The sequence below is a fragment of the Flavobacterium soyae genome (assembly GCF_021245985.1).
GTDB lineage: Bacteria > Bacteroidota > Bacteroidia > Flavobacteriales > Flavobacteriaceae > Flavobacterium > Flavobacterium soyae.
Genome location: NZ_JAJQXA010000004.1, coordinates 288,357 through 339,629, shown reverse-complemented (window position 1 = coordinate 339,629; position 51,273 = coordinate 288,357). Strand labels below are relative to the sequence as shown.

Sequence of the window (51,273 nt, the reverse complement as noted above, 5' to 3'; positions counted from 1 at the left end):
TTACCTAAAATCAGCAAGAAATAAAAAATTATCTTGAAAGTGGAATCCGAAAAACCTGAATTAATGTTTTTAGTGGACAATCTTGTTTTTACCAAAAAAAAGAAGCTGTCCTTTTGAGACAGCCTCTATATCTATTTTAAACTTTTTAAAGGATTTTGAAATGTATTAAAAATTCTAACAATCGAAATAGAACTTCCTCCAATTTGATATAAAACCTTATAATTTCCAACAACAATTCTTCGACAATCGAGTCTATATTCATCCAATTGAAATTGCTTAGGAAAAACAATTGCATCTGTACAATCGTATAGTTCTTTTCTAATATTTAAGGCGGTTTCTTTAGAATATCGCTCTTTTAAATACAAATAAATATCTTTTAAATCCAGTTTAGCACTCTCACTCCAAAAAACTTCTAATTTACTCATTATCCCAATCTTCCATTTCTTTACGTAAATCTTCTTTTGAAGTTATTCGGTTGTATTTTATATCATCTAATCCTTCTTCTACTTTATTGTGATATTCTATTAACGTCAATGGATTTCCTTTCGCATCATACGAAACTACTTCATTCAAATAATTATCAAAAACCGACGACACAATTCGTAACACTCTCTCATCTGCCAAATCAAGCTGATTCCTTATTTTATCTTTTAATTCCGGAAGTCCCATAATTCTAATTTTAGATATTCAAAGTTACAAAAATAATAAGATAGAAGTTTCAAATTAAAAATCCCAATTTAGAAATTCCAAATTCCAAAAACTGCAGCTTCAACGTTCCTACAAGGTTTTGAAAACCTTGTAGGAACAAAAAAAGGTTCAAAGTAAAACTTTGAACCCTTTTAAAAATCTTAGCAGCTTAGTCCCTCAGAACCTTAGCAGCTTAATTAATACTATTAAGCATTTCAGCGATTTCATCTAATCTTGGTGTTAAGATGATTTCTATTCTACGGTTTTTAGCTTTTCCTTCTGGAGTGGCATTACTTGCCAAAGGAGAAAATTCGCTTCTTCCCGCTGCTGTAAGTTTTTGTTTGTTGATTTTATTGTTTTCGCTCAAAATAGCTACAATTGCAGTTGCTCTTTTAGTCGATAAATCCCAGTTGTTTGCAATTGGTCCAGAACCAGCGTATGGATCATCATCTGTATGTCCTTCAATAAGAACAGAAAGATCTGGATTATCACCCAAAACTTTTCCAAGTTCTACAACCGCTCTTCTACCTTCTGTTCCAACAGCCCAGCTTCCTGAATTGAAAAGTAATTTGTTTTCCATAGAAACATATACTTTTCCGTTTTTCTGTTCTACTGTTAAACCTTTACCTTCAAAACCGGTTAGCGCTTTTGATAAAGTTTCTTTCAGCTTGCGCATTGCTTCTTCTTTTGCAGCTATCATAGCTTCAAGCTCTTTTAAACGATTTGCTGTTTTATCCAAACTTGCTTGTTCATCAGCCAGTTTTTTGGATTTTGCCTCTAATTGTGCAAGCAAATCACGGTTTTTAGCCATATTGCTTTCTAATGCATCGTTGCTGTTTTTCTCTAACGCATTATAAGAATCCTGCAATACTTTGTATTTCTTTTGCTCTGCAGCTAAATCAGCTTTTTGTTTTGCAAGTTCATCTTTTGTTGCCGATAAATCTTTTGTTAGTTTATCGCGGTCTAATTCTAACTCATTTTTTGATTTTTTCAAATCAGCATTTTCATCAGCAATAGAACGGTTTTCTTTTTTCAGATCTGAATATTTTGTTTCAAGATCATTGTAAATCTTTTTGGATACACAAGAAGTTGCAGACAATGCTAAAACTACTAATCCGATGGAAGCTTTTTTAATCATTTTACTTTTGGTTTTTATTTGGGGCTATTAATTATTCTAATATCTATTTTAAAATTTCAAAGTTTAAATTCCAATAATGCCTCATTTGTATTTAAATCTTTGAACCGCAGTTCTTCCCAACAAGAACAATACCAAACTTTATTCAATTTCAACTAAAACCGGACAATGATCTGAGTGAACAGCATCTGGAAGAATCACAGCACGTTTTAAACGATGTCCAATCACTTCGCTCACTAAATTATAATCGATACGCCAGCCTTTGTTATTTCCTCTGGCTCCCGCACGGTAACTCCACCACGAATAATGATGCGGATCTTTATTAAAATGACGGAAACTATCTATAAAACCAGACTTCATGAAACTATCCAGCCACGCGCGCTCTGCTGGTAAAAATCCCGACACTGTTTTGTTACGAACCGGATCATGGATATCAATTGCTTCGTGGCAAATATTGTAATCGCCGCAAATAATAAGGTTTGGAAGGGTTAATTTCAATTCGTTAATATAGGTTTGAAAATCATCCATAAACATAAATTTATGATCTAATCTTTCGATGTTGGTTCCAGATGGAAGATATAAACTCATTACCGAAACATCGTCAAAATCAGCACGTAAGTTTCTACCTTCAAAATCCATATGATGAATTCCGGTTCCGTAAACTACTTTTTTAGGTTCTATTTTAGATAATATTGCAACACCGCTATATCCTTTTTTTGTTGCCGGATAGTAATATTGATACGGATAGCCGGCAGCCGTTATTGCCTCAACAGGAATCTGATCCTGAGTAGCTTTTATCTCCTGAAGGCAGATAACATCTGGGCTTGCTGCTTGAAGCCATTCAATAAAACCTTTAGTAATTGCAGCACGGATTCCGTTTACATTATAAGAAATAATTTTCATCTGGATATTTTTTTAAGGATTCCAAATGTAATAAAAAAGCGTAAAGTTTGTAATTGAATAAAGGAAAAGTAGAGTTTTTTGTTATCTTTGTTCGCTGCTCTAATAAATTAAAAATAGTACATGGGTTTAGTTACCGCGAAAGAAGTTGCAAAGGCAATAAATGTTGAGAAGTACGGAGTTCTTGGTACTTTTTCAGGCTGGATTCTTATGAAGGTTCTTAAGATCTCTACCCTTAATAAAATTTACGACCATAATAAGCATTTAGAGGATGTTGCTTTTTTAAACGGAATTTTGGACGAGATGGAAATCAAATTTGAAATCCCTGAAGAAGATTTAAAACGTTTACCTAAAGATGGTGCTTATATAACCATTTCAAATCATCCGCTTGGAGGAATTGATGGCATTTTGCTTTTGAAATTAATGCTTGAAAGAGAACCAAATTTCAAGATTATCGCTAATTTCTTGTTACATCGAATTGTTCCGTTAAAGAAATACATCATGCCGGTTAATCCTTTTGAGAATCATAAGGATGCCAAATCAAGCGTTGTTGGAATTAAAGAAACTTTACGTCATTTAAGCGACGGAAAACCTTTAGGAATTTTCCCTGCCGGGGAAGTTTCGACTTATAAAGACGGAAAATTAGTTGTAGATAAACCTTGGGAAGAAGGCGCTCTAAAATTAATTAGAAAAGCCAAAGTTCCGGTTGTACCGATATACTTTCATGCTAAAAACAGTAAATTATTCTATTGGCTTTCTAAAATAGATGATACGCTGCGTACAGCAAAACTTCCGTCAGAACTGCTTACACAAAAAGATCGTGTTATTAAAGTTCGTATTGGAAAACCAATTTCTGTAAGCGAACAAAACGAAATAGAGTCTTTTGAAGAATATTCAGAGTTTTTAAGAAAGAAAACCTATATGCTTGCCAATCCTTTTGAAAAAGACACCAAACTGATTGATACTGCAAGTTTAAAAATTTCGAAAGCTCCTAAAAAAATTGTTACGCCGGCGAATGAATCAAAAATGATTGATGAAGTTCAGGCGTTAAGAAACAGTGACTGCAGGTTATTACAGAGTAAAAATTACGAAGTGTTTTTTGCACGTGCAAAATCAATTCCGAATATTTTACATGAAATTGGACGTCTTCGTGAAATTACTTTTAGAGAAGTTGGTGAAGGGACAAACGAATCTATTGACATTGACGAATACGATCAATATTATCACCATATGTTTTTATGGGATGATGAAACTAAAAAAATCGCAGGGGCTTACCGAATGGGATTAGGAGCTGAGATTTATCCAAAATACGGTATTGAAGGTTTCTATCTAACTGACTTATTTAGATTTGAGCCAGAATTGCACGATATGATGCATAAATCGATCGAAATGGGACGTGCTTTTATTATTCGTGAATATCAGCAAAAACCAATGCCTTTATTCTTGTTATGGAAAGGAATTATCCACACCACATTGCGTTATCCTGAACATAAATATTTATTAGGCGGGGTGAGTATTAGTAATCAATTTTCAGATTTCTCTAAATCATTAATGATTGAGTTTATGAAGTCGAATTATTATGATCCGTATATAGCACAATACATTCACCCGAAAAAAGCATACAAAGTAAAACTGAAAGATGCTGATAAAGACTTTATTTTTGACGAAGCTGAATCTGACTTAAATAAATTCGACAAAATTATAGACGAATTAGAACCAGGGAATTTACGTTTGCCAGTTTTAATTAAAAAGTACATCAAGCAAAATGCACGTGTAGTTGCTTTTAACGTCGATCCTTTGTTTAATAATGCTGTCGATGGTTTAATGTACATTAGAATCGCAGATATTCCAGAAAGCACCATGAAACCCGTTATTGAAGAGTTTCAAATAGAATTAGAACGTAAACTATCTGAAAAAGAAGATTAATCAGATTTACTCCAAATAGAAAAATCCCATTTGTATAAACAGATGGGATTTTTTATTTACAATTTTTATTTAAAAACTAGTTCATTTTACTTTCCAGGATTAGAACCAGCCTTTTCTGCCCACCTGATAGGTTTGATAAAAATCTTCGTCTGATTTTGTAAGGTAAATAATCCCTTCAATTAAGCCAATTAAACCTCCTATTCCGCATAAAAGACCTAAAATAAGCTGAATAATTCCTTCTTTACTGTATCCTAAATAGAATTTATGAATTCCTAGTGTCCCTAATAAAATGGCTAGAATTCCGGCAGCAATTTTTTTATTTTCTGATTGTGTATTTTCCATAGTTTTATTCTTAAAATTAGTATTTAAATTAAAAACATATAAAGGTAATCGGGCAAAAAAAATCCCATTCGTTAACACAAATGGGATTAAATATTTTTTTAGAACCAGCCTTTCTTACCTACCTGGTAAGTTTGGTAAAATTCTTCATCTGATTTTGTCAGGTAAATAATTCCTTCAACGAAACCAATTATGCTTCCAATTCCGCAAGTAACAAGAGTAATTACTAACTGAATGATGCCTTCTTGTGTATATCCTAAGATGAATTTGTGAATTCCAAATCCTCCTAGTAAAATACCAAGAATTCCGGCAACAACTTTTTTATTTTCCGGTTTTGGTTCTGATGGTGTATTCCAAGATTCTGGTTTTGTAGTCTCCATTTTTATATATTTAGTTAATTAATTATTGCAATTCAACTTTACCAATTTCATTGATTTCTTCGATCTCATTTTTAGGATCTGATCCGTATTGATTTGGTCCGTAGTCTCCATCTGTACATAATAAGATCAATAACCAAATACCTCCAGCGAACGGAATAAGAGCAACAAAATAAAACCAGCCGCTTTTTCCTATATCATGCAGCCTTCTAACTATTACTCCTAATCCTGGAAGAAGTGTTGCAAATGAATAAAGTATAAAAAGAACATATCCAATAATTCCCCCTGTAACAGCGTCACCAAATATTGCCCCAGCTATTACTCCAATAATTATTAATGAAAACGAAATTATAGCATTTGCAAGTGCAAAATACCAATACTCACTTCTTCTGGCGCGTCCTTTAAAGTTTGCATAGTTTTCAAAAACTACTTTTTTGTACCATTCAATCATAATTAATTAGTTAGTTTATCCCTACTCTTTTTAGGATTTTCAGTTTCTCCTTTTTTTAAAATTTTGTTAAAAACAGAAAACAATATTAATTAAAAATAAATAAAAAAACTAATTCTGTGTATTACTTTTACAGAAATAACTTGTTATTAAAACCTCAAAGAGATTTATTAAATTTTAAAGCTTATAAATTTTGATTTTTAAATAATTATTTTGAATAAACCGCTTTAATTTTATCAACTATTACCTGTGCTAATCGCTCATGGCTTTCAAAAGTCCAGCCGGCAATGTGAGGCGTTAAGATTACCTTTCGTCCATCTAATAGATACTGAAAAGCTTCTGGAGTATTTTTATCCTGAAAAAGTGTTTCAAAAGACAGTTTTTCATATTCTAAAACATCCAAACCAGCACCAAGCACTTTCCCTAATTTCATTGTCTTGACCAAATCTGCCGTAACAATGTTTTTCCCTCTGGAAGTATTAATTATCCATATTGGTTTTTTGAATTCGTTAATAAATGCCGCATCAACCATTTTATCGGTTTCAGGAGTCCACGGGATATGCAGACTCAGCACATCTGTCTTTTCATGAAGTTCTTTTAATGAAACTTGTCTGGCATTTTCATCTCCCACATTATCCTGAATATCATAACATAAAACTTCAACATCAAAACCTCTAAGTTTTTTTGCAAATGCTTTACCCATATTTCCGTAACCAATAATTCCTACCGTTTTTCCATCAAGTTCATGACCGCGGTTACTCTCTCTGTTCCATTGTCCGGAACGAATCTCATAATCGGCAATATTCAATTTATTAAAAAGAGAAAGGATCATTCCTAAAGTGTGTTCTGCAACTGCGTTACAATTTCCTTCGGGAGCAGCAATTAATTCAATATCCTTAGATAAAGCGTAGTCACAATCAATACTTTCTAAACCTGCTCCAACTCGTGCAATAAACTGCAGATTGGTCGCTTTGTCTAAAAATGTTTTGTCGATTTTAAATCGGCTTCGAATTACGATTCCGTTATAATCCTGAATTTTAGCTTCAATTTCTTCTTTAGAAGATGTAAAATCGGCGTGATTTTCAAAACCAGCTTCTTCCAGTTGTTTCCAAAGAATAGGATGATTGCTGTCGATATGAAGAATTTTTATGCTCATTATTTATTATGTTTTATTAAAACAAAAATACGGTTAATTCTCAATTCTTCCATTTTTAAAATCCCAAGTGGAAAATTTTAAACGAAAAATTGAAAACACATTTTCTTTGACTTAATCAACATCCAGATAAGGATCAAGAACTTCGGCCAATTTGTTCAGCCAATAAAAATTATCATCGATATTGGGTAATTCAGATTCAAGTGTTTCGCATCCGCGCATCGAACATAACGAAAGAGCATGATTTACTTGCCGAATACTTTTTGCTAAATCTTTTGGATCAATAGTATTAATCAAAAAATCTTTTAATCTGGTTTCAATTTCTTTTGAAAAGTTTTCTGCGGCCATTATTTTATTTTTTTTTATAAATGAATTGCTTCCAGTTTTAACTGGAGGTTTTTTTTATGTTAAAAGGGAAAGGCTTTAGCCGAATTTCTATTTAAAAGTAAAATCTATTAATTTTTTAAATTCAACATTTAAAGAATTTGAGATTTTTACAAGAGTTCTAGCCGTGGTATTTACTTCAGTTCTTTTATTCTGCCTATTTGAGATTTAGGAATGTCACTATCACAAAAGTCGTAATAATTTTCTTTAAATAAGACTCATAAATGTGTCCAAAATATTAAAAGTTTTATTATTTTTTAACTGAAGTTATTCATTTCGTTTTGTCATTTCGAGGAACGAGGAATCGCACTAGAAACTCGACATAGATTAGTGATGCTCTTTGTAGATTTACGAGTGCGATTTCTCGTTCCTCGAAATGACATAAAAATAAGGATAAGTTTTTTTTCTCACATTCGATTAGGCACACTGCTGTGCGTCTCTACGATTAAACTAAATGAAACCTTTGTCACTCTGCTCCTCTGCTCCTTTGTCCCTTTGCTCCTAAACTTTTTTATTGGTCATATTTTTTTTAACTTTGAAAACAAGCCTCAAAAAAATCTCTTTTTTCTAAATCACACAATCTTTCTAAAATGAAATTGACCAAGACTTTTAAAGCCTTTTTTGAAAACGAAAAATCAGGAGGATTGCTTCTATTGTTTGTTACGATTATTTCCTTGTATGCTGCAAATTCGTCTCACGCTGCAGAATATATTGCTTTTTGGGAAAAAGATCTGGGCGGACATTCGATCACACATTGGATCAACGACGGATTGATGACGATTTTCTTTTTATTAATTGGTTTAGAATTAGAACGCGAAATTTATCATGGCGAATTATCCAACATAAAAAATGCTTCACTGCCTATTATGGCTGCTTTTGGCGGAATGCTGGTTCCTGCTGCCATATTTCTTGCTTTAAATTTTAAAACGGCAACACAAAACGGAGCCGGAATTCCGATGGCGACAGATATTGCTTTTGCAATTGGTATTTTATCTCTTTTAGGCAACAAAGTTCCTGCATCTTTAAAAGTCTTTTTAACGGCACTTGCTGTTATAGACGATTTGGGCGCCATAATTGTCATCGCTGTTTTTTATACAAAATCAATTGCATTTTTAAATTTAGGCATTGCTTTAGGAATCTGGGTTTTATTATTCGCTTTAAACCGAATGAAAGTTTACAACCTGATTCCGTATTTAATTGGAGGCGTCATAATGTGGTATTTTATGCTTAATTCTGGTGTTCATGCCACAATTACTGGTGTTATTTTAGCTTTTGTGATTCCGTTTGGTGATGGCAGCGAAAAATCGTCTTCTCATAAACTACAGCATTTTTTACATAAACCTGCAGCATTTATTATTCTGCCTTTGTTTGCAATTGCAAACACGTGCATTGCAATAGAATCTGGCTGGTACGAAGGACTAAATCATCCAAACTCATTCGGGATCATTTTAGGATTGGTAATAGGAAAGCCTCTGGGAATTTTACTTTTTTCTTCTATTGGAGTAAGTGCCGGTTTATGTGCTTTGCCAAAAAACTTAAAATGGGCGCATATTTTAGGTGCCGGAATGCTGGGCGGAATTGGCTTTACAATGTCTATTTTTATTACACTTCTGGCTTTTAAAGATCCCGAAACAATTCTTTATTCTAAAATATCAATTATTATAGCTTCTGTACTTTCTGGTGTTCTGGGATTTACTTATTTAAAGTTTGTTCTCTCAAAAGATAGAAACGGTTAATTTTTTAGCACACAGATTTAGCAGATATAAACAGATTTAATTTTTAAAAATAATCTCAATTCGAAAAATGGAAAAGCCTTTTTATTTGTTTTTAACTCTTATTTTATTATTGTCATGCAGCGATAAAAAGCCTGCTGCTGCTCCCGAAGCAAACACTTCTAAAGACACAATTGTGCTTCAAGTGAGCAATAATAAAGACCAAATCGAAGGAACTTATGAAACTCAGCGCGAAGGAAATGATCCTGATGATTGTAAAATTTCATTAGAAATAAACAAAACAAAAGAGGGCTATTCTTATTTCTTAAAAACAAAAACACGACAACTAAAGGGTATTGCAAATTTCACCACAGAAGAATCTGGTGAAAAATATTTGGTTTTGGAAAGCATAAAGTGGGATGAATATAACGGTGATATAAGTCATGAAGATGAAGAAAATGATTCTATCGCAAATGCCGAAAAACCTGAACTCGAAATCCCTGTTGGAATTAGTGCGAGCTATGTTAAAGACACGCTGACTATTCAAAATTATGGCAACTCCATGAATTCCTATACAAAGCTTTCAGAATGTGGGAGGAAATATATTCAATTGATTAAATCCCAAAAGTAAAAATTCCAAATTCCAATTTTCTCCACAATATTATCATTCCGAGGAACTTAAAAACTTATCACTATGATAGCAAGAATATGGCACGGAAAAACAAAAGTTGAAGATTATGAAGCTTATACCGAATTCATTAATAAAACGGCAATTCCTGATTACTCAAAAACAGCTGGTTTTGTAAAATTGTCTTTTTTAAGAAATATTAAAAACAACGAAGCTCATTTTACGTTAATTACGTATTGGGAAAACCTCGAAGTAATTAAAAATTTTGCGGGAGACGATTTCGAAAAAGCAAAATATTATCCTAAAGATGATGATTTTTTATTAGAGTTTGAAGAAAAAGTCGAGCATTTTGAGGTTTTTGCGTGATTCACTATTATCACAGCTGTCATCCTGAGCGAAGTAGAAGGACTTTCATCGTACATAAGGTCTTCGACTTCGTTCAGACTGACAATTCGGTAAACCTTGAAATCTCAAAAACAAAAAAATCCCAAACCCCAACAAAATTGGAATTTGGAATTTTAAAATATTGGAATATATTATTTATCCCTTAATTTGTTTCAAAGAAGTCTTAATTCCTTTTATTAAAGATGAACTGAAACCATTATGTTCCATTTCATTTAAACCAACGATTGTGCAGCCTTGTGGCGTTGTTACACGGTCAATTAACTGTTCTGGGTGTACTTTCTCTTCTAAAAGCATTTTTGCTGCTCCTTTTACAGTTTGTGCGGCAATTGCCAGAGCAGTGTTTGAATCGAATCCAATTTCGATTCCTGCCTGCATAGAAGCACGAATATATCTTAAAGCATATGCCGTTCCGCATGCGCCTAAAACTGTCGCTGCATCCATTAATTTTTCGTCGATTACAGGAGCTGTTCCTAAATCCTGAAATAAGTCAACAATTGGCAATGCTTTTTCTCTGTCTTTTTCAGGAAAAGAAATACAAGTTGCCGATTCTCCAAACTGCGCTGCAATATTTGGCATAATGCGCACAACCGGATATTCGTTTTTTGTTTTTGTTTGAAGAGTGTCCAGAGACAATCCGCTTACGGCAGAAGCGATTGTTTTATTTTGAATTACCGGCAGAATTTCGGCCAAAACAATATCTACCTGATATGGTTTTATGGTTAAAATTATAACATCGGCTTCCTGAATATTATGTTTATTATCGTTAGAAACCGTAATTCCGTATTCGGCTAAATATTGAATACTGGCAGTGTTTCTTCTTGTTACGGTAACTTGATTGTTTTTAGAAAATTTTGCAATTCCCAAGGCAATAGAAACTCCAAGGTTTCCTCCTCCTATAATGTGTACTTTCATCCTGCTTGGTTTTAATTTATTTTGGACTGGTTAACAGCATATTTTTCGGCTGTAAATTACGCAGATTTTAAGGATTTTAAATCACTGCAATCTATTAATTTGTGGCAAAAATTTAAAACCCCAGAATCAATTTGGCTACTCCAAAATAGAGCATAATTCCAAAAACATCATTTGTTGTAGTAATAAATGGACCGGTTGCAATTGCGGGGTCAATTTTATTTTTATGAAGGAAAAGCGGCACCAAAGTTCCTAAAATTGCAGCAAACATAATAACCACTATCATAGAAATCGAGATAGCTATTCCCACTAAATATTGTCCGTACATAAGAGAATGATATCCAAGCAGAAGCAGGGAAATTATACTTCCGGAAATCATCGAAACGGTAACCTCTTTGCTAAAATAACTTTTGCTGAATTCTTTCAAGGTTCCGTTTGCTAAACCCTGCACAACGATTGCCGATGCCTGAACTCCAATATTTCCGGCTGTAGCCGAAAGCAGAGGCACAAAAATAATTAAGGTTGAATATTTTTGAAAAGCGGTTTCATTATCTTTCAAAACAAAAGAGGCCACAATCTCAATTACCATCCCAATTAAAAGCCAAGGTAAACGTGCTTTTGTTAACTCAAGAACACTGTCGTTTGTTTCAATATCCTGCGTAATACCCGCAGCTAACTGGTAATCTTTATCGGCTTCTTCTTTGATTACGTCTACGATATCATCAATTGTAATTCTTCCAACCAAACGTCCCAGTTCGTCAACTACCGGAATTGCCTCTAAATCGTACTTTTGCATGATACGTGCTACCTCAACATCTTCGGTATCAACATTTACAAAATTCAATTTTCGAATATAAACCTCTCCAATCTGAGTTTTAGTAGAAGAAGTCAATAAATCTTTAAGAGACAGTCTTCCTTTTAAGCGGTTTTCATCGTCAACAACGTAAATAGAATGTACTCTCGAAACATTTTCTGCCTGAATTCGCATTTCTTTTACACAAGTCAAAACGTTCCAGTTTTCATTAACTTTTACAAGCTCTTTACCCATCAAACCACCCGCCGTGTTTTCGTCATAGCGTAATAATTCGACAATATCTTTTGCGTGTTCTACGTCAAGTAACTCTGAGATAACTTCTGCTTTAATTTCCTGTGAAAGTTCTGCAATAATATCAGCAGCATCGTTTGTTTCAAGCTCATCAAGCTCTTCGGCAATCTCTTTCGGTGAAAGTCGGCTTAAGATATTCTCACGCAGGTCTTCTTCTAGTTCAAGAAGAATCTCTGCAGTTTTATCACTATCTAAAACCTTGAAAATGTAAGTTGCTTCGTCAAAATCTAATTCCTCAAGGATTTCGGCGATATCAGCATGGTGAAGGTCGTTAAGTAAAATTTCAAGTTCATTGTCATTTTTCTTAACGATTAAATCTTCTAATTGATGAATAAATTCTTTGCTAACTTTGAACTCCATCGGCTTCTATTTTTTGAGTCAAAACAATAAATTCGTCAACGCTTAGCTGTTCTGGACGTTTATCAAAGATAGTATCTTCTCGCAGTTTATCTGATAAATTTAATGTTTTCAAACTGTTACGTAATGTTTTTCGTCTTTGTTGAAAAGCCGTTTTTACAACCGTAAAAAATAACTTTTCACCACACGGAAGGCTATAATCTTCCTTTCGGGTCATTTTCATCACACCCGACTTGACCTTGGGCGGAGGAATAAAAACATTTTCGCTTACAGTAAACAAATACTCAGTATCATAGAAAGCCTGTGCCAGTACAGACAGGATTCCGTAGGTTTTTGATCCTTTTTTCTCGCAGATGCGCTCTGCAACTTCCTTTTGAAACATTCCGGAAAACTCCGGAATCTGATCTCTAAACTCTAATGTTCTAAAAACAATTTGAGAAGAAATATTATAAGGGAAGTTACCAATTATAGCAAACTGCTTATTTTCGTAAACTTGGTTTATATTGTATTTCAGGAAGTCTTCTGAAATAATTTTATCTTTTAATTGTGGATAGTTTGCACCCAAATACACTACAGATTCTGTGTCAATCTCTATTACTCGTGTATTCACTGGCTTGTCAAGCAAATATTTAGTCAGCACACCCATCCCTGGTCCTATTTCTAAAACCTCCTCGTATCCTTTTAAACTCAAAGTATCGGCAATAGCTTTTGCAATACTTTCGTCTTTAAGGAAATGTTGTCCTAAATGTTTTTTGGCTTTTACTTTTTCCATTTTCTTTCTTGTTTTGCCACAAGGGCGCAAAAGTATTCTTTTTGCAGCGAAGGGTCAAAGCTTATTTCACTTTTTTTGCCACAAAGGCACAAAGACTCAAAGCTTTATTTTTATTCTGCCACGAAGACTTGAAGCACAAAGTTTATTCTTTGTTTTTTTACCACAAAGGCTCAAAGGCACAATGTATATTTTTTTGTTTTGCCACGAATTCCACAAATTATCACAAATTTTAAATCTAATAATCTGTGTAAATCCGTTTAATCAGCCAAATCTGCTGGCTATTTCTTTTTACAGAAAACTAAAATTAATGTTCTGAAATAACCTCCAGCTCTGTTCTGAAAGAAAGCATTTTATCTGCAAATAATTCTAAGGCCTCTCTGTCAAATCTAGGCTGATCTTCTAAATAATACTTCTCTAAAGTATCTTTACTGTCTGTCGTGTATTGAACCGAATACGTGATTCCGCCCATTTCTTCTTCCACCAAAACTTTTACAATTCGTGCCGAAGAGAATTTCTCTGTCGCCAAAATCTCCGGTATGTGTTTTTCCTGCATCCATTTTAACCATTGATCGTGTGCGCTTTCGTGTATATTAGTAGTAACGTTGAAAATAATCATTTTTTTTAAGGTTCTGAGATTCTGAGGCTCTAAGATTCTAAGGTTTTTAGACTCTTGAACACAAATCATCATATTACTAATTCTATTGTTTAATCGTTAATTCAGTTAAACGGTTAAACAAATAACCGATTAAACCAAACTATAAATTCTTATCCCCTCTTAACTCGCGGTATTTTTTTCTGGCATCAACAAAGTAAATACTATCCTGATGGTTAAAAATTACCTTTTCATATAAAGGCTTGGCCTTTTCTACATCTTTTAATTCGTCGTTGTAAATTTCTGCTGAGAAAAACAATGCTTCATCTACATAAATTCCGTCGCTGTGATTGTCGATGATTTGCTGGTATTGGCTTAAAGCTGAAGTATAATCCTTCTGACTTTCATATATTTGACCTAAACGCAACAATGTTACAGCTTCGATTTCCTGCCCTTTGAAGGTTTTTAGAATGTTTTGAAAATGTGTAATTGCTTCTTGCTTTTTATTCTGATAAAGTAAAAAATCGCCTTTAGCAAACTGCTTTAAAGCTGTTTGAGTCGAATCAGCAGCTGTATTGTCATTTATCAGTAAGAAATATTCAAGAGCGTCGTTGGCAATCAATTGTGTATTTGCCGATTTCAATTCTTTAAATTGTTTTAAAGCCCATTCAAAATCGGTTTTAAAATAACTTGTTTTTGCCGCTTTTAAACTTGCTTCGTGTGACATTACATCATTCTTTAAATCCATTTGAATCTGCGAATAATAAATCAACGCCTGATTGAACTTTTCTTCTAAAAGCAAAATATCTGCCAGCTCCATCTTTGCATCAGCCTGCTGATAAGCATTTAAATTTAATTCTAAAGCTCTTTTTACAACGGCCTTTCCTTCTTCTGTCTTTTTCAAATTAAAAGCCAGGAAATGTGCCTGAATTAATTGCAAAGATAAGGTAAAAGGATTTATTTCATAAGTAACCAGTAATTGCTGCAGTTCAGCTGTAATGGCCGGATAATCTTTTTCCTGTGCTTTGTCAATTTTAATCTGCATTAAATTAGCATTGGTCTGAATCAGCAGATCTATATCTTTTGTATTTTGAAGAATGAAATTCAAAATCTCAGAAGCAGTTTCGGTATCGTCTTCATTCAATGCAAACTGGCTTAGATTTACAATACTGATTAATGATTCCGGCTCACGTTTGTAAATGGCTTTTTCCTGAATAAAAGCTTTTCCGAATTCTTTTTGCTGCACATAAAACCAGCTTAAATAATGATTCCAAAAAACATCCTGATCTTTCTGCGTTCTTAAAATCAGCGCTTTTCGCATCGCATCTTTAAAAGCCGTATTATCAGTTTCACCATTCATAAAACGGGATAACTGCGTCTGGATTAAATTGGCGTTTTGCTGGTTATTATAAGATTCTGTCAGCAAAAGATCGATCATTAAATCTGTTTTCCCTAACTGGCCGTACAACATTCCAATCTGAAAATTGAAATTATAATTCGGCTGAACCTGCATTGCGGTTTGATACGCTTTTAAGGCATATTCTAGTAAAACCTTTTTTTCAAAAGCATTTCCAACTCCGTAAACATCATTTGGACTGGTTTTGATTTTATCAATAGCCTGTTCGTAGTAACTTTTGGCTTTAGATTCGTTTTTTTGTAATTGATAATTGTATCCTAATTCAACTAAAAAAACACCTTGTTTATAAGCATTATAACGGCTTAAAATTGTTTTTTCGGCAAGGTCAAACTGCTGCAATTGCTGATAACAATCTATTGTTCGTAAAAAGTACTGTGTATTGGATGATGAACTTCTTAAAAGATCTTCGTAAATGATTTTTGCTTTTTCAAAATCACCTTTGTCGTAGTAATTATTCGCTAACTGTTCGTTTTGCGAGAATGCAAAACCAGACCACAACAAAACGATATAGATAAAGATGTTTTTCATATTTCAGTTTTTTAATGTGGCATTTTTAGTCTCAGTATTCAGTCACGGTTTACAGTCGCAGTATTCAGTTGCAGTTTAAAAACTGAATACTGCGACTGTAAACCGTGACTGTAAACTATATACTAAAGTTAGTCAATTATATCAAATCCGCAGTAAGGACGTAAAACTTCTGGAATTACGATTCCTTCCGGCGTTTGGTAATTTTCTAAAATTCCGGCTAAAACTCTAGGCAATGCTAATGAACTTCCGTTTAAAGTATGAGCCAATTGGTTTTTTCCGTCTTTGTCTTTGAAACGTAATTTCAAGCGGTTTGCCTGAAAAGTTTCGAAATTAGAAACAGAACTAATTTCTAACCAGCGATCCTGCGCTGTAGAAAATACTTCAAAATCATAAGTCAAAGCCGATGTGAAACCCATATCGCCTCCGCAAAGACGTAAAATTCTGTACGGTAACTTCAATTCTTGCAGAATGTTTTTTACGTGTTCCACCATTCCGTCAAGTGCTGCGTATGAATTATCCGGGTGTTCGATACGAACAATTTCTACTTTGTCAAATTGATGTAAACGGTTTAATCCGCGAACGTGTGCTCCGTAAGAACCTGCTTCACGACGGAAACATGGTGTATAAGCGGTATGTAAAACCGGTAATTCGCTTTCGTTTAAAATAACATCGCGAAATAAATTCGTAACCGGAACCTCAGCCGTTGGGATTAAATATAAATCGTCAATTGTTGAATGGTACATTTGCCCTTCTTTATCTGGCAATTGTCCTGTTCCGTATCCTGAAGCTTCGTTTACCAAATGCGGAACCTGAACTTCATTATATCCTGCTGCTGTGTTTTTATCTAAAAAATAGTTGATTAATGCACGCTGCAAACGAGCTCCTTTTCCTTTGTAAACAGGAAAACCAGCTCCGGTAATTTTTACACCTAATTCAAAATCGATGATATCGTATTTTTTTACCAATTCCCAGTGTGGCTGTGCACCTTCATGCAAAACCGGAATATTGCCTTCCTGAAAAACATTCAGGTTATCATCTGGGGTTTTTCCTTCAGGAACAATATCTGCCGGAAGATTTGGCAATGTGTATAATTTATTTGTTAACTCAACAGCTAAAGCTTCTGCTTTTTCACCAAGTTCTTTGCTTTTTTCTTTTAATGAAACCGTTTTTTCTTTTAAGATTGCTGCTTTAGCTTTCTCTCCCGCTTTCATTAATTCGCCTATATCTTTGGACAATTTATTAGATTCAGCTAAAGTATTATCTAATTCCACTTGAGTTGCACGACGATTTTCGTCTAATTGCACCACCTCTTCAACAACGCTTTTAGCATCGATATTTCGTTTTGCTAAAGCCTTAATTACTTTCTCCTGATTTTCTCTAATAAATGCGATTTGTAACATAGCTTGATTTTTATAACTATTGTATTTTTTAATAACGGAAGCAAATTTAAGGAAATGTTTGCTAAGATTACGTACAAAGTTTAGTCTAAAGTTATTTCGGAGGTTTCGCAGAGATACACGGAGTCGGCGTAAAGATGCACGGAGAGTTTTATTCTTTTATGACTTTAAAAGTTTGGACAGAATCGCCAAGTGTTACTTTTAAAATATAAAATCCCGAGTCCAGACCAATGATGTTTATTGTTCCATCACTGGTTTTTCCTTTTAAAACTGATTTTGATTCGAAATTAAAAAACTCAAAATCAAAGTTTTTAGCATCGAAGTTTTCTATAGAAATAGTTGTCTGCGCCGGATTTGGAGAAACAGAGGGTTTCTTTTTAACTGATTTTTCTAAAGGTTGTTTATTACAGGCACTTTCTAAAAGCGAATCCAGATCATTTTCATCGTATACCAAAGTGTAATGAAGTTCTTTTGCTTTTTGAAATAATTGGCAGGCATCATCATATTTTTTCTTGTCGAGATAAATTATTCCAAGATTTTTCATTGCATACGAATTGTTTTTATCCATTTCTAATGCAGCGTTCAAATCGGCAATTCCTTTTTTAGATTCTCCCAGTTTATAATAAAGTAAACCTCGGGTTGTTTTTAAATCTCTTCCACCCTTTATATTTCCTTTGTCATATTGAAAGGCTTTTTCAATATTTTCAAATGCTTTTTCATACTCTCCTTCATCACTCAATAATCTGGAAAGTGCCAAGTATGACTGGGAATGGTCTGGTTTTTCTTTTATAATTTTCTCTAAATAATAACGTGCTAAATCATACGTCTTTCGTTTTTGCAACAATGTTGCAAAATTGTATAAAATGCGATAATCCGTAGGTGCGTTCCTGATTGCTTTAAAATAATAGTTATATGCAAAACCTTCCATTTCGAGCGTAGCATACACACTTCCCATTCTATCATAAAGTTTACTTCGAAAGACTGCAGTTTTCTTTTGTGCGGAATCTGACTCTACTACTTTTTTGTTTTTTGGATCTTTGTCGATTGCAAATTCAACCTTTTTTAAATCTTCTATTGCCAAAGTATTATTACCAAGACTTACTCCTAAAACACCTCGATTATACAAATCATTAATAGTTGTTGGATTAAAATTTGTTCTTGTATTAATATCCGTGAGCATTTTTAAGGCTTTCTTGACTGATTCTTCGCGGTCTTTATTAAACGGAAGTTTATGATCTGTTCTGCCCGTCATTTTTCCGTGCGTGAAATTCCAGGTTACGAGTTTTTCGCCTTGATAATTATATTGAAAACAATCGCCGTCTTTCAATCCGTCTTTATCAAAATAGAAAACTTCGTTTACCTTTCCGCTTGGATAATAGGTTTTAGAACTGTCTTGCTTTTTATCTGCACCATACCAAATTTCGACCGAAACTACTTTATCATCATAAAAATAGCGCGTAACATTATCTGAACCCTCTTTTTGTTTTTCCTGAGCCAGCAGGAAAAAAGGCCAAATGAGTGCAGCAAAAAAGATTTTTTTAGACATTTTTTAGTTTCAATTGAATGCGAAATTACAAAAACCGATTCCTATCGTCTTTTTTAAATGAATAAGTTTTTCCGTCAAATTTCAGTTTTTGGAATTCTTTTTTAACTTTCAGATCACTTTTTTTCTGAATATCGTTTTCCAAATCTTCTTCGGCTGCATCTTCATAGGTATAGATTTTTGAAACTAATAAATCATAAAAACCTTTTGTTTGAGAATCTGAAAGACTTATTCCGGTTTCTAAAGTTTCTATTTGATACGTTCCTCCGCCGTTTGAATCTCCATTGGCAGATCGAATTGGATATTCGTATAAAACCTTCCTGATTCTGTTTCCATCAAAAGTCACGATGGTAAATTTTTCTTCAGAATACATTACAACCCTGCTGTTCGAATATACTTCTGTACTAAAAGCAATGGCCGGAGTTTTTTCATTAAGTTGTAATAAATTATTTAAAATATAAGTTTTTGCAACTCTTAAACCTTCATTTTCGTAATATCCAAGATTTTTATCTGTTTCTTCTGCCAGAATTTTTCCGTCTTCATTATTAACAAACACGAATTTTCTTTCATAGTAATTGCCTAAATCTTCTTCGCTCGATTTTTCTTTATTGTTTTTATTAATAACACAAATCACAAAAAAAGTTGTTTCGTCGTTGTAACGAATAGAGCTTACATCTTCAATCTTAATACTTGAATATTTGATGTTTAGATTTTTGGCCGTTTTTTTAAGCAGACTCAAATTGAATTCTTCGGAAGGAACGATGTCTTCACTTTTTCTAAAAAGGATCTGTTCAGCTGGTTTTGGGTTTTCGGACTGAACGGCTAACGATGGGGCGTTTTCGTCAATGATCTGTTTTCCATTTTTTCCACAGGAGTATAGAAATAGAAAAATGCCACTGAGAATTAAGTAGGTTTTAATTTTCATTGGTTTTGATTTTAAAATTAGGGGCTATCAAATATAAAATATTCTTACTTAGCTTTCTAAATAAAATCAAAAATTTAATAAAATTGGTGAATTATTTGTATTCTACTAATAATTCTCTTAATTCGTTATTTTTGAGAAACACTGCAAAACGCCCTGATAAAAGCAAAATATCCCTTTCTTCCGGTCTGATTCTTAATTTTGTTTCAATGTGCGATGCATATTCATACATCAACAAAACTTCGCCTGCAGAAAACTCTGAAAACTTATCTTTTTGAAGTGTAGCTGCTATGATTTCCCCGTCTTTATTTTTTTTAAATGCGCTTTCACCGAATTTATTTACTATATCTTGCTTAAAATCGGCATATAACTTGAGCCAGCTCGTTAAATCGTCGTTTGTGTTTTTTAATTCTGTTACCAATTCTTCATACTTTTCATCTTTTTGCATTTTTTGCAAATGATTTCGAATCGTAGTAAAACCAATAATTTGATAATTTTTTACCGGAATTTTATAACGTTCAAAAGTGTTTTCTACATCTTTATCAAAAGTCATATAACGGGTTTGAACAGTATAAAGCGAAGCGGTCTCAAAAAGTGAAAGAAGTCCAATTTTTGTATCGTTGATGTAAGGTTCTTTTTTCCCTTGTCCCAGACAATCGATAAAAAGCGCTTTTTTGTTTTTATCGTCAACTGTAGTATCCGAATGAAGAAGCTCAGCCAAAGTTTTATAACCGGTATTGTCTGAAGCTCCGCCATCAATAATACATAAAATTTTATTCTGATTTTTAATTCCAAATTTCACCTTTGGGAGAACGCCCGGAAAAGCAGAACTTGCCGTAATGCCATAGGTAACCGGAAAATTGTAGCCGTCGTTTATTTTGTTTTCATTTAATACGATATCGGCTTTATTGGGCGCTAGTGATTTATCTATAGATAAACCTTTGATGATATGCGGCATAAACGGAATACGTTCACCATTATTAAAAGCAGTACCGTTGGCTACAAACATGGGCAGCGAAGGTTCTGATTTACTTACTTTTGAAACAAAAAAATCAGACAAAAGCATTTGAGTGTCAAATTTATCTTTGTTATCAGGATTTGTTACATCATATTGCAAAATATCAGCATCGATACGCTGTGTCATAGGTATTTTATCTCCTTTTTCGTTTCGGCTGTTGTTTAAAAGCGATAAAATGTTGGCCGATTTATCGACATAATCTTTGAAGGCATCGGCTTTTGAAAAGTAAAATTCATTAAAAGAACAATTATCATAATGCAGTTTGTTTTTTAAAACGGTTAAATAATATCCTGCCGAAAAACAACCGCCCGAAACCGTCGAATAATAATCGATCTCGTTTAAAAAATTACGCTGCAGATAGTTTTCGTCAATTTCTTCAAGTCCTAGAAGAACGCCCATACTAAAAAACTGCGCCCGTGAGCCTCCGCCAGAAATCCCGATTCCGAGTGCAATATGCGGATTTTGAAATTTTTGGTCTCTTTCCTGAACCGATTTATAATCTGATAAAGAAACAGCAGGAATAGAACTGTAATTGATCTCTGAAAAAAGGTTGATTTTATTTTGAGAAAAGCCTCTGTCTAAAAAAAACAGAAACAACAATGCCAGCTGCAGTCTTTTAATTTTCATGCTAAATTCAATTTAATTACTATTGTTTTATTCAACATTAAACAATCTCAATATATACGAGAGTTCGTAAACAATAAAGAGTGATACTAAAATAGTATGAAACATTTTATTATTGACTTTTATTGCCACTAAACACAAAATAATATGACTTATAATACGAACAAAATATTCCGTTTGATTGTATAAAAAATAGTCACCTCCTTTTATTGCCGTGTCAATAATATCGGCTATAAAACTTATGGCCAAGATCGAAAAGAACCATTTTTTTCGTGAATAAAAATAATCTTCATATCCTGTATAATCTACTAAATCGTCCGGATATAAAATGGCCGACAGCAAATAGTAAATCAAAATATAACAGATAATGAAAAAATAGTCGGCAAAGTACCATTCGTGAATTAATTTGAGATTAAATTCCCACCACCAAAAATGAATAAGAAGTAAAAAAACATAAAACACCCAAAGCAAATGCACGAAATAGATTTTCTTACGCCCCGGATGCTGAATAAAGATTACGGATCCTTTTATGAGATGCGTTAAACTCAAACCCAAAATGATCCCTATAACTGATTTGATATGAGTAAGTTCTTCCATAAATAACGCTATTATTTATACGGAACTAAATTTAAATCAATTAATTCAGAAAGAAGTGTTTACGTGGAAAAAGTTTATTCCACAAAGGTTCTCAAAGGTTTTTCACAGAGATTCACTAAGGTTTTATGTTTTAATCTCGCGAAGTCGCAAAGTTTTAAACACAATGTTGTCATTTCGACTGAAAGGAGAAATCGCACTAGTAATTCGACATGCAAAATCGCCAATCTTTATAGAATTTCTCGTGCGATTTCTCCTTTCAGTCGAAATGACAAAAACAACCTTTGTCACTTTTAACCTAAAAAAGCTTAAGCACGTTTAATTTCGTTCCCAACAAATTCCTCCAAAACAGCAAACATTTCATCTACAGAAAGGACTTCAAAATCGGGATGGTTTTTTAAAAAACCGGCATTTAGTTCAGCCAGATTTTCTTCTAATTCAAAAAAAGTATCGTTGTTTAATGAATCGCGAACCGGATTTACGCCTTCTAATTTCGCTTTCAGGAATTTTCCCAGCTTGATATTACTCATTAATCTAACTTTTTTGCTTTGCTCAAGAAACAGCTCTAAATGTTTTTCGGCACCAATTAAAGCCAGACCTTCTTCAATAAGTTCATTTAATTCTTTATTCCATCCTGAATTGTAGACAAACTGCGAAAAATTTCCTTCGGTATATTGTGAATAGTAATAATCGAGATAATAACTTGTAAGTGCATCTTCGTGAATAAGTTCGTCGTCTACACCTTCTTCCCGCATTAAATTGATTACCGAAATATTAGAGTGAATAACATCCTGCGGATTTTCACTTTTCATTGCTGTTTCAGAAACTATTATTCTACCGAATTCCTCCATTTGAGTTTTATTTTGAGATTTATTTTTGCTAAGATCAATATCTTCGCCGTTCTTTTTTTCATTCATTTTAGCTGTTAAAGCCTTTAATCTTTTGGCCTGAGCTTCCTTTTCTTCTCGAAGCTTCGCCTTTTTTCTGTTCAGCAACTTAGTGTGCAAGGCCTTATTTTTGGTATTTTTTTCGGGTCCCTTTGCCATGATTTGTATTATTTTTTAATATATATGATTGGTATTCTTCCTTGAGGATTGTTTTGCAAATTTCGAATAAAAAAGGCGAATTAAATTAGTGTACAATTAAAACTTCAAAAAATTTTTATTAGTCAAACAAAAGGATATGAGATGATTAAGTAGTTAAATCGAATAGTAAAATGTTTTTCAGGTAAAAATACGTTGTAAAAAAACTCAATTATGTGTATACTTTAGCATTTTTTTAACCAAAATCAAACATTATTCTAAATTTTTATGAAAAAAACAATAGTTTTTCTATTCAGCTGCATTTGCATTATTTGCTTATTTAGCTGTTCGTCAAATGAAGCAGTTACGTGCTATCTTCCCACTAATACCGTTAAGAGTAATTCTCCATTAGTTCCAGGAGCAACATTAAAACTGTATACTCCAGAACAAAGTTCAGACACTCAATACAACTGGACTGGGCCAAATAATTTTCAATCGAATTTACAAAATCCGGTTATTACAGATTTAACAACTTCTATGGCCGGAGAATATAAGTTAAAAACGACTAAAGGAATTTGCGAAAGCTTAGAAAGTTCTGTTCTAGTTGAAGTGAATGCTCCAAATATTCCATGTAATATCGATGACAATACTATTGTTCTGAATGGTGATAAAAAATCACTTTCTTCTGGATACTTATCTAATGTCATGGATAGATATCAGATTACTGTCAATGGTTCTGGAGCTTCTTTTATACTATATTTTCCTAACAATGTAGTTGTTGAACCGGGAATTTATACTATTTGCAATAATGACTGCCCAATATTTACATCTGCAGATAGTAAATATGTTTCTATGACTGCTTATTATGGTGGTGATTACAGTCATCCTAATGAAGGTTTTGTATATATATCTGATATAAATGGAAAACTTACTATACAGTTTTGCGATTTAAAAATGGAATTTTATCCTATTCTTTTTAATGTATCAGCTAAAGTGACTGTAAAATAATCATGAAAAAACTATTAATAATCCTGTTATTAACTTTTACAGGTGCTTATTCGCAAAATTCATATATCGTAGATAAAAAAGGAAATAAATCTTTTATCAGACCCGAACTAACTGATGTTTTGTTAATTGACAAAAGAATATCTTATGTAAATGTGGGCAAAAGCTGGGAAAAGTACATTAAGTTTGAAGATCTTGATCAAGCAGTAATTGGTCCGAGCTTACTAAAATCATTTCATTTAAACCAACAAAAAAGAGCCGAAGTTTATTTTGTTTATGGAGAAATCCCGGATAAAAAACTTATTGGTGTCGCTATAACTATGACCACTATGCATGGATCAATGTCATCTAGTGTAACGAGTTATGAGTTATACGTTATTGATAACAACGAAACCATTATAGATCAAATTTCTACCAGATCCGGAAGATCTGAGTCAAAAATAGAAAGTCGGGGAAAAATAGCTCCAATGATTAGAAAGTATTTTTCTGACTGTCCTGAATTAATGGTAAAACTGGATAAATACGATTATGCTGATGAAAAAAACGAAACGATTTTATCTTTTTTCTCAGATACCCAATATATTAATTGCAATTAACATCTTTAATAATGAAACAAACATTACTTTTTATAACTGCACTATTTTTTAATTTATCAATATATAGTCAGGCTCCAAGAGGATTTTATGTTGCTGCAGGGCTTTCGCAGACAAATTTAAAATCATCAGATTTACTAAATGAATCAAAACCCGGATTTTATGCCGGAATAAATGCCCTTATGGGATACCATGAGACATATAATTTTCAGTTAGAAGCGACCTATAAACAAAATACTCTGGATTTAAAATATGTAGAAGGGTCTTTTGAAGAAGCAAAAACATCAAAATATAAATATTCTGAAATCAACTTTGGCTTTTACTTTAACTATTATATCTTAAAACCAGAAGAAGATGAATTCTTTTTGGGGCCGCAGGTAGGTGTATTCGCATCTGTAGTAGATCCTCTTACTCCATCAAAAGGAACTGATGTCACTTATCAAAATTATCTGCCGTATTTGCTAAATGAATCTGAGTTAACAAATTCTGCCAAATATAATTACGGTGTTGGATTGGGTTTTACAGGCGGGTATAATAATTTTAGATTTGACCTAAGATATAGCTTAGGCATGGCTAATGTATTAGAAGACATACAGGTAAATAGTTACGATGAATCTCACAATTATACAGGACCAACTCTGCAAGGTAAAACAAGCACTATTTCATTTGGAATAAGTTATAATATATTTCATTTTAGTAAATAGTACTTGAAATCTATTCAATTATAAATAGAAACTAAAAAAACCCGATAGCACAGATTTTGATCTTCACTATCGGGTTTTAATATCTATGTTATTTTCTAGAATCTTTCAAAACTAAAACTAATTTGATTTCAGAATAGTGATTGGATAGAACTGATAAAACCAAAAGTGAATTGGCAAAACCTTCGGCATGATAAATGCAATAGTGTAAGTTTCAATATTTAACCAAAAACCACCAAACCATGAAAAACACTATTTACAAAAGTTTAATTCTTTCTCTTTTAATCACCAATATCTGGTCAGTTATTACATTTTTTATTTATTTCTTCGAAGATCCAAGATGGTTTCACGGATTTGAAACACTTGGATTTTTATTATGGAGCTGCTGGATTAGTTCAGGATTAGGTATATTGATTATTTTACTTTCATTTTTAAAGATTTGAAAATCAAACCAAAGTTTTTTTTCTTTTACTATTTGGTTGGTTTAACATTTTCTTTTCAATATTGGTTTTCATAACAGGTTGTTTTGAAATAATTAGTCACGAAGCTTTAACCGAACTTTTTACTAATTTTATTATTTCAATTGTAATTTTCTTTCGTACAAAAAGAATAATCAAAACCAATATATGAACTTCCCAAAAAACATAACTCTATTTTTCCTTTTAGGAATTCTCTCGATTTTAGCAGGAATAATTTATGCCATTATCCTAATAACAGGAAATTCGGCGCAAGATGGTTTATTAGGAATTTATATTTTATTCGGTTTGATTCCTGTTTCTCTAGTTATATTGATTGATCGATTATTGGTGAGAAAGTTTGGAAATCAAAAAGTCAATAAAGTTCAGTTTTCTTTTCTGTTATTTATTATACTTTTATGGATTGTTAGATTTATTGCTAATCTGTAGAACTTTAAATAATCCCAATGAACCCAACCTTCTTCCCAACCCAGGAAAAATTTAGAGAATGGTTAGAAAAGCATTATCAAAAAGAAACCGAACTTGTAGTTGGTTTCTATAAAGTGAGTACTAAAAAACCATGTATGACCTGGTCAGAATCTGTAGATCAGGCACTTTGTTTTGGCTGGATCGACGGCGTTCGAAAATCTATTGACGAAGAAAGTTATACAATTAGATTTACACCGAGAAAAAAATCGAGTATTTGGAGTGCTATAAATATTAAAAAAGCCGAAGCCCTCACAAAAGCTGGACTTATGAAAGAAGCCGGACTAAAAGCTTTCGAATTAAAATCTGAAGAAAGATCCGGAATTTATTCGCATGAAAAAGAAGCTTATGTTTTTGATCCCGAACTCGAAAAGCAATTTAAAGCCAATAAAAAAGCCTGGGAATATTTTAGTAATCAGGCACCATCATACAAAAAAGTAATGATTCACTGGATGATGTCTGCCAAACAAGAAAAAACCAGATTATCTAGATTGGAGAAAACAATAAAATTTAGTGCTGAAGGAAAACGAATGTTGTAAATACTATTGTTTTGATGTTTTATAAAATGTAATTTTATTCCGTTAAAAAGCTAAAAGAAAAAAGGAATGGAAGGAAGAACAGCATTAGAATATTATGTTTTAGATGTATTTTCAAACGAAAGCTATAAAGGCAATCCGCTTTCGGTAGTTTTTACTGATGGTGATTTAGAATTAGAAATCTATCAAAATATATCCAAAGAATTTGGTTACTCTGAAACTTCGTTTGTCTATTATTCCACCAAGAAAAAAGCGCTAAAAGTTCGTTCGTTTACCCCAACAGGCTTCGAAATAGATGGTGCAGGGCACAACTTGTTAGGCGCAGTTTGCGGTGCTTTACTAAAAGGAATGCCTATTTTTGAAGAGCAGAATGAAAGTGAGCGTTTTGTAATCATGAAACATTCCCCAATTCCGTTAACAGTAAGTTTTGATCCCGTTACTTCTTATCCTGTTGTTCAAATGCATCAAAAATCGGCAGTTATAAAACAAGAAATTCCAACTTATAGAATTGCAGTCGCTCTCGGTTTAAAAATTGAAGATTTAGATGTAAATGCTTTTGTTCCAACAATAGTTAAAACAGAAGTTGCACACACAATGGTTCCTATAAAAAACAGTCAATTACTCAATAGCTGTATTCCAGACAACCAACTCTTAATCGAAATTTCAAAAGAATATAATTTTGAAGGATTTTATTGTTTCGCCATTGCCGATGAAGACCAGGAGCATATAGTTGAAACGAGATTTTTTAACCCAATAATCGGGATACTTGAAGATCCGGCGACAGGAACGGCTGCTGGGCCATTAATTGGTTTTTTAACGCAAAAAAAATTCACTAAATCTGACAAGGAATATAAAATACTTCAAGGTGTAAAATTAAAACAAGCATCAATGATTGAAGTCATGAATCGTGAAGAGGATATTTTGGTAGGCGGTTCTTCGATAATTACGATGAAGGGAGAACTTTATATATAATAAAAAAGCTGCATTCAGAAAATGCAGCTTTTTTATTATTCAAAACTAAACAAAGATTTAGTTCGTTTTCATTGGAGGTAAATCAAACGCAACAGAATCGTGTTCAAAATTGTTTCTGTGACCTCCATCGCAAAATGGTTTATTGTTAGATAATCCGCAGCGGCAAAGTCCAAGTGCAGATCTTCCTTGTAATCCGTAAAGTACTCCTTCTGGATCCATGATTTCAAAATCACCTTCTATTTTGATCGATCCGTTTTTATTGATGATTAATTTTGTCTTGCTCATAAACTTGTTTTTTTGTTTTTTTTTCGGAAGGCAAAGATTGCGAAATAAATCTTGAAGATTTTAATTGTAATGCTAGTTTAAACTGGTTCTATTTTATAGGGTTTTATCGCAGAGATTCACAAAGGCTGTCAGACTGAGCGAAGTCAAAGTCCCGCAAAGATTTTTGCTGTTCTGGCGAGATAATCTCACAAAGTCGCAATCCCGAGGCTTCGGGCAATGTCATTAAGTTAAGAGGAAATCTATAAAATTACTTAACAGTTTAATTAAGAAAGTCATTAGAAAAATCAGTTTTTATCAGCATTTTCGCTTTAGCGAATCAGTAAAATCAGCGTCTAATTGTGACGCGGATAAACACAGATTTACTTCGTAAAAACGCGGATAAACACGGATTTGATTTGCAATAATTTTACTTTCTAAAAGCTTAACTTAATGACATTGGGCTTCGGGAGCAAAGTTTTTTATTCAATAGCGTCCAGCTTTAGCTGGATGGAATTATGATTATGTTTAATTGGCTTTAGCCGAAAGGTATAGTTTGACTAAAGCCACACAAATTGAACTCTTATAACCTCCAGCTAAAGCTGGAGGCAATTGAGTTAGATTAAAAAACTTTACTCCCGAAGCCTCGGAACTGCGTCTTTGCGAGATTCAAAAAATAAAAAACTCAGCGAATCTCTGCGAAAACTCTCTGCGAATCTCGGCGCAATAACAAAATCTCAATTCTATTGCTTATTTTTGCACTCAATAAAATTGAGTTATGATACAAAATCCAAAGAGATATACTATTACAGCAGCATTACCTTATACTAATGGACCAATCCATATTGGCCATTTGGCAGGGGTTTACGTGCCTGCAGATATATATTCGAGATATTTGCGTTTGCAAAATAAAGACGTTGCTTTTATCTGCGGAAGCGATGAACACGGTGTTGCAATTTCTATGAAAGCAAAAAAAGAAGGGATTACGCCACAAGAAGTTATCGATAAATATGACGGAATTATTCGCAAATCATTTTCTGATTTCGGAATTTCTTTTGATAATTATTCCAGAACTTCGGCAAAAGTTCATCACGATACAGCTTCGGAATTCTTTAGAACTTTGTATGATAAAGGTGATTTTATTGAAGAAGTTACAGAACAATTGTACGATGCAAAAGCAAATCAGTTTTTAGCAGACCGTTTTGTGGTTGGAACTTGCCCAAGATGTGGTAATGATGGAGCTTATGGCGATCAATGTGAAAATTGCGGATCGACTTTGAATGCTACAGATTTGATTAACCCAAAATCGACAATTACTGGTGAAACTCCAATTTTAAAAGAAACAAAACACTGGTTTTTACCTCTAGACCGTTATTCTGATTTCTTAACTAAATGGATTTTAGAAGGTCATAAAAACGACTGGAAACCTAACGTTTACGGACAAGTTAAATCCTGGATCGACGGCGGATTGGAACCTCGTGCTGTAACGCGTGACCTTGATTGGGGAATTGATGTTCCGGTTGAAGGTGCCGAAGGAAAAAAATTATACGTTTGGTTTGATGCGCCTATCGGATACATTTCTTCTACCAAAGAATGGGCTGCGCGCGAAGGAAAAGATTGGGAACCATATTGGAAAGATGAAGAAACGAAACTGGTTCACTTTATTGGAAAAGATAATATTGTTTTTCACTGTATCATTTTCCCTGCAATGCTTAAAGCCGAAGGAAGTTATATTTTACCAGACAATGTTCCGGCAAATGAGTTTTTGAATTTAGAAGGAAACAAGCTTTCGACTTCTAAAAACTGGGCAGTTTGGTTACACGAATATTTAGAAGATTTCCCAGAGAAACAAGATGTTTTGCGTTACGCTTTAACATCAAACGCTCCGGAAACAAAAGATAACGATTTTACCTGGAAAGATTTCCAGGCTAGAAATAACAATGAATTAGTTGCTATTTTCGGAAACTTTATAAATCGTGTTGTGGTTTTAACCAACAAATATTACGATGGTATTATCCCAACACCAAACGAATTTACAGAAGTTGACGAAGCAACTTTAGCAGAATTAAAAGCGTATCCAGCGGTAATTTCAAGTTCGGTGGAACGTTACAGATTCCGTGAAGCTTTAGGCGAATTGATGAATGTTGCCCGTTTAGGAAATAAATATCTTGCCGATGAAGAGCCTTGGAAAGTAATGAAAGATGATCCGGAACGTGTAAAAACTCAAATGTATGTTGCACTTCAAATTGCTGCAGCATTGAGCGTTTTAGCAGAGCCGTTTTTACCTTTTACAGCGGCTAAATTGTCAAGAATTCTAAAAAATGAAGGTCAATTGAAATGGAGTGATGTTATTGAAAATGATGAATTAATTCCTGCTGGCCACAAAATTGGTGAAGCAGAATTGCTTTTCGCAAAAATAGAAGACGAAGAAATACAAAAACAAATAGATAAATTGGAAGCTACAAAAACCGCTAACCTTGCCGAAAACAAACAAGCTGAACCACAAAAAGATTTAATTCAGTTTGAGGATTTTGCCAAAATGGATATTCGTATTGGAACTATTCTTGAGGCAGAAAAAATGCCAAAAGCAAACAAACTTTTAGTTCTTAAAGTTGATACAGGAATTGACGTTCGTACAATTGTTTCAGGAATTGCGGAGAGTTTTTCTCCAGAAGAAATCATCGGGAAACGTGTTTCTGTTTTAGCTAATTTAGCACCAAGAGCTTTACGCGGAGTTGAAAGTCAGGGAATGATTTTAATGACAACAAATGCCGAAGGAAAATTGGTTTTTGTAAATCCAGATACTGATGCGCCAAATGGAGCTACAGTGAATTAAACTAATTTAGACATTAAGCATATCGTTTGTCATTTCGAGGAACGAGAAATCGCACGCGAGATTCACGCACTGTTGTTGAGTTTCTAGTGCGACTTCTCGTTCCTCGAAATGACAACACTGGCAAAATAAAAATACAAATAAAATTCCTACATTTTATTGTTTCTTTTAAAATTTATATTTGTAAGTTTGTTCTGCAAAAAATACACTATAGGATTTATTTAGGAACTTCTAATAAAAGTTAACATAAGCGAATCCCTCGTCATGATGTCCCTGAGGAAACAATGGGAAAACCTATCCCTATGGGGTATTTTTTGCACATCTAAAACGAGGGATTCGTGCGTTTAATATTTTCAGGTTTATGCAAAAAAGAGAAAATGAAAAAACAAAAGAAACGGCTGTAATGACAGCAATGGCAAAATTCCTTTCAGACCTTTGGTTTGTAGATGATTTTAGAGATCATCCTGAATATTTGTCTGAAATTTTTGAGACAATTCTGTTAACTGAAATGGGCGATGATCAAGATCTGAGAATCAGAATGATAAATTCCATTAGAACCAGTAAAATGCTGGCAGAAACGCTCGGCTCTTTTTCTGATACGGAAATTAACAATGCCTGCAGGAAAATCATGAATGCATAACATTATCAACGCGGGAATCAATTAATATTTAACTGATTCTCGCATCTTTTAAAAAAACCATTGAGCGGGTGTTAATTGTTTCGAAAAAATCGTAAGAAACATTATTCAGAATAAAAAAAAATCGTTTATTTGATCAATATTTTAATTTTTAACGAAAAAATCGTAAAATCATGCTAATCCGTTTTGTTGTCAGTAATTTTATGTCTTTTAAAGATGAGACAGAATTTAATATGCTACCTATTAAAGGTAATGGTTCAACTAAACTAAAAACACATATATCAGAAACCAGTTCAGGTATTAGTGTTTTAAAAACTGCGGCTATTTATGGTGCAAATGCAGCAGGAAAGAGTAATTTGATTAATGCTATTGCATATTTAAAAGACATTATTATTAATGAGGAAAATACTTTAATGCCAAGAAGTAAAAGGTTTAGAATAGATTCAAGTTACAAAACTAAGCCCACTACTTTTAGGTTAGAATATGAATATAAAGGCATTCATTTTGATTATGCCATTGAAATAAGCAAAGGAAAAATTACAGAAGAATGGCTTTATAAAATCAATTCTGTAAAATCCAATAAAGAAGAATTACTCTATATGAGAAAAAATAATGATGTTGAATTTGGAGTTTTTTTTAATAAATCAAAAGATCTAGACTACCTTAAAAAATTCCTTAAAAAAGAATTAAAAAATAATCAATCAGTTTTGGATGCATGCTATGGAGTATTAGATGATGTTGAAATTTTAGATCTAATTTTCTTAGCCTTTTGCCGATTAACCATTGTAAAGCCTTCTTCAAAAAGCTTTGTTTATTCTGAGTCAATTCTAACTGGTAATAAATCTACCGACTTTGCAAAAACTTTATTAGCTAATAGTAAGACAGGAATTGAAGATTTGGTCGTAAAAGAGATTGATGTAGATGTCTTTTTTAGTTATTCTGATGAAGATTTTAAAAAAGAAATGATCGATGATTTGGAAACCGCATTAGAAAACAGAGAAGACAAAAGCGTTGATGTCGTTTTAACCTTTCCATTTAATTCACAAATAAATGTATTAAAGAAAAAAAAAGAAAATTACGTTGTTCGCATTCTTAAAACAAAACATTTTAATTCTGAAGAACTATTTGACCTGGATGAAGAATCAGATGGCACAAATAGATTATATGAACTTTCTCCTGCTTTTGAACAATTAATCCATGAAGATGATGTTGTATATATTGTTGATGAGCTAGAAAGAAGCATGCATCCATTACTTGCAAAAGAGTTATTAAGATTGTTTTCAACATCTAAAGCAAAAAAAAGTCAGCTAATTTTCACGACACATGAAAGTCATTTACTAGATGATGAACTTCTTAGAAGAGATGAAATTTGGTTTACAGAAAAAAAATCTGATGGTAGCACTGAATTTTACCCACTAAGCAATTTTAACCCAAGAGGCGATAAAATTTTAGAACGGGGCTATTTAGAAGGCAGATATGGCGGAATTCCATTTCTTGGTGACTTTTCAAAATTATCAAATGAAATATAATTGAGATGAATAGAAAAAAATATTCACTAGCAGATTACAATAAAGAACAAGGAGATCGTGACGCTACAAAATTCTTTATTGTATATGAAGGAAACGTAAAAGAACCTAATTATTTTGAGGCTTTTAATGAAACTTTTTTAGATAGGAAAACAGCTTATATTCATCATATTTTAGAAAACAATACTGGTATAATAGGAAACACACCATTAAAATTAAAAGAAAGAATCGAGTCATTTATTAATAATCCTCCTAGAGACATTAAAGTTACTCCAACATTCGAAGATAAGTTTAGATTGATTCTTGATGTTGACAAGCATCCGGGAGAACAAATAATAGAAGTTAAAAATTTTTGTGACAAGTTAAATGATGCAAAATTATTTATAAGTAATTATTGTTTTGAGGTATGGCTATGGGCACATTTAGAAGATTTAGATAAAATAGAATCTACTAAATCCAGCGAGATAAAAACAGAATTAGGAACTATTCAAACTGGGATTTATCCATTTTGTTTTATGGACATAAATCTCATAAATGATGCTATTCAAAGATCTAAAATTGCTGACACCAACAAAGACAGTTACTTTCCGGTAATAAAATCTACAAAAATATATTTATTAATAGAAGAGCTTTTACAATATTCAATAATTAATACCCCTGTTATAAATCCAAAAACAGTATAATACTAGAATAAAATACACCTAATGAAAATTACCAAACCAAGATTAGCTTTAATCTGCGGTATACTCTGCATTTCGATTTTTCCTATATTGGTTAAATTACGTTTAACGCCAGGATTAATTTCTGCTTTTTACCGAATGTTTTTCGCAGTTGTTTTGCTTTTGCCATATGTTGTTTTAAGTAAAAACTTTAAACTTCCGAGTTTAAAATTTGCACTTTTGGCAATGCTTTGCGGGGTTTTATTTTCTTCGGATGTTGCAGTTTGGAATATTGCCATTCAGGATTCGAGTGCAACTCAGGCTTCTTTATTAACAAATTTATCTCCGGTTTGGGTAGGAATTGGTTCTTTTTTATTTCTGAAATCAAAACCAGCGACAAATTTCTGGATTGGTACAATCGTTTCTTTATTCGGAATGGTAACTTTAGTTGGATTTGAGTTTTTTATCGATCTCAACTTCAATCAGGCTTTTCTGTTTGCTGTTTTATCCGGAATCTTATATTCGATTTATCTTTTAGTCAGTAAAAATGTACTTTCTCAAGTCGATGTTTTATCGTTTATGACCATTAGTTTATTGGCTTCGAGCGTTTATTTGGGAATTCTTTGCTATTCTTTAAACGAACCTTTTACAGGATTTTCAAATACAGGCTGGTTTGTACTGGTTCTTCAAGCCGTAATTTGCCAATTGTGTGCCTGGCTTTCGATTAGTTATGCCACGCAGCACATGCGTGCAACCAGAGTTTCATTGAGTTTATTGAGTCAGGCTGTAATTACCTCTATTTTAGCTTGGTTATTTTTAGAAGAAAAAATAACTTTACAAATGGTTTTCGGCGGAATCGTTTTGCTTTTCGGAATCCGAATTACTTTTTATGATAAGACAATTTCTTTAAAAAGACTGTTTTCTAAATAAATTGACCCGCGGATTTTACGGATTAAACGGGTTTACGCAGATTGATTTTTCTAATTAACTTCTGAAAGTTCTCACGCAGATTGAGCAGATTTATTTTTAAAAAATCTTAAATCATTTATTCCCAAGCTATTGGAAAGACAAGAAAATTAGTGGAAATTAGTGCAATTCGTGGCGAAAAAAAGTTTCACGCAGATTTGAGCAGATTTAAAAAATCTTTAAAATCATTTTAATCTGTGGCAAAAAAATTAGTGCAATTCGTGTAATTCGTGGCAAAACCTGAAACTTGAAACAAAAACAAAAAACCTGAAACAAAAAACATATGTTACACAAAAGCAAAATACCAAACTTAAAAGTAATCGCATTTGATGCCGATGATACTTTATTTGTAAACGAACCTTATTTTCAGGAAACAGAACACAAGTTTTGTGCTTTGATGGAAGATTATCTTTCGCATCAGGGTATTTCGCAGGAATTATTTAAAATCGAAATTGCAAATTTATCTTTGTATGGATACGGAATTAAAGGTTATATTCTTTCAATGATCGAAGCGGCAATGAACATTTCAAACAATACAATTCCGGTTGAAGTGATCGAAAAAATAATTCAGTACGGAAAAGAACTGCTTGAAAAACCAATCGAATTGCTGGACGGAATCGAAGAAACGCTGCAGGCTTTACACGGTAAATACAAATTGGTAGTTGCCACAAAAGGCGACTTAAAAGATCAGCACAGCAAACTCCACCGCTCTGGTTTGGGACATTATTTTCACCATATCGAAGTAATGTCAGACAAACAAGAAATTGATTACGAGAAACTTCTTGGCCGTCTAGATATTCAGGCACATGAATTTTTAATGATTGGAAATTCATTAAAATCAGATATCCTGCCTGTTTTAGAAATTGGCGGTTATGCCGTTCATATCCCATTTCATACCACTTGGGAACACGAAAAAATAAACCATAAAGTCGAACACGAACGTTTTAGTTCATTCGAAAAGATTACAGAAGTAGTCCATAATTTAATAAAATGAAAACACTTTTAGACTTAGAAAACTGGAACCGAAAAGAGCATTTTGCACATTTTAAACAAATGGAAGAACCATTTTTTGGTGCAACTGTCGAAATTGACTGCACCAAAGCTTATGAAACTGCCAAAGAGCTTAACGTTTCTTTTTTCATTTTCTATTTACATAAAACGCTGACTGCCGTAAATGCGATCGAAAATTTTAAGTATAGAATTGCCGAAGACAAAATATACATTAATGATCGCATAGATGTTTCGGCAACAATTGGCAGGGAAGACGGCACTTTCGGATTTTCATTAATTGAATACAACCCTGATTTTAAAATCTTTGAAAAAAATGCCTTGACAGAAATTGAACGTGTTCAAAATACAACCGGACTTTTCACCCGATCTTTTAATGATGATAATGTAATTCATTTTTCGGCAATTCCGTGGTTGAATTTCACATCGCTTTCACACGCCAGAAGTTTTACATTTCCGGACAGCTGTCCTAAAATTTCTTTTGGCAAAATGATAACATTTGAGACAGGAAAACGCACGATTGCGATGTCTGTTCACGTGCATCATGCTTTAATGGACGGCTTACACGTAGGTCAATTTGTGGATATGCTTCAAAATCAGATGAATAAAAAATAATACTAATCTTACTTTTTGTCTTATTTTAATACTATAAAACCTTTTACTGGAATAGCTAAGCGATATTAAATTTGTTGGTTTGGGGAAAATTTAAAAACTCAAATTACAATGAAAAAATCTGTAATTATTCTGGCATTTGCTTTAGGCTTAACGGGCGTTAATGCACAAACAGAAAACAATAGTGCAAAAAACTTTAATCAATGGTCTGTCGAATTTGGAGCAGGTTTCAACAAACCTCAAAAACCATTTTCAAATGGCAATTTTACAAGCACACCAAGCCCATGGGTTGGTGATCTTGGAGTACGTTACATGTTTAATAACAAATTCGGTTTAAAAGCTGATTTTGGTTACGACAGTTTTACTAACAAAGGCAGCTCTTTAGATTTTGATTCAAGATACTATAGAGTAGACTTACAAGGTGTGGCTAACTTAGGTCGTATCATGAATTTTGAAACTTTTACTAACACAATTGGATTATTGGGACATGCTGGTTTTGGTTATGCTCAATTAAGAAGCGACAATTTTAGAGGAGCAGACGAAATGACTAACTTTATTGCTGGTGTAACCGGACAAGTAAAATTATCAAACAGAGTTGCTTTAACTGGAGATTTCTCTACAATCTTTAATGCATCACAAGATCGTACTTTTGATGGAGCAGCAATTCCAGGAAACAGAGGTTTCTCAGGATTAATTTTCAATGGTACTGTTGGATTAAACGTTTACTTAGGTAAAAACGCTAAACATGCTGACTGGACTGTAGTTTCTGAAAATGTTGATCTTTCTGCGTATGACAGCAAAATCGCTGATCTTGAAAACAAAATCAAAAACATGCCAGAAAAACAAGTTGTCGTAGAGAAACCTGTTACAAATAATGTGGTAACAGACAAAGATATTGTTAGAGATATGATCAATGATAAATACTACAGTGTTTATTTTGATTTCAACAAATCGACTCCAATTGAAAACTCAACAGCTGCAATTGATGTTATCTTAAATTACTTAAGAAAAAACCCATCAGCGTCTCTTGATGTTATTGGATATGCTGACCAAGTTGGAAAAGCAGAATACAATGAAAAACTATCAAATGCAAGAGCAGAAAATGTTAAAAAGATTTTAACACAAGCTGGAATCGCGTCTTCAAGATTAAATGTTGTTCCTGCAGGTGCAGATACATCTGTAGAGAAAAACTCAGAAGAAGCTAGAAGATTAGCTAGAAGAGTTACTTTTAGAGTAAAATAATTTCTTTAAAAAGTAAATAATTCAAAAGCCCGAAAGTTAATTCTTTCGGGCTTTTTTTTTTATTCTTTTTTATTTCAAAATCAATTTCCTGCTTTCTATGCTTAAATCATAATCTCAATAATTTCATTAAATTTGGAATAATATTTGCCCATAAAAACTCATGAAAAAACTTGTACTTTTTTTGCTTTTACTTTCTAAATCAGTATTGTTAAGCCAAACAGTATTGAATTCATTTCCCTTAAATTTAAACAATCCTCTTGAAGATGGTCAAATTTTAAATGTCGAAGATGTAAAAACGCATGATATTTATGTTTTTGCGGCAGATGATAAAAAGATCAATGTTTTAAAATACAATAAATCGCTATTCCTCACCAATCAATTTACAGATTCTATAAAAAATATAGAAAACAGAACATTAATTGGCAGCAGTATTAACGATGATGGTAATCCCTTGCTTTATTGGAGTTCACAAAATTCAAGAAATATCAGAATCGTTAAATATTTTTTGGAAACAAAAACTTCGCGATCTTTAAATTTCGATTTTCCAGAAGGCAATGAATACATTATAACGAGTTTTCAAAAAAACAATAATTTTTACGTTCTGGCCAAAGAAAAAAGCCAGCAGCATCTCCTGCTTTATGAATTTAAAAATGGAAACTGTGAAATAAAAATGTTCGACTTTTCTGATTTTAAATTTCAAACCGAAAAAGGACAAAATTTGACTTTTAGCTCACTTATTCGATATTATCCCATTCAAAAAATGGAATTAAATGATTTTAATCCTCTTGATAAAGCTTCAAACATAAACAAAATGTATGTTCTCGACGATCATATTATTTTGACATTTGACTATAGTTTTAAAAAAACACAGGTTTTCGATCTTAACATAAAAACACTTGAAGTTACAGAGAAAAATTTTGATCAGCCTGTTTCTCTCAAAACCTCTAAAACTTCCAATTCATTTTATAATCAAAACAAACTCTATCAAATCAAGGCCAATAGCGAGGAGTTTTTGTTTGACATAAAAGATTTTGAGTCAAGTAAAATGATTAAAAACATTTCGTTATCAAAAAATGACACCATACGTTTTAAAAATTCTCCTTTATTTCTTCAGGTAAACAATAATAAGCCTCAGGAATTAAAAACTACGGCTAAATTCCTAAAACTACTATCAGATTTAAGTGTTGGAGTTTCTGTTTTAGAGAATAAGAAAAACAATTATATAACATTTGGCGGCTATATAGAATACATTGTTTCTAATTTTGAGTACGGGCAAAATGATTTTTATGATGCCGGAAATTCGTATTATTCGCAAAACAAAATGGTTTTCTTTGATGCCGTAATGAACGAGAATAATGATTTTTCGACTACGGTAAAATCAGAACCTCTGGCAATTGACAACATTTTCTATTATTTAGGAACCAATAAAAATGTATTGCTTCAAAATATTATAAAACTAAAAGACTACTCTATTTTGAGCTATTATGACGACACTCAAAAGCAATTTATAATTCGTAAATTCACAGACGGCTTTATTAGGGAAGATAATGGAAATCCAATTATGAATAAGGCTGTATTTTCAAAACCGGCATCTTTTGGGCAAATTAAAGCCCGTTAAATTTATTGAGAATTAATCCAAATGTCTCAATGTTTTAGCGGTTTCAAAAAATGGTTTGAATTATTTTTTCTAATTTTACAAAAAAGACATCATTATGCTATCAAAAAATATTGAAACAGCTTTAAATAAGCAGATCCGCATAGAAGCAGAATCTTCGCAAACTTATCTTTCTATGGCTTGTTGGGCTGAAGTACACGGATTAGAGGGAATCGCTCAATTTATGTACACACAATCAGATGAAGAGCGCGCACATATGCTTAAATTAGTAAAATATGTGAACGAACGCGGAGGACACGCTCAGATTACAGATCTAAAAGCGCCAAAAACATCTTATAATACATTTAAGGAAATGTTTGAGGAACTTTATAATCATGAACTTTTTGTTTCGAAATCTATCAACGAATTAGTGCATATTACTTTTGAAGAAAAAGATTATGCAACACATAATTTCTTACAATGGTACGTTTCTGAACAAATCGAAGAAGAAGCAACAGCTAAATCTATCTTAGACAAAATTAACTTAATTGGAGACGACAAAGGCGGACTTTACTTGTTCGACCGTGATATTCAGCAATTAACAGTTACAAGCTCAATTGCCATTAATCCAAAATAAAAAAAGTTAAAGTTTATTTAGAATATTTAAAAATAACTTTTTTCGTTTATATTTGTCCCTGTTTTTAATAATACAGAGGAAAATTGGGCAAGAAAGAAAAAGACACGGACAAAAAAAAGGATAAAAAGAAAAAAAAGAACGCAGCTATCCTTGATAAAATTAAGAAGATTGAAAACTGTAAATCTTCTTGTTGTGAGAAATATAAGAAAAGTGAAAAGAAACGCTGCTCACGCTGTCCTATGTTTGATTTATTTAAAAAAACTGCTTAACGAAATATAGAAAACCCACCAAGAAATCTGGTGGGTTTTTAATTTTAATTATATTCGTCTTTTGATTTTAAAAAGAGTCTTCTATTCCATTATGAAAAACCAAATCACTATACCAAAATCGAGTCTTGATTTTTTATATCAGCTCAAACAAAACAATAACAAACCCTGGTTTGAAGAGAATAAACCAAAATATTTAGTCGAATTAAATCACATTGAAGCATTTGCAGAAGCCCTTCTGCAGGAACTTTCAAAAACTGATGTTTTAGAAACTCAATCTGGAAAAAGAAGCGTTTATAGAATTTATCGCGACATTCGTTTTTCTAAAGACAAAACTCCATTTAAGGCTTATTGGGGCGGAAGTTATAAAAGAGCCACAAGCGCACGACGAGGTGGATATTATTTTCATATCGAAAAAGGAAACACTTCGCTAATTGGCGGTTTTTGGGGGCCAAATGCTGCTGATCTAAAACGAATAAGAAGTGAATTTGCCCACAATCCTGAAGCATTTAAAGAAATATTAAACTCAAAATCTTTTAAAAGCACTTTTGGAGTCTTGCAAGGCGAACAGCTTAAAACAGCACCAAAAGGTTTTGACAAAGATCATGAAGCCATAGATTTACTTCGTTTCAAACAATATTTGATCATCAAGCGATTTACAGATGAAGAAGTTCTGAATCCGCAGTTTTTAGAACAGGCTTTAGAAACTTTCAAAAACATGAGACCCTTTTTTGATTATATGAGCGAAGTACTTTCAACGGATATAAATGGAGCTTCGGTTTTATAGACTGTAATTATATTTTATCGCAAAAGTTAAACCCGACAGATTTTAAAAACCTGTCGGGTTTGGTTGAGCTTAATCAACGATTATTTACTCAGCAGTAAAATCTCATTTACAACAACTTCGGTAACATATCTTTTTTCTCCATTTTTGTCATCGTAACTTCTGTGCGTTAACTTTCCGTCTACTGCCACTTCTTTACCTTTCACTACAAATCTCTCAATGATTTCGGCTGTTTTTCCCCAGGCCGTAACACGGTGCCATTCAGTTTGTTCTACCTTTTCACCTTTATCATTTTTGTAAGTTTCATTTGTTGCGATACTCAAATGAGCCAGTTTTTTTCCGTTTTCTAATGTTCTAATTTCAGGATCTTGTCCTACGTTACCAATTAGTTGTACTCTGTTTTTCATTGCATTCATGGCGTATACTATTTAAATGTTCATATATAAATTCGCTGATTAATTTCAACGAGGCAAAGGTGCGGCCGTTCTCCTAAATTATTCGGCTGTAAACTATTTACTTTCGGTTGTAATTATTTGTAAGCGTTTGTAAATGGAATTTATTTTTGCTACATTTGAGATAAATCCTACGATATATGCAGACGGAAATTAAAAAAGTAGAGTTACGAAACCTTGCATTTGAAGATTACAAACAATTGAAAAATTCAATGGTAGAATCGTATCCTGAAATGGCCAACAATTATTGGAGATCAACTGATATAAAAAAATTACTCAAAATATTTCCCGAAGGACAATTGGTAATCTTGGTCGACGGCGTTGTTGTAGGCTCGGCATTATCGCTTATTGTCGATGAAAAGTTAGTTGATAAAAGACACAATTACAGACAAATTGTTGGCGACTATACTTTCTCGACTCATAATCCCGACGGCGAAATTTTATATGGAATTGATGTTTTTATTCATCCGAACTATCGCGGACTGCGTTTAGGCCGACGCCTTTATGATGCCAGAAAAGAGCTTTGCGAACAATTAAACTTAAAAGCTATTGTTTTTGCCGGCCGGATTCCGAATTACAATCAATACTCAAAAAAGTTTACGCCTAGAAATTATATTGAAAAAGTAAAAGATAAAGAACTTCATGATCCTGTTCTTTCTTTTCAGTTAAGCAATGATTTTCACGTTCTTCGCATCATCAAAAATTATTTGGAAGGTGACGAAGAATCAAAAGAATTTGCGGTCCTTTTAGAATGGAACAATGTTTATTATGATGAAAGCCCGAAATTGATTAATTCTGAAAAAAGTATTATTCGATTGGGATTAATTCAATGGCAGATGCGCCAGCTCAATAATGTTGAAGCACTTTTTGAACAGGCCGAATTTTTTATCGATGTTGTTTCCGGTTACGGAAGTGATTTTGCCTTATTCCCAGAACTTTTCACGGCGCCTTTAATGGCCGATTTCAATCATTTGTCTGAAGCCGAAGCAATTCGGGAATTGGCCAGACACTCAGATCCAATTAGAAAGCGTTTTCAGGAATTTGCTATTTCGTACAATATCAATATTATAACCGGAAGTATGCCGCACCTGGAGAATGGTGTTTTGTATAATGTTGGTTTTTTATGCAAAAGAGACGGAACTTCTGAGATGTATTACAAAATCCACATTACCCCAAATGAAGTGCATCATTGGGGAATGAAAGGCGGATCTGAATTTAAAACTTACGATACAGACTGCGGTAAAATTGGAATTTTGATTTGTTATGATGTCGAATTCCCGGAGCTTTCAAGATTATTAGCAGATGAAGGAATGAACATTCTTTTTGTTCCGTTTTTAACCGATACACAAAATGCGTACACTCGTGTCAAACATTGTTCGCAGGCACGAGCCATCGAAAATGAGTGTTATGTTGCCATTGCCGGCTGCGTTGGAAACCTTCCGAAGGTAAACAATATGGACATTCAATATGCACAGGCTTCGGTTTTTACACCTTCTGATTTTGCTTTCCCAAGTAACGGAATCAAAGCAGAAGCAACTCCAAATACCGAAATGACACTGATTGTTGATGTCGATTTAGATTTATTGAAAGATCTTCATGAACACGGAAGCGTACGAATTTTAAAAGACAGAAGAACAGATTTATATCAAATTAAAAAAACGTAATAGATGAGAACATGTCTTGAATGCTCTGAAAAACTTGTAGGCAGGGAAGATAAAAAGTTTTGCTCAGACAATTGCCGAAATGCCTACAACAATAAAATAAACAAAGACAGCAACAATTTCATGCGAAATGTAAACAACAAATTACGAAAAAATTACCGTATTTTGTCAGAGCTAAATGTTGACGGAAAATCAAAAGCAACAAGGGAGAAAATGATTAATAAAGGTTTTGATTTTGATTTCTTTACTAATATCTTGCAAACCAAAACAGGAAACACCTACTATTTCTTGTACGACCAAGGATATCGCTCTTTGGACAATGATTATTTTATGCTTGTTAAAAAAGAAATTTAGTTATTCATCATGAGAAAAAACCCCACCTCGATTCTGGCAGTTGTCTTAATTCTAGCCATTTTAGGTATCATTTATGCTACAATGATGCCTCAGTATATATCTAAAAATGACGAGGCACTTGCTGATTTTTCTACTGAACGAGCTTTAAATCAAGTCGAAATTATCGCTCAGAAACCGCATTATGTGGGTTCGACAAATCATGAATTGGTAGCTAATTATCTTAAACTGGAGCTAAACAGAATTGGATTAGAAACGAGTGTTCAGGAAGGTTTTACTCTTAATGACAAAGGGATTTTAGTAAAATCTAAAAATATTCTTGCAAGAATCAAGGGAACAAATAATTCAAAAGCACTTTTGTTGCTTTCTCATTACGACAGTGCGCCGCATTCTTTTTCAAAAGGTGCAAGCGACGATGCATCTGGAGTTGCCACAATACTAGAAGGAATCAGGGCTTTTTTATATGCTAAAGAACCTCAAAAAAATGATATTATTATTCTTTTTTCAGATGCTGAAGAACTAGGTTTAAACGGCGCGGCACTTTTTGTAAACAAACATCCTTGGGCAAAAGATGTTGGTTTGGTTTTAAACTTTGAAGCAAGAGGAACTTCTGGACCAAGTTATATGCTGATGGAAACCAACAAAGGAAACCAGGCGCTTGTACAGGAATTTACAAAAGCAAAAGCCTCTTACCCGGTATCAAACTCATTGATGTACAGCATTTATAAAATGCTTCCAAATGATACTGACTTAACCGTTTTTAGAGAACAGGGAAATATTCAGGGGTTTAATTTTGCTTTTATCGATGGGCATTACAATTATCACACACAGCAGGACGATGTTCAGCACTTAAGTAAAATGACTCTCGCGCATCAGGGTTCTTATTTGATGCCATTATTAAGATACTTCGCAAATGCTGATTTAAATCAGACTGCTTCAACTGAAGATTATGTTTATTTCAGCGCTCCGTTTTCTTTCATAAGTTATCCGTTTTCATGGGTAATGCCAATGACTTTAATCGCTTTTGGTTTGTTAGTAGTTTTCCTGTTTATTGGAAAAGCCAAAAGAATGATTACTTTAAGAGAAATATTTAAAGGATTTGTTCCTCTTTTAGGGTCTATAATTATAGCTGGTTTAGTAACTTTTTTAGGATGGAAAATTATATTAGAAATCTATCCGCAATATTCTGATTTATTAAACGGTTTCACTTATAACGGCCATGCTTACATTGGTGCATTTGTAACATTAAGTATTGCGATTTGTTTTGCCTTTTACCATCATTTTTCTGATGCTAAAATCACAATGAACCATTTCGTAGCACCATTGTTACTTTGGATTATAATAAATGCATTTTTAGCAAACAGTTTAACCGGGGCCGGATTCTTAATTATTCCTGTTTATTTCGGAATTCTTTTATTTGGAATCTTCGTTTTTACGCAGCATTACAGTTTGGGCTTAAATTTAATTTTCAGTATTCCGGCTTTAGCTATTATTGCACCGTTTATTATCATGTTCCCTATTGGTTTAGGATTAAAAATACTTTTTGGAAGTGCAGTTTTAACCGTTCTTCTTTTCGGGTTATTATTACCAATTTTTAATACTTTCTTTAAAAAAGGAGCCTGGATTATGGTTTTCTTCGCCGCTTCTATTTGCTTTTTTATCTATGCTGGATATAATTCAGGATACGAACATGGAAAAGCAAAATCAAACAGTTTGCTTTATGTTTATAATGCCAATACAAATTCTGCACTTTGGGCAACTTATGATGTAAATCTTGACGATTGGACTAAATCGTATTTAGGAGAAAAAAATCAAAAAGCTCCAGGTTTAAATAGTCTTCCAATTACCAGCAAATACAATTCTACGTTTACACACAGTGCGATTGCTCCAGTTATTGATGTTCCAAAACCAACAATTGCATTTTTAAAAGACAGTGTTATTGGAAATAACAGATATTTAAAAATCCAGATAACTCCAAATAGAAAGGTAAACCGTTATGATATTTATGCAAATCCAAAAATGACGTTTTACAACTTTAAAGCTAACGGCGTTTCAACTTCTGGCGAAAAAACAAATCGTTTAGAACGCGACGGAGTACGTGTTCTGTGTTATTATGTTGTAGGGAACGAACCGCTTGTTATGGATTTCTACATTAATAAATCGTCTATTTTTGATATGGATCTAATTGAAAGTTCATTCGATTTGATGACAAATCCTTTATTGAAAGTGAAACCAAGAAGTGACTGGATGATGCCAACGCCATTTGTTTTAAATGATGCCGTTATGGTTCAGCAGAAAATCAAGAGATATACCCCTCCCGTAGCCCCGCCTGTACAGCCAGCGCCAGTTCAGGATAGTGCCGTAATCGCAAAAGACAGTTTAATAAAACCGGTTATAAAGCCTGAATAATAAATATATAATTTGGAAGGTCCAGATTTAACAACGTTATTCCTTTTACTATTTGTTTTATGCTGTATCATGTATAGATCATTGAACTCTAAAAAAAGTTTTTCAAAAAAAGATTTTTTCCTTCAATATGATTCTATTAATCAAACCATTTACCTTCTAATTGGAATTATAATTGTAACTGTAGTAATAATAAAACGATTGGCAGATCTTTACATATAAAAAAGCAGACTTTGGATTAAAAGTCTGCTTTTCTTTTTAACAAGCACATTCGATTTTTAAGCCTGTTTTAATTCCTTTTGCGCCTTCAGTTGCATATCCGTCAAACTTCCACCACTCGATTCCGCCAATTAGTTCCTTTACTTTAAATCCTAATTTTGTCATATTCAAAGCCCCTTTAGTCGAAGCGTTGCAGCCAATTCCGTCGCAATACGTAACATACAAAATATCTTTATCTAAATGTTTTGTTGTTTCTGCGGACATTTCGCGATGCGGAATATTAATCGCACCCGGAATATGTTCTGCTTCAAACCCAAAAGCTTTTCTGGCATCCAGCGCCATTACTTTTTCACCATTATTCAAAGCATCAAATAAATCAGACGGATCCATTTCGAAAGCCAGTTTATGCTCGTAAAATTTAATTTGCTCTTCCATTTTTCTATAGTTTTAGTGATTTTGTTTTTTCAAAAGTAGCAGCTCATTCTATATCATAAAAACGAAAAGAATTCATGAACCGCATTAGTTTTTTTCATGCAAAAGCCAGTCTAAAATTTTGTTCCTTTGTATATAAATCTCAAAAAATGGAAATACGTCATTTAAAATTGATAAAAGCAATTGTTGAAGAAGGAAGCATTACAAAAGCAATTGACAAACTTCATTTAACACAATCGGCTTTGAGTCATCAGCTCAAAGAAGCAGAATATCAATTGGGTACAGCCATTTTTTTAAGAACAAACAAAAAACTGGTCCTCACAAAAGCAGGCGAAAAAGTATACGAATTAGCAAATGAAATTCTCGATAAACTTTCGCAGACACAATCACAGATCAAACAAATGGTTTATGGAGAATATGGCGAAATCAGAATCAGTACCGAATGTTTCTCGAGTTATCACTGGCTTCCGCCAGTTTTAAAACAGTTTCACCTTTTATACCCAAATGTTGAACTAAAAATTATAACCGAAGCGACACATATTCCGCTGCAAAAACTTTTAGAAAACACGATTGACATTGCCATTGTAAGCGATACAATTAAAGACAATCATATAAAATATACCGAGCTTTTTCAGGATGAAGTTGTGATGGCGGTTTCAGAAAATCATCCTTGGGCAGATAAAAAATATGTCGTTGCCGAAGATTTCATCAACGAACATTTAATAATTCATTCCCTTCCGATGGAAACCGTTACAATTCATCAGTTTGTTTTGGCTCCAGCCAAAGTAACGCCGAAAAAGGTAACACCGCTTCCGTTAACAGAAGCTTCTCTTGAAATGGTAAAAGCCGATATGGGCGTTATGTCGATGGCAAAATGGGCATTGCAGCCACATTTAAAGAATAATCCAATTAAAGCGGTAAAAGTGGGCAAAAATGGCTTGAAACGTAAACATTTCATAGCAACGAGAGCAAACGAAACCTATCCGGATTATTTTCAGCATTTTATTAATTTTCTACAAAACGAAATTAACCTGCAATGGAATATTCAATAAGGAATTGTGAAATAGGCGATTTACCGAAACTAGTTATTCTCTGCCAAAAACACGCTGAATTCGAGAAAGCTGATTTTTCTCCAGAAGGAAAACAAGAAAAATTAAAAGAAGCTATTTTCAGCAAAAAACCAAAACTGTTCTGTTTAGTCGTTGCTGTAAAAGAAACAATTGTAGGTTATGTTTCCTATACTTTTGATTATTCAACCTGGGACGCCGCCACTTTTATGTACATGGATTGTTTATTTCTGGAAGAAGAAGCCCGCAGTTTCGGAATTGGAGAAGTTTTAATTGAAAAGCTAAAAGAAATTGGAACAAAAAATAACTGCCTCAACATTCAATGGCAGACTCCTGAATTTAATACAAGAGCAATTAAATTTTACAACAGAATTGGCGCAAAAGGAAAAGACAAAGTTAGATTTACACTAAGTTTGTAAAATTAAAATATCCGGTTTTCGTCAATTTTGTCATCCTGAGGAACGAAGGATCACACCAGAAACTCAACAAAGATTGGCGACTTAGCATGGGGAGCTTCTTGTGCGATCCTTCGTTCCTCAGGATGATAAGCTACTGCGTATAACCTTTGAACCTCAAAAAGAAATGATAAAAATAAGCATATTAGGCTGCGGCTGGCTCGGACTACCTTTAGCAAAAAAATTAATCGAAAAAGGAAATTCGATAAAAGGATCAACGACTTCTGAAAATAAACTTTCTATTTTAAAAGACGCTGGAATAAATCCATTTCTTGTCATCCTGAGCGAAGTCGAAGGAATACTTGAAAATGGAGATAGTTCTAAAAACATTACTGATTTTTTAGCCGAAAGCGAAATCCTGATTATTGACATTCCGCCAAAATTGCGAGCTGTTTCTTCAGATTCAAACAAGGCTTTTGTTCAGAAAATCGAAAACCTAATTCCGTTTATAGAGAAATCAAGTATTTCCAAAGTCATTTTTGTAAGCTCAACTTCGGTTTACGGAGATGAAAATGAATTTATTACAGAAGAAACAACACTAAATCCTGATACCGAAAGTGGAAAACAATTGGTTTTAGCAGAAGCAATTCTTCAAAAAAATCAAAACTTCGAAACCACAATCCTGCGTTTCGGGGGATTAATCGGTGAAAACCGACATCCGGTTAAGTTTTTAGCTGGAAAAGAAAACCTCGAAAATCCCGATGCTCCAATAAATTTAATTCATCAAAATGACTGCATCGCTATTATTGAAGAAATCATAAACCAATCCAAATGGAATGAAGTTTTCAACGTCGCTGCACCTTTTCATCCAACAAGAGAAGATTATTATACTCAAAAAGCCAAAGAACAAAACTTAGTTTTACCAAAATTCAGTTCTGAAAAATCAAATATCAAAAAGATTATTTTAAGCGAGAAAACCGAAACCATTTTAAATTATCAATTTAAGCTGGAGAATTATTAATTAAACCATATAAGTTATATAAGTTCATTTAACAAGGTTGCTAAACTTTGTGTCCTCAAACAATAAAACTTAAATTACTTACATTAACTTATATGGTTAAAAAAAACTTTGCGAACTTTGCGATAAACCTTAGTGCCTTTGCGGTAAAAAAAATATGGAAACAGTTTATGTTAATTCGCCTTTAGGAATCACCAAAATAGTTGGAGATGAAGATGGTATTGCAGTAATCTCTGTTTCTGATGCTGGAACAAACGAAGTTTCAAAGAAAATACCAAAAGTTTTAAAAGATGCTGTTTCACAGCTTGAAGAGTATTTCGAAGGAAAAAGAAAAGATTTTGATTTAAAACTAAATCCACAAGGAACAGAATTCCAACAGAAAGTCTGGAAAGCATTACTGGAAATTCCATACGGAAAAACGGTAAGTTATATGGATCAGACTAAAAAACTGGGCGATATAAAAGCAATTCGTGCGGTTGCATCAGCAAATGGTAAAAATCCGCTTTGGATTGTCGTTCCCTGCCACAGAGTTATTGGCACAAATGGTTCATTGACCGGTTACGCCGGCGGATTGTCCCGCAAAAAATGGCTTCTCGAACACGAAAGTCCTTCTCCACAACAGAGTTTGTTTTAAAAAGTGTTCGCCACGAATTTCCACTAATTTTCTTCTTTCATAATTATGATTCAAAAAATCTCTTTATTTGAAGAAAATTCATTCAATTAAAAAATTCGTGTCCGAAAAAATCAAATTATTGTACATTTATATCCACAAAGAATTAGTGAAAATTCGTGAAATTCGTGGCAAAAAAATATGATTGAAAAAATAAACCTTAATAACATTCTCTTTCTTGATATAGAAACCGTTCCGGAGGAAAAAAACTTCAATTCTCTTGATGAAGAAATGAAGTCTCTTTGGGATTTAAAAACGCAGTATCAGCGAAAAGACGATTATACGCCGGAAGAATTTTACGAACGTGCCGGAATTTGGGCAGAATTCGGAAAGATAATTTGTATTTCGGTTGGGTATTTTACAATCAAAGGCGATGTTCGAAATTTTAGAGTGACTTCCTTTTTTGGAGAAGAAAAAAAGATCCTGAAAGACTTTAATAATCTGCTGAACAATCATTTCAATCAGCCGCAGCATCTTTTATGCGGACATAACGCAAAAGAATTTGATATTCCGTTTATCGCCCGCCGAATGATTATCAATCAAATCGCAATTCCAGATAAGCTGAATTTATTTGGCAAAAAACCTTGGGAAATTGCACATCTTGATACTTTAGAATTATGGAAGTTTGGCGATTATAAGCATTTTACGTCACTAAAACTATTGACAAAGATTCTTGGAGTTCCATCGCCAAAAGGCGATATTGACGGAAGTCAGGTCGCACACGTTTATTATGTCGAAAAAGACATAGACCGAATTATAACGTATTGTGAAAAAGATACAATCGCCGTAGCGCAGATTTTCCTTCGATTACGTCGCGAAGATTTATTGATTGATGATGAAATTATTCATGTCTGATTTTTGAGAAACAAAGGTGCAAAGGTTCAGAGGGACAAAGTTTTATTTATAATGAACTTATATAACTTATATGGTTTAATAAAATATTAAAGATGACACATCAGGAAATTTCACATCATCGTCTTGTTTCGCAAAAGCTGTATAAAACAGACAAATGTTCTCCGCAGCAAATCGTACACCATTTTGGCGCAATGCAGGCTCAGGATTATGCAATGGCAAAATGGGCAGTAGGTTCCCGTTGTGATTCTACTGAAAAAGAAATTGAAGAAGCTATAAACTCGGCACAAATAATAAGAACTCATATTTTACGGCCAACCTGGCATTTTGTTTCTGCTGATGATATTTACTGGATGCTCGATATTGCGGGACCTCAAGTAAAAAAAATGACTATATCCGGGGCTAAAAAATTTGGTTTTGATGCTAAAAAACTAGATCAGGCTAATAATTCCATCGAAAAACTATTGTCTGGAAATAATCATTTGACCCGAGATGAAATTATGCAGGAACTTGACATTAAAAAAACTTCAAAAGAAGATTTTCTAAGTGCTGCGATTATGATGCATGCTGAACAAGATGGTTTGGTTTGTAACGGCAGAATGAAGGGTAAAAAAATCACATATGCATTACTTGAAGAACGAGTTAAAAAACCTAAAACGCAATTAACAAAAGAAGAAGGTCTGGCAAAACTAGCCAAACGCTATTTTGAAAGTCACGGTCCGGCAACTTTGCTTGATTTTTCGTGGTGGTCTGGTTTTCCGCCTACTATTTGTCAAAAAACCATTGATGCAATTAAGTTGCAATTAGAGTTTATTGAAATTGAAAATCAAAATTATTACTTTGTAAATCAAAATATTAAAAAGGTTAACTTCAAGGAAAGCATTCACTTTCTTCCTGCTTTTGATGAAATTTTGATTTCTTATAAAACCAGAGAAGCTTCTTTTTTATCTGAACATCAAAATAGAGTTTTTACCAATAATGGCATCTTTAAACCGATAATTCTTGAAAATGGAAAAGTGATTGGAATATGGAAACGAGCTATTAAAAAAGACCATGCCAAAATCGAAACGGAGTTTTTTAATG

General features: G+C 33.2%; 55 protein-coding genes (1 of these 55 cut by a window edge). 32 read left to right on the top strand and 23 right to left on the bottom strand.

From position 1 onward, the window contains the following. Positions 1-131: 131 nt before the first annotated feature. The 4 genes from LUU93_RS07975 to LUU93_RS07960 all read right to left on the bottom strand — a co-directional run bounded on the left by LUU93_RS07975 (position 132) and on the right by LUU93_RS07960 (position 2,725). A complete protein-coding gene (locus LUU93_RS07975) occupies positions 132-425 on the bottom strand; it encodes a type II toxin-antitoxin system RelE/ParE family toxin (RefSeq protein ID WP_232680074.1) in 294 nt (97 codons plus the stop codon). Further along, on the bottom strand, positions 418-669 hold the full coding sequence (locus tag LUU93_RS07970; RefSeq protein WP_232680072.1) for a hypothetical protein: 252 nt from the start codon (positions 667-669) through the stop codon (positions 418-420). Before LUU93_RS07970 ends, LUU93_RS07975 begins: the two co-directional genes overlap by 8 nt. Positions 670-880: 211 nt before the next feature. After that, positions 881-1,825, bottom strand: a complete 945-nt coding sequence (locus LUU93_RS07965) for an OmpA/MotB family protein (RefSeq protein WP_232680070.1) — start codon at positions 1,823-1,825, stop codon at positions 881-883. A 138-nt stretch (positions 1,826-1,963) separates the two neighbouring features. Beyond that, entirely contained in the window at positions 1,964-2,725 is a 762-nt protein-coding gene (locus LUU93_RS07960; RefSeq protein ID WP_232680068.1) for an exodeoxyribonuclease III, read from the bottom strand. A gap of 120 nt (positions 2,726-2,845) precedes the next feature. Between LUU93_RS07960 and LUU93_RS07955 the strand changes: the two genes are divergently transcribed. Continuing rightward, positions 2,846-4,648, top strand: a complete 1,803-nt coding sequence (locus LUU93_RS07955) for a GNAT family N-acyltransferase (protein WP_232680066.1) — start codon at positions 2,846-2,848, stop codon at positions 4,646-4,648. A 99-nt stretch (positions 4,649-4,747) separates the two neighbouring features. Here LUU93_RS07955 and LUU93_RS07950 read toward each other — a convergent pair whose 3' ends face one another. The 5 genes from LUU93_RS07950 to LUU93_RS07930 form a co-directional block, all read right to left on the bottom strand. Further along, positions 4,748-4,990, bottom strand: a complete 243-nt coding sequence (locus tag LUU93_RS07950; protein WP_232680064.1) for a TM2 domain-containing protein — start codon at positions 4,988-4,990, stop codon at positions 4,748-4,750. Between the two features lie 98 nt (positions 4,991-5,088). After that, positions 5,089-5,367: a TM2 domain-containing protein gene (locus tag LUU93_RS07945; protein WP_232680062.1), complete on the bottom strand. Its 279-nt coding sequence runs from the start codon at positions 5,365-5,367 to the stop codon at positions 5,089-5,091. 22 nt (positions 5,368-5,389) lie between these two features. Continuing rightward, on the bottom strand, positions 5,390-5,815 hold the full coding sequence (locus LUU93_RS07940) for a DUF805 domain-containing protein (protein ID WP_232680060.1): 426 nt from the start codon (positions 5,813-5,815) through the stop codon (positions 5,390-5,392). Positions 5,816-6,020: 205 nt separating this feature from the next. Then, positions 6,021-6,968 (bottom strand): 2-hydroxyacid dehydrogenase, encoded by a 948-nt coding sequence (locus LUU93_RS07935; RefSeq protein ID WP_232680057.1) that lies wholly within the window; start codon positions 6,966-6,968, stop codon positions 6,021-6,023. A gap of 111 nt (positions 6,969-7,079) precedes the next feature. Further along, positions 7,080-7,313, bottom strand: coding sequence for a hypothetical protein (locus tag LUU93_RS07930; protein WP_232680055.1), 234 nt, complete (start codon positions 7,311-7,313; stop codon positions 7,080-7,082). A 626-nt stretch (positions 7,314-7,939) separates the two neighbouring features. On the opposite strand from LUU93_RS07930, the gene nhaA reads away from it, so the two are divergent. The 3 genes from nhaA (at position 7,940) to LUU93_RS07915 (ending at position 10,055) form a co-directional block, all read left to right on the top strand. Next, positions 7,940-9,085 (top strand): Na+/H+ antiporter NhaA, encoded by a 1,146-nt coding sequence (gene nhaA / locus LUU93_RS07925; RefSeq protein ID WP_232680053.1) that lies wholly within the window; start codon positions 7,940-7,942, stop codon positions 9,083-9,085. 67 nt (positions 9,086-9,152) lie between these two features. Further along, entirely contained in the window at positions 9,153-9,692 is a 540-nt protein-coding gene (locus tag LUU93_RS07920; protein WP_232680051.1) for a hypothetical protein, read from the top strand. A gap of 63 nt (positions 9,693-9,755) precedes the next feature. Further along, a complete protein-coding gene (locus LUU93_RS07915) occupies positions 9,756-10,055 on the top strand; it encodes an antibiotic biosynthesis monooxygenase family protein (protein WP_232680048.1) in 300 nt (99 codons plus the stop codon). A gap of 174 nt (positions 10,056-10,229) precedes the next feature. On the opposite strand, the gene proC is transcribed toward LUU93_RS07915, so the two are convergent. The 11 genes from proC to LUU93_RS07860 all read right to left on the bottom strand — a co-directional run bounded on the left by proC (position 10,230) and on the right by LUU93_RS07860 (position 22,918). Then, on the bottom strand, positions 10,230-11,006 hold the full coding sequence (proC, locus tag LUU93_RS07910) for a pyrroline-5-carboxylate reductase (RefSeq protein ID WP_232680046.1): 777 nt from the start codon (positions 11,004-11,006) through the stop codon (positions 10,230-10,232). Positions 11,007-11,118: 112 nt separating this feature from the next. Continuing rightward, positions 11,119-12,468 carry a magnesium transporter gene (mgtE, locus tag LUU93_RS07905; protein WP_232680044.1) on the bottom strand — a complete coding sequence of 450 codons (1,350 nt, stop codon included), beginning with the start codon at positions 12,466-12,468 and terminating at the stop codon, positions 11,119-11,121. Next, a complete protein-coding gene (gene rsmA / locus LUU93_RS07900; RefSeq protein ID WP_232680042.1) occupies positions 12,452-13,237 on the bottom strand; it encodes a 16S rRNA (adenine(1518)-N(6)/adenine(1519)-N(6))-dimethyltransferase RsmA in 786 nt (261 codons plus the stop codon). Before rsmA ends, mgtE begins: the two co-directional genes overlap by 17 nt. A 304-nt stretch (positions 13,238-13,541) precedes the next feature. After that, positions 13,542-13,853 (bottom strand): DUF4286 family protein, encoded by a 312-nt coding sequence (locus tag LUU93_RS07895; protein WP_232680040.1) that lies wholly within the window; start codon positions 13,851-13,853, stop codon positions 13,542-13,544. Between the two features lie 139 nt (positions 13,854-13,992). After that, on the bottom strand, positions 13,993-15,774 hold the full coding sequence (locus LUU93_RS07890) for a tetratricopeptide repeat protein (protein WP_232680038.1): 1,782 nt from the start codon (positions 15,772-15,774) through the stop codon (positions 13,993-13,995). 128 nt (positions 15,775-15,902) lie between these two features. Beyond that, entirely contained in the window at positions 15,903-17,174 is a 1,272-nt protein-coding gene (gene serS / locus LUU93_RS07885; protein ID WP_232680036.1) for a serine--tRNA ligase, read from the bottom strand. Between the two features lie 148 nt (positions 17,175-17,322). Then, positions 17,323-18,717, bottom strand: coding sequence for a T9SS type A sorting domain-containing protein (locus tag LUU93_RS07880; RefSeq protein WP_232680034.1), 1,395 nt, complete (start codon positions 18,715-18,717; stop codon positions 17,323-17,325). 25 nt (positions 18,718-18,742) lie between these two features. Beyond that, positions 18,743-19,639, bottom strand: coding sequence for a hypothetical protein (locus tag LUU93_RS07875; protein ID WP_232680032.1), 897 nt, complete (start codon positions 19,637-19,639; stop codon positions 18,743-18,745). A 91-nt stretch (positions 19,640-19,730) separates the two neighbouring features. After that, positions 19,731-21,281 (bottom strand): patatin-like phospholipase family protein, encoded by a 1,551-nt coding sequence (locus tag LUU93_RS07870; protein ID WP_232680030.1) that lies wholly within the window; start codon positions 21,279-21,281, stop codon positions 19,731-19,733. Between the two features lie 27 nt (positions 21,282-21,308). Beyond that, entirely contained in the window at positions 21,309-21,875 is a 567-nt protein-coding gene (locus LUU93_RS07865) for a hypothetical protein (RefSeq protein WP_232680028.1), read from the bottom strand. 305 nt (positions 21,876-22,180) lie between these two features. Continuing rightward, a complete protein-coding gene (locus tag LUU93_RS07860) occupies positions 22,181-22,918 on the bottom strand; it encodes a DMP19 family protein (protein WP_232680089.1) in 738 nt (245 codons plus the stop codon). A gap of 264 nt (positions 22,919-23,182) precedes the next feature. On the opposite strand from LUU93_RS07860, the gene LUU93_RS07855 reads away from it, so the two are divergent. From LUU93_RS07855 to LUU93_RS07825, 7 genes are all read left to right on the top strand, one after another. Next, complete coding sequence (locus LUU93_RS07855) at positions 23,183-23,902, top strand: hypothetical protein (protein WP_232680025.1); 720 nt, start codon at positions 23,183-23,185, stop codon at positions 23,900-23,902. Between the two features lie 2 nt (positions 23,903-23,904). Beyond that, positions 23,905-24,495 carry a hypothetical protein gene (locus LUU93_RS07850; RefSeq protein ID WP_232680022.1) on the top strand — a complete coding sequence of 197 codons (591 nt, stop codon included), beginning with the start codon at positions 23,905-23,907 and terminating at the stop codon, positions 24,493-24,495. Positions 24,496-24,506: 11 nt separating this feature from the next. Next, entirely contained in the window at positions 24,507-25,196 is a 690-nt protein-coding gene (locus LUU93_RS07845; protein WP_232680020.1) for an outer membrane beta-barrel protein, read from the top strand. 239 nt (positions 25,197-25,435) lie between these two features. Next, a complete protein-coding gene (locus LUU93_RS07840) occupies positions 25,436-25,636 on the top strand; it encodes a hypothetical protein (RefSeq protein WP_232680018.1) in 201 nt (66 codons plus the stop codon). A gap of 183 nt (positions 25,637-25,819) precedes the next feature. Continuing rightward, the gene (locus tag LUU93_RS07835) at positions 25,820-26,098 is read left to right on the top strand and encodes a hypothetical protein (protein ID WP_232680016.1); all 279 of its coding nucleotides are present in this window, start codon (positions 25,820-25,822) and stop codon (positions 26,096-26,098) included. A 17-nt stretch (positions 26,099-26,115) separates the two neighbouring features. Continuing rightward, positions 26,116-26,673, top strand: coding sequence for a YdeI/OmpD-associated family protein (locus LUU93_RS07830; RefSeq protein WP_232680014.1), 558 nt, complete (start codon positions 26,116-26,118; stop codon positions 26,671-26,673). Between the two features lie 66 nt (positions 26,674-26,739). Then, complete coding sequence (locus LUU93_RS07825) at positions 26,740-27,642, top strand: PhzF family phenazine biosynthesis protein (protein ID WP_232680012.1); 903 nt, start codon at positions 26,740-26,742, stop codon at positions 27,640-27,642. Between the two features lie 57 nt (positions 27,643-27,699). Here LUU93_RS07825 and LUU93_RS07820 read toward each other — a convergent pair whose 3' ends face one another. Beyond that, positions 27,700-27,927 carry a CDGSH iron-sulfur domain-containing protein gene (locus LUU93_RS07820; RefSeq protein ID WP_035632488.1) on the bottom strand — a complete coding sequence of 76 codons (228 nt, stop codon included), beginning with the start codon at positions 27,925-27,927 and terminating at the stop codon, positions 27,700-27,702. A 754-nt stretch (positions 27,928-28,681) separates the two neighbouring features. Between LUU93_RS07820 and metG the strand changes: the two genes are divergently transcribed. The 12 genes from metG to LUU93_RS07760 all read left to right on the top strand — a co-directional run bounded on the left by metG (position 28,682) and on the right by LUU93_RS07760 (position 40,670). Beyond that, positions 28,682-30,739, top strand: coding sequence for a methionine--tRNA ligase (metG, locus tag LUU93_RS07815; protein WP_232680010.1), 2,058 nt, complete (start codon positions 28,682-28,684; stop codon positions 30,737-30,739). A 358-nt stretch (positions 30,740-31,097) separates the two neighbouring features. Then, positions 31,098-31,376: a hypothetical protein gene (locus tag LUU93_RS07810; RefSeq protein ID WP_232680008.1), complete on the top strand. Its 279-nt coding sequence runs from the start codon at positions 31,098-31,100 to the stop codon at positions 31,374-31,376. Between the two features lie 170 nt (positions 31,377-31,546). Then, entirely contained in the window at positions 31,547-32,902 is a 1,356-nt protein-coding gene (locus LUU93_RS07805) for an AAA family ATPase (protein ID WP_232680006.1), read from the top strand. A 5-nt stretch (positions 32,903-32,907) separates the two neighbouring features. Then, positions 32,908-33,582 (top strand): RloB family protein, encoded by a 675-nt coding sequence (locus LUU93_RS07800; protein WP_232680004.1) that lies wholly within the window; start codon positions 32,908-32,910, stop codon positions 33,580-33,582. A gap of 21 nt (positions 33,583-33,603) precedes the next feature. After that, entirely contained in the window at positions 33,604-34,488 is an 885-nt protein-coding gene (locus tag LUU93_RS07795; protein WP_073485877.1) for a DMT family transporter, read from the top strand. A gap of 319 nt (positions 34,489-34,807) precedes the next feature. Continuing rightward, positions 34,808-35,518, top strand: a complete 711-nt coding sequence (locus tag LUU93_RS07790) for an HAD family hydrolase (protein ID WP_232680002.1) — start codon at positions 34,808-34,810, stop codon at positions 35,516-35,518. Beyond that, on the top strand, positions 35,515-36,147 hold the full coding sequence (locus LUU93_RS07785; RefSeq protein WP_232679984.1) for a chloramphenicol acetyltransferase: 633 nt from the start codon (positions 35,515-35,517) through the stop codon (positions 36,145-36,147). The genes LUU93_RS07790 and LUU93_RS07785 overlap by 4 nt, the downstream gene beginning before the upstream one ends. 108 nt (positions 36,148-36,255) lie before the next feature. Next, on the top strand, positions 36,256-37,386 hold the full coding sequence (locus LUU93_RS07780; protein ID WP_232679983.1) for an OmpA family protein: 1,131 nt from the start codon (positions 36,256-36,258) through the stop codon (positions 37,384-37,386). A 160-nt stretch (positions 37,387-37,546) separates the two neighbouring features. Further along, positions 37,547-39,004: a hypothetical protein gene (locus tag LUU93_RS07775; protein WP_232679982.1), complete on the top strand. Its 1,458-nt coding sequence runs from the start codon at positions 37,547-37,549 to the stop codon at positions 39,002-39,004. A 94-nt stretch (positions 39,005-39,098) separates the two neighbouring features. Beyond that, positions 39,099-39,617, top strand: a complete 519-nt coding sequence (locus LUU93_RS07770) for a ferritin (RefSeq protein WP_232679981.1) — start codon at positions 39,099-39,101, stop codon at positions 39,615-39,617. 83 nt (positions 39,618-39,700) lie between these two features. Next, positions 39,701-39,886, top strand: coding sequence for a hypothetical protein (locus LUU93_RS07765; protein ID WP_232679980.1), 186 nt, complete (start codon positions 39,701-39,703; stop codon positions 39,884-39,886). A gap of 91 nt (positions 39,887-39,977) precedes the next feature. Beyond that, positions 39,978-40,670: a DUF2461 domain-containing protein gene (locus LUU93_RS07760; protein ID WP_232679979.1), complete on the top strand. Its 693-nt coding sequence runs from the start codon at positions 39,978-39,980 to the stop codon at positions 40,668-40,670. A gap of 80 nt (positions 40,671-40,750) precedes the next feature. Here the strand turns inward: LUU93_RS07760 and LUU93_RS07755 are convergent, their stop codons facing one another. Continuing rightward, positions 40,751-41,083 (bottom strand): single-stranded DNA-binding protein, encoded by a 333-nt coding sequence (locus tag LUU93_RS07755; RefSeq protein WP_232679978.1) that lies wholly within the window; start codon positions 41,081-41,083, stop codon positions 40,751-40,753. 176 nt (positions 41,084-41,259) lie between these two features. Between LUU93_RS07755 and LUU93_RS07750 the strand changes: the two genes are divergently transcribed. The 3 genes from LUU93_RS07750 to LUU93_RS07740 are packed head-to-tail and all read left to right on the top strand — an operon-like array spanning position 41,260 to position 45,540. Then, entirely contained in the window at positions 41,260-42,783 is a 1,524-nt protein-coding gene (locus LUU93_RS07750; RefSeq protein WP_232679977.1) for a carbon-nitrogen hydrolase family protein, read from the top strand. A 3-nt stretch (positions 42,784-42,786) separates the two neighbouring features. After that, positions 42,787-43,134: a hypothetical protein gene (locus LUU93_RS07745; RefSeq protein WP_232679976.1), complete on the top strand. Its 348-nt coding sequence runs from the start codon at positions 42,787-42,789 to the stop codon at positions 43,132-43,134. Positions 43,135-43,143: 9 nt separating this feature from the next. Beyond that, the gene (locus LUU93_RS07740; protein ID WP_232679975.1) at positions 43,144-45,540 is read left to right on the top strand and encodes a M28 family peptidase; all 2,397 of its coding nucleotides are present in this window, start codon (positions 43,144-43,146) and stop codon (positions 45,538-45,540) included. A 255-nt stretch (positions 45,541-45,795) separates the two neighbouring features. On the opposite strand, the gene LUU93_RS07735 is transcribed toward LUU93_RS07740, so the two are convergent. After that, positions 45,796-46,191, bottom strand: coding sequence for a rhodanese-like domain-containing protein (locus tag LUU93_RS07735; protein ID WP_232679972.1), 396 nt, complete (start codon positions 46,189-46,191; stop codon positions 45,796-45,798). Positions 46,192-46,337: 146 nt separating this feature from the next. On the opposite strand from LUU93_RS07735, the gene LUU93_RS07730 reads away from it, so the two are divergent. The 6 genes from LUU93_RS07730 to LUU93_RS07705 form a co-directional block, all read left to right on the top strand. Then, entirely contained in the window at positions 46,338-47,240 is a 903-nt protein-coding gene (locus LUU93_RS07730; RefSeq protein WP_232679971.1) for a LysR family transcriptional regulator, read from the top strand. Further along, the gene (locus LUU93_RS07725) at positions 47,225-47,674 is read left to right on the top strand and encodes a GNAT family N-acetyltransferase (RefSeq protein ID WP_232679970.1); all 450 of its coding nucleotides are present in this window, start codon (positions 47,225-47,227) and stop codon (positions 47,672-47,674) included. The genes LUU93_RS07730 and LUU93_RS07725 overlap by 16 nt, the downstream gene beginning before the upstream one ends. A 163-nt stretch (positions 47,675-47,837) precedes the next feature. Further along, positions 47,838-48,671, top strand: coding sequence for an NAD-dependent epimerase/dehydratase family protein (locus LUU93_RS07720; protein ID WP_232679969.1), 834 nt, complete (start codon positions 47,838-47,840; stop codon positions 48,669-48,671). A gap of 154 nt (positions 48,672-48,825) precedes the next feature. Further along, positions 48,826-49,302 (top strand): methylated-DNA--[protein]-cysteine S-methyltransferase, encoded by a 477-nt coding sequence (locus tag LUU93_RS07715; protein ID WP_232679968.1) that lies wholly within the window; start codon positions 48,826-48,828, stop codon positions 49,300-49,302. A 177-nt stretch (positions 49,303-49,479) separates the two neighbouring features. Next, positions 49,480-50,193, top strand: a complete 714-nt coding sequence (locus LUU93_RS07710; RefSeq protein ID WP_232679966.1) for a 3'-5' exonuclease — start codon at positions 49,480-49,482, stop codon at positions 50,191-50,193. A 92-nt stretch (positions 50,194-50,285) separates the two neighbouring features. Then, positions 50,286-51,273, top strand: the 5' portion of a protein-coding gene (locus LUU93_RS07705) for a winged helix DNA-binding domain-containing protein (RefSeq protein ID WP_232679964.1). It continues 86 nt past the right edge of the window; the window shows 988 of its 1,074 coding nt (coding positions 1-988); it begins with the start codon at positions 50,286-50,288; its stop codon lies beyond the right edge, outside the window.

What these genes read in the sequence shown, in the direction of transcription:
- LUU93_RS07825 (WP_232680012.1), top strand. Translation starts at nt 26,740, where the DNA reads ATGGAAGGAAGAACAGCATTAGAATATTATGTTTTAGATGTATTTTCA.
- LUU93_RS07750 (WP_232679977.1), top strand. Translation starts at nt 41,260, where the DNA reads ATGCAGACGGAAATTAAAAAAGTAGAGTTACGAAACCTTGCATTTGAA.
- LUU93_RS07970 (WP_232680072.1), bottom strand. Translation starts at nt 669, where the DNA reads ATGGGACTTCCGGAATTAAAAGATAAAATAAGGAATCAGCTTGATTTG.
- LUU93_RS07950 (WP_232680064.1), bottom strand. Translation starts at nt 4,990, where the DNA reads ATGGAAAATACACAATCAGAAAATAAAAAAATTGCTGCCGGAATTCTA.
- LUU93_RS07745 (WP_232679976.1), top strand. Translation starts at nt 42,787, where the DNA reads ATGAGAACATGTCTTGAATGCTCTGAAAAACTTGTAGGCAGGGAAGAT.
- LUU93_RS07940 (WP_232680060.1), bottom strand. Translation starts at nt 5,815, where the DNA reads ATGATTGAATGGTACAAAAAAGTAGTTTTTGAAAACTATGCAAACTTT.
- LUU93_RS07845 (WP_232680020.1), top strand. Translation starts at nt 24,507, where the DNA reads ATGAAACAAACATTACTTTTTATAACTGCACTATTTTTTAATTTATCA.
- LUU93_RS07870 (WP_232680030.1), bottom strand. Translation starts at nt 21,281, where the DNA reads ATGAAAATTAAAAGACTGCAGCTGGCATTGTTGTTTCTGTTTTTTTTA.
- LUU93_RS07960 (WP_232680068.1), bottom strand. Translation starts at nt 2,725, where the DNA reads ATGAAAATTATTTCTTATAATGTAAACGGAATCCGTGCTGCAATTACT.
- LUU93_RS07915 (WP_232680048.1), top strand. Translation starts at nt 9,756, where the DNA reads ATGATAGCAAGAATATGGCACGGAAAAACAAAAGTTGAAGATTATGAA.
- LUU93_RS07840 (WP_232680018.1), top strand. Translation starts at nt 25,436, where the DNA reads ATGAAAAACACTATTTACAAAAGTTTAATTCTTTCTCTTTTAATCACC.
- proC (WP_232680046.1), bottom strand. Translation starts at nt 11,006, where the DNA reads ATGAAAGTACACATTATAGGAGGAGGAAACCTTGGAGTTTCTATTGCC.
- LUU93_RS07865 (WP_232680028.1), bottom strand. Translation starts at nt 21,875, where the DNA reads ATGGAAGAACTTACTCATATCAAATCAGTTATAGGGATCATTTTGGGT.
- LUU93_RS07805 (WP_232680006.1), top strand. Translation starts at nt 31,547, where the DNA reads ATGCTAATCCGTTTTGTTGTCAGTAATTTTATGTCTTTTAAAGATGAG.
- LUU93_RS07780 (WP_232679983.1), top strand. Translation starts at nt 36,256, where the DNA reads ATGAAAAAATCTGTAATTATTCTGGCATTTGCTTTAGGCTTAACGGGC.
- metG (WP_232680010.1), top strand. Translation starts at nt 28,682, where the DNA reads ATGATACAAAATCCAAAGAGATATACTATTACAGCAGCATTACCTTAT.
- LUU93_RS07720 (WP_232679969.1), top strand. Translation starts at nt 47,838, where the DNA reads ATGATAAAAATAAGCATATTAGGCTGCGGCTGGCTCGGACTACCTTTA.
- LUU93_RS07860 (WP_232680089.1), bottom strand. Translation starts at nt 22,918, where the DNA reads ATGGCAAAGGGACCCGAAAAAAATACCAAAAATAAGGCCTTGCACACT.
- LUU93_RS07975 (WP_232680074.1), bottom strand. Translation starts at nt 425, where the DNA reads ATGAGTAAATTAGAAGTTTTTTGGAGTGAGAGTGCTAAACTGGATTTA.
- LUU93_RS07935 (WP_232680057.1), bottom strand. Translation starts at nt 6,968, where the DNA reads ATGAGCATAAAAATTCTTCATATCGACAGCAATCATCCTATTCTTTGG.
- LUU93_RS07930 (WP_232680055.1), bottom strand. Translation starts at nt 7,313, where the DNA reads ATGGCCGCAGAAAACTTTTCAAAAGAAATTGAAACCAGATTAAAAGAT.
- LUU93_RS07835 (WP_232680016.1), top strand. Translation starts at nt 25,820, where the DNA reads ATGAACTTCCCAAAAAACATAACTCTATTTTTCCTTTTAGGAATTCTC.
- LUU93_RS07810 (WP_232680008.1), top strand. Translation starts at nt 31,098, where the DNA reads ATGCAAAAAAGAGAAAATGAAAAAACAAAAGAAACGGCTGTAATGACA.
- LUU93_RS07965 (WP_232680070.1), bottom strand. Translation starts at nt 1,825, where the DNA reads ATGATTAAAAAAGCTTCCATCGGATTAGTAGTTTTAGCATTGTCTGCA.
- LUU93_RS07730 (WP_232679971.1), top strand. Translation starts at nt 46,338, where the DNA reads ATGGAAATACGTCATTTAAAATTGATAAAAGCAATTGTTGAAGAAGGA.
- LUU93_RS07955 (WP_232680066.1), top strand. Translation starts at nt 2,846, where the DNA reads ATGGGTTTAGTTACCGCGAAAGAAGTTGCAAAGGCAATAAATGTTGAG.
- LUU93_RS07880 (WP_232680034.1), bottom strand. Translation starts at nt 18,717, where the DNA reads ATGTCTAAAAAAATCTTTTTTGCTGCACTCATTTGGCCTTTTTTCCTG.
- LUU93_RS07785 (WP_232679984.1), top strand. Translation starts at nt 35,515, where the DNA reads ATGAAAACACTTTTAGACTTAGAAAACTGGAACCGAAAAGAGCATTTT.
- LUU93_RS07760 (WP_232679979.1), top strand. Translation starts at nt 39,978, where the DNA reads ATGAAAAACCAAATCACTATACCAAAATCGAGTCTTGATTTTTTATAT.
- LUU93_RS07830 (WP_232680014.1), top strand. Translation starts at nt 26,116, where the DNA reads ATGAACCCAACCTTCTTCCCAACCCAGGAAAAATTTAGAGAATGGTTA.
- mgtE (WP_232680044.1), bottom strand. Translation starts at nt 12,468, where the DNA reads ATGGAGTTCAAAGTTAGCAAAGAATTTATTCATCAATTAGAAGATTTA.
- rsmA (WP_232680042.1), bottom strand. Translation starts at nt 13,237, where the DNA reads ATGGAAAAAGTAAAAGCCAAAAAACATTTAGGACAACATTTCCTTAAA.
- nhaA (WP_232680053.1), top strand. Translation starts at nt 7,940, where the DNA reads ATGAAATTGACCAAGACTTTTAAAGCCTTTTTTGAAAACGAAAAATCA.
- LUU93_RS07855 (WP_232680025.1), top strand. Translation starts at nt 23,183, where the DNA reads ATGAAAAAAACAATAGTTTTTCTATTCAGCTGCATTTGCATTATTTGC.
- LUU93_RS07850 (WP_232680022.1), top strand. Translation starts at nt 23,905, where the DNA reads ATGAAAAAACTATTAATAATCCTGTTATTAACTTTTACAGGTGCTTAT.
- LUU93_RS07740 (WP_232679975.1), top strand. Translation starts at nt 43,144, where the DNA reads ATGAGAAAAAACCCCACCTCGATTCTGGCAGTTGTCTTAATTCTAGCC.
- LUU93_RS07820 (WP_035632488.1), bottom strand. Translation starts at nt 27,927, where the DNA reads ATGAGCAAGACAAAATTAATCATCAATAAAAACGGATCGATCAAAATA.
- LUU93_RS07945 (WP_232680062.1), bottom strand. Translation starts at nt 5,367, where the DNA reads ATGGAGACTACAAAACCAGAATCTTGGAATACACCATCAGAACCAAAA.
- LUU93_RS07795 (WP_073485877.1), top strand. Translation starts at nt 33,604, where the DNA reads ATGAAAATTACCAAACCAAGATTAGCTTTAATCTGCGGTATACTCTGC.
- serS (WP_232680036.1), bottom strand. Translation starts at nt 17,174, where the DNA reads ATGTTACAAATCGCATTTATTAGAGAAAATCAGGAGAAAGTAATTAAG.
- LUU93_RS07715 (WP_232679968.1), top strand. Translation starts at nt 48,826, where the DNA reads ATGGAAACAGTTTATGTTAATTCGCCTTTAGGAATCACCAAAATAGTT.
- LUU93_RS07755 (WP_232679978.1), bottom strand. Translation starts at nt 41,083, where the DNA reads ATGAATGCAATGAAAAACAGAGTACAACTAATTGGTAACGTAGGACAA.
- LUU93_RS07875 (WP_232680032.1), bottom strand. Translation starts at nt 19,639, where the DNA reads ATGAAAATTAAAACCTACTTAATTCTCAGTGGCATTTTTCTATTTCTA.
- LUU93_RS07735 (WP_232679972.1), bottom strand. Translation starts at nt 46,191, where the DNA reads ATGGAAGAGCAAATTAAATTTTACGAGCATAAACTGGCTTTCGAAATG.
- LUU93_RS07775 (WP_232679982.1), top strand. Translation starts at nt 37,547, where the DNA reads ATGAAAAAACTTGTACTTTTTTTGCTTTTACTTTCTAAATCAGTATTG.
- LUU93_RS07725 (WP_232679970.1), top strand. Translation starts at nt 47,225, where the DNA reads ATGGAATATTCAATAAGGAATTGTGAAATAGGCGATTTACCGAAACTA.
- LUU93_RS07790 (WP_232680002.1), top strand. Translation starts at nt 34,808, where the DNA reads ATGTTACACAAAAGCAAAATACCAAACTTAAAAGTAATCGCATTTGAT.
- LUU93_RS07710 (WP_232679966.1), top strand. Translation starts at nt 49,480, where the DNA reads ATGATTGAAAAAATAAACCTTAATAACATTCTCTTTCTTGATATAGAA.
- LUU93_RS07770 (WP_232679981.1), top strand. Translation starts at nt 39,099, where the DNA reads ATGCTATCAAAAAATATTGAAACAGCTTTAAATAAGCAGATCCGCATA.
- LUU93_RS07800 (WP_232680004.1), top strand. Translation starts at nt 32,908, where the DNA reads ATGAATAGAAAAAAATATTCACTAGCAGATTACAATAAAGAACAAGGA.
- LUU93_RS07920 (WP_232680051.1), top strand. Translation starts at nt 9,153, where the DNA reads ATGGAAAAGCCTTTTTATTTGTTTTTAACTCTTATTTTATTATTGTCA.
- LUU93_RS07890 (WP_232680038.1), bottom strand. Translation starts at nt 15,774, where the DNA reads ATGAAAAACATCTTTATCTATATCGTTTTGTTGTGGTCTGGTTTTGCA.
- LUU93_RS07895 (WP_232680040.1), bottom strand. Translation starts at nt 13,853, where the DNA reads ATGATTATTTTCAACGTTACTACTAATATACACGAAAGCGCACACGAT.